This window comes from Acinetobacter sp. NS-4 (assembly GCF_037402435.1).
In the GTDB taxonomy this organism is placed as follows: domain Bacteria; phylum Pseudomonadota; class Gammaproteobacteria; order Pseudomonadales; family Moraxellaceae; genus Acinetobacter.
Window position 1 is genome coordinate 1 of record NZ_JBBEUE010000008.1, and the last position, 57,671, is coordinate 57,671.

Sequence of the window (57,671 nt, forward strand, 5' to 3'; positions counted from 1 at the left end):
CTATAAACTACAAATGATTTGTTAAGCTGAGTTGATTCTCAGTTATCTTATTTAAATGATGAAAATTATAAAAAAGAGGTGAGCGTGTTTGAGGTATTCATACAACTCTGTGGTGGGATAGGCTTATTTCTGCTGGGCATGACTTTGATGACCGATAGCTTGAAAGATATAGCGGGTGAATCACTTAGACAATGGCTAGGAAGGTTCACAGGCTCACCTCTAAAAGCAATGAGTTCAGGCATTATCTTTACCCTAATTGTTCAGTCTTCAACCGCCACAACGCTCGCGACGATTGGTTTCGTGAGTGCTGGGATTCTAACCTTTGCACAGTCGGTTGGGGTAATTATTGGTGCGAATATTGGCACGACCAGCACAGGCTGGATGGTAGCACTCTTAGGTGTAAAATTTTCAATTGGGCAGTTTGCCTTACCTATGATTGCATTAGGAGCATTATTAAAAATTTTGGCTCAGGGCCGGGCTGCCCTGACAGGGTTGGTGATTGCAGGCTTTGGTTTACTTTTCTTTGGTATTGAATTATTGCAAGTAGCGATGTCTGGTCTGTCTGATCGTATTGATCTTTCAGTATTCACCACTGAAAGCTTTTTCTCCAAGCTTTTACTGGTCATGATTGGCTTGGTTATGACAGTAATTTTGCAGTCATCAAGTGCTGCAATTACAGCGACAATTACTGCATTGGCTAGTCAGGTCATTCAGCTGGAGCAAGCACTTTTGCTGGTCATTGGAGAAAATATTGGAACTGTGGCTACTGCAGTACTAGCCGCCATCGGTGCCAATAGCAATGCACAAAGAACGGCTGCCGTGCATGTAGGCTTTAATATTATGAGTGCCATATTTGCATTTTTTGTATTGTATCCTTTGTTTCTTTGGTTGTACCCACGAAGTGGATGGCTCTCTTCTTGGGATGCGGTGGTGATTGTGGCTGCTTTTCATACTGCTTTTAGTTTATGCGGGGCAGTTTTATTAATGCCTTTTATTGATCAATTTAAGCAGTTTTTGACTAAACTGATTCCATCAGATGAAGACAGTTTGATTCAGTCTCTTGATGAATCTAGCCTTTCAGTTCCTGCGGTAGCTATAGCGAATGCAGAACATGTAATCTTTCAAATTATTTGGCAACAATATAGATGGTTTATTGAAGCGTTTAAAGATGGGAAGCTGGTTGCAGCCAATCAACTTAAGCAGCAAGATGAACTCATCAAAAAACTTAAGGAATATTTAACAAAAATATCGGTACCTGAAAACACTGAAGAGCAAAAAAATTTATTGGCATTGCTTAGAATAATGGTTTATCTAAACGTGTTACGCAGTGATTTGGAACAGTTGTTTTATAGTTTGGATATCCGGACGCAGCCTTCTCTTTATCAGGTTGCATTAGACTTCGGTGAAATTCTTGGTAATTATTGGCATGCTGCAGCGGATTTGTCGATGGATGAGAAAAATCGACTACTGCACGATGAGTTGATTTTTCTCGAAAATTGGACTAAACAGCATCATGCTGAGCTTCGTGAAAAGATCAATCAGTATGCTGCCAGTCATCATTCAGGTGCAGCCAGAATCCTGGAATTACTTGCAGCACATCGCTGGTTGGATCGGCTAATTGCACATAGTCAGCGCTTTGTAAATGTTCTATGTGAAAAGGAAATCAGGACGGATAAGGTAACAGACGACTTGCGTGCTTAAGTGCTGGATGTAAGCCTTCTTTCAAGGTTGGATGATAAAAAGTTTATGCAGTGCTTCATCTACACTGACTTTGGCATTGATCATCCAAGCCAACAGATGGGCAGAGTGTTTAGCTGTAGAACTGAATATTTTTCTCTATAAAATCAAGCGTTTTTAACCATCGACATAGGTTTCAGCAGCTTTGTCTTGCCAATAAGAAAGAGATTGAGCTGTACTGAAATATAACGGTTAGATCAAAGAACAAGCCCTCACTTCTGTCGAGGCTTTTTTATACAAACTGTTGAAGTATAGCTGCCATCATCTCTCACAATTCTCATATTCCGGCCAGTCAGTGTAGTTTTTATTAAATTACGCTTTCACGTTATAGACCTGTCCAATTTTCTTTACTTAAAAGCGGGGGAATTAGATCATGATGTGAGAAAACTTGCTCTTGTCATTTTATGATCTTCGCTCTACAAACTCTGACAATCTTTCAATCAAACCTTCTTTAGTCTAATACGGAATTTTAAATTTTTTAATATATTGTTTTAAATGATAAAAATAACAGTGAACGAAAGTTCACCCCAAAAAATGTAACAAAAAGCCTTAATTTTAGTCTATTGGGGTCTGACATTTTCTGCCAAAAAATATTTGTCATACTTTGAAGGTATGGATTTATGCCTTTCAGGTTTTGGACAAAATTCCGCCTAAAACTCATTGTAAGTTGAAACTTAAGTCTCACAACTGGAGGTGAGTACAAATGACAGCGACAACAATGAATGTAAATGCTGTAGTGGACCAAGCCAAGTTTAAGTCGTTTCATTTGAAACTTGTGCTGTGGTGCCTGTTTATCGTCTTATTTGATGGTTACGATTTAGCAATTAATGGGGTGGTCTTGCCCTTACTGATGAAAGAATGGGGCATGAGTGCCGTACAGGCCGGTATGTTGGCGAGTACCGCCTTAGCTGGCATGATGTTTGGTGCAATGGGCTTTGGCATGCTGGCGGACAAAATTGGCCGCAAAAAAGTGATCTTAATTTGCGTTTCATTGTTCAGTCTGTTTACTTTCTTAGGCGGATTTTCCTCTAATCCACTAGAATTTGGAGTATTACGTTTTGTTGCAGGTCTGGGCATTGGCGGCGTATTGCCGAATTTAGTGGCTTTAACTTCCGAATATGCACCGCAACGTGTGCGCAGTACTTTAGTGACCACCATGTTCAGCGGCTATGCCATGGGCGGGATTATGGCAGCTTTGTGCGGAACATGGTTTACCGCAGACTATGGCTGGCAAATCATGTTCCAGATTGCGGTTATTCCTTTACTGTTTGTGCCATTGTTCTGGAAATTCCTGCCGGAATCTTTAATATTTCTGGTTAAAGCAAAGAAACAAGATCAGGCGCGTTATTTTTTACAAAAAGTTGAACCGGCTGCGCAAGTATCAGCAGATACACAATTGGTTTTAGCTTCGAATGATCAAAGCGGAAGTACCTCAGTAAAAGAATTGTTCACTGAAAATCGTGCTGTAGGAACATTCCTGTTTTGGCTTGCGTTCTTCATGTGCTTATTAATGCTTTATGCATTAGGCAGCTGGTTGCCAAAACTGATGATGGCAGCGGGTTATTCTTTAGGCAGCAGCTTAATGTTTTTACTGGCATTGAATGTGGGAGCAGTGATTGGAACAATCAGTGGAGGGGTTTTAGCTGACCGTTTTGACTTTAAACGCGTTCTGATCAGTATGTTAATTGTAGGCGTACTTTCTTTAGTTGGATTAGGCTTCAATTCGCCACAGCCGGTTATTTATTTACTGGTCAGTCTGGCAGGTGCATCCTCAATTGGCAGCAGCATTCTACTGTATAGTTATGTTGCACAGTATTATCCGGTGGCAGTACGTTCAACGGGTATAGGCTGGGCATCGGCAGTGGGCCGTACCGGGGCGATTGTCGGTCCAATCGTGATTGGCATGCTTTTGGGTATGGAGCTGCCGCATAAATGGAATTTTATCGCTGTTGCCATTCCTGGAATTATTGGGGCAATTGCCATATTCTTGATTCGTACACCTAAAAAAGTTCAAGTTGAAGCACAACCAGCCGTTTTGGCCGCGGCAAAACCTCGTCGTTCTTATAGCAGCTAAGTTTTTGCAGTGAACTGATTGAATAGCAAAAGCCTCTTTCGAGAGGCTTTTTTTATTTTAGATGTGATAAATATGTAACAGTGCAGCCATAAAAAAGCCCCGACATCCTGTCGAGGCTTTTTCGTATTCGTTAAAGGTATCACTCCTGTTCTACCTCAGCGTCCAGCTGCTTTATACTTTTATTATTTTTGTTTTTTAGAAACATCCTGTTTCTGTATGAGTTCAATATAGTCTGAATTCAGTTTCAGGCCTAGCCTTCATTTTCTGCAGTCTGTGTAAGCAAAAGCGTACAGTATTGCTTTAAAAATGTGCTTCTACGCCAAGATAGGGACCTTTAAATTTAAGTTTGGTTTCTGCATTTGAACCTTCTTCCAGCTGAATGTCCAAAATGCGATATCCGACTTTAGCACCCACGTCCACCAACACGCTATCGATGAAGTTGTATTTGAGTTCTGCCTGAGCATCGGTAATTTGCTCATCATTCAGTGCAGCAAAACTGGCTTCGGCACCCACACTTAGACCGGTAAAGGGCAGTTTTACCCCAGCCTGGGCATAAAGCATAGGGATCGTACTACTCACGTCCAAGGTGTTGGTAACGTTCTGAACAATATCTCCGCTCAGGTGTTTGGCTCCAAAACCCACATCGGCAGAGACAATATTGTCCAGCACTTCGTAATAGAGAATGAAATTTGTATAAGTGAGATCGACCTGATGGCTGTTTACTCCGGCAAAACTTTGCTCACTGTCTGCCTGTAAATGGCTATGCTTAATTTTTGCATTGGGTAAAAATGGCACCGGATGTTCAACTGCAATCGAGAATGACAGACCGTGATCATCTTGCATTTGTGCTTGTGGAAGTGGCGATGCCGGCTCGGTTAAATCGGTGCTATAGTTCCAGTAATCAATACTGCCTTTAACCGCAATCACGTCGGCTTGAGCAGAACTGAAAGCACCCAGTCCAAGGGTTAGGCAAAGAATTTTGAATGGTTGCATGAGAATCCTGAAGTTGTGTAATCCATTATTTTTGGAAAATCTTTTTGTTACTTAAATAGCATGAGTTGAGATCCAACTCAGCGCATCATATAGTGAATGATAGAAAATTGCATTGTGGTTAGTTCTCAAAATTAAAGCAAATTTAATCCAAAGCAGAGGGCAAAATATTTGAAAATGCCATGACTGCGTTGTCTATTTTTAAAACGTTAAAAAATAACGGACAATGAGATTATTGAATAACCCTAAGCTTTTATTTTAAATTAGTTTATTCCAAAAAATTTTTTATTGAATGGTTAGAATGGCGTATAAATCAGCCGATTAAATGAATATTCGCATTCAATATATTATAAAAAATAGATGCGTCGTAGAGAAATTACAGAAATTATTTTTAAAAGTGAGTATTGTTAAATTCATACAAAAGATGAGCTTGGATTTAAATTTTTAACCAAGATTCAATTTCAGGCTAATCTGTTTGCCATTTAGAACACGGCACCTACAAGGTGTGACCTCTAAATCAGACACAAGAATTATTTTTAAAGGTACTTTTTTTGCTCGCGATATAACCCAGATAACAAGCAGCATCTAAAGATACCTAAGGTTTAGGTGTTTTATGACAGATTCTCGTGAAAACTGGTCATCACGATCCGGCTTTATTATTGCCGCGGTCGGATCGGCTGTCGGTTTAGGTAATATTTGGCGTTTCCCCTACGTGGCCTATGAAAATGGCGGTGGCGCGTTTCTTATCCCTTATTTGATTGCTTTAATTACTGCAGGCTTACCGCTGTTATTTCTTGATTATGCAGTCGGGCATAGAAGTAATAGCTCACCGCCAAAAGCCTATCGCAAACTGTTCCGTGGTGGTGAAACCCTGGGATGGTGGCAAGTGAGTGTGTGTATCATCATTGGCCTTTACTATGCCAGCGTTTTGACCTGGGCAGGCAGTTATGTGTACTTCTCCATTGGCCAGATGTGGGGCAGTGATCCGGAAGGTTTCTTCTTTAAAACCTATTTACAAACCTCCGAAGCCGCAAGTTTTGACCCACGTTTTGTCAGCCATATTTTCTGGCCATTGGCAGGAATTTGGGCCTTAACCCTGGTGATTTTATACGGTGGGGTAAAAAAGGGTGTGGAACTTTCCAACAAGATTTTCATGCCATTACTGTTTGTTTTATTTACTATTCTGGTGATTCAAGCGCTTCGTTTACCGGGTGCGGTCGATGGCTTAAATGCCTTCTTTACCCCGAACTGGGCAGCCATGATGGACTACAAGGTGTGGTTGGCAGCGTATGGTCATACCTTCTTCTCGCTTTCAGTCGGTTTCGGGATCATGGTGACTTATGCCTCTTACTTAAAGCCGAAAACCAATTTAACCGGTTCGGGTTTAATCGTGGGCTTTGCCAATGCTTCTACGGAAATTCTAGCCGGTATCGGGATTTTCTCGGCGCTGGGCTTTATGGCCTATACCGCGAACAGCAATGTTCAGGATGTGGTGAGTGGCGGTATTGGTCTGGCATTTATTGCGTTTCCTAAAATCATTTCCAGCCTGGGTGCGGGTGCAGACCTGTTCGGTATCCTGTTCTTCTCTTCACTGTTTGTCGCAGGGATTTCATCTATGGTCAGTATTTTGGAAGTTCCAATTGCTGCCATGATGGACAAGCTGAAATGGGGCCGCAAGAAAGCGGTCACCATTGTCGGTGGCGGTAGTGCTGCTGTATCGATCATTTTATTTTCCAGCGTGAATTCGATTAAACTGGTGGATATCATTGATCACTTCATTAATAACATTGGCATTATCGGTGGTGCGTTGATTTCAATTATCAGTATTGCCTGGTTCAAGCGTTCGGCACTGGCCGAGATCCGGGATCACGTGAATGCCATTTCAACTGTGCAATTGGGCAAAGGTTGGGATTTCACTTTAACCGTGATTACCTCTTTGATTTTGCTGGTAACTTTAGGTATGACCATCTTTAACTTGTTATTAAAAGGTTATGGTGATTATAGTATCAGTATGCAGTGGTTATTTGGCTGGGGCTGCGTGATTTTCTGTGCTGTGGTGGCATTTGTTTTAGCCAAAATGAAAGATCGCTAGGAGAATAAACATGAATACTTCTGCAATCATCATGATGATAATTTCCATGCTGTTTTTGTGGGGCGGACTGGTGTTATCCATTCTGCACTTGATGAAACATCCTGAAGAGCTGGATGAGGTTCTTGAAGAAGTCAAAGATCAACATACGCTTTAAATCCGCGAATACTTCAGTTTATACTGTTACAAATGAAAGCCATTATCATTTAAGATGATGGCTTTCTTGTTTTTAAAATGGAGCATAGCAATGCACACCATTTTGCAGCATCAAGTCTGGATCGCATTTGCAGTGACCTTTCTGGCAGGACGGAACACACCAATAAAAAAGGTGGCTCAAAAGCCACCTTTTTTTGCATTTCAGCTTAAGCCGTTTTTTCAATTCGGCAATAGAAGAAACCATCGCCATAACCCACTTTCGGGAATAATTGACGACCGTGAATTTGTTCAATGCCCCAATCGGCTTCAATTTTCACTTCTTTGGCATCTGGATGGGTGGCGAAGAACTCGACCATTTGCTGTTCATTTTCTGCTTTTAAAATCGAGCAGGTGATGTAAAGTAAGGTGCCACCGACTTTCAGTTGCTGCCACATGTTTTCCAAAATTTGCTTTTGTAAAACTACTGTTTTGGCAATATCGCCAGATTGACGCAATAAACGGATATCTGGGTGACGACGCATGACACCAACAGCTGTACATGGTGCATCCAGTACGATGCAATCTGCAAGTTCAGGTGCTGTATAAGTCACAGCATCGGCGGTTTTGAGTTCTACATGCTTGCCGTCTAGAACCAAACGATCAAGGTTTTCCACCACGCGCTTCAGGCGTTTTTCATCCTGGTCTAGCGCGATGAGTTTCTTAGGCTGGAACTTCTCTAAAATGTGCGCCGTCTTGCCGCCCGGTGCTGCACAGGCATCAATCACAAATTTACCATCAAGGTTTGGTAGTAAAGTTGCGCAGAGTTGCGCGTGTTCATCCTGTACCGAAAAACCGCCTGCTTCAAAGCCCGGAAGGCTAGGAACATGCAAACTTTCATCCATCACAATACCGACTTCTGAAATTTCACAACGATGTGCATCGATGCCTTCATCTTCCAGAATATCCAGATATTCGTCACGGCTGACTTGGCGTGTGTTGACACGTAAGGTCAGTGGCGCAATTTGTTTAAGTTCATAGCTGAGTTCATCAAACTGTTCGCCCCAGTCTTTTTTCAGACGTTTAGATAACCAGCTTGGTAAATTGGTGGCTTGCTCAAGTACGTCATAGAACTGCTCAGTTTCACGTGTCGCACGGCGTAAAATCGCATTGATTAAGCCACTGAGACTTCCCATACCGAGTTGTTTTGCAGCTTCTACAGTTTCAGAAATCGCAGCGTGAGCAGCTACACGGGTACATAAGAGTTGGTATAAACCAAGGTATAAACATGTTTCAACCACTTGGTTATCAACAGGTTTAGAAAGCAAAGGTAAAGTCAGCTGTTTCAATGCATACCATTGACGTAAACAACCCAGTACCAATTCATGGAACAAAGCACGGTCTTTGTCTGACACAATGTTCATTTGCTGCGCCAGCACAGATTGCAGCGATTGACCATTTTGGACAGCCAATAACGTCTTCACCACCTGAGCACGTAAATTGAGATCTCGGGTAGAGGCGTTGGGAGATTGCTTCATTATAAAATTTGTCCAATAGTCAGTTTTTGGGTTTGTAAAATTTGTACAGGGTTAAGCGGTTTCGCACCCGGCCATTGTAACGAGCTTAAAATAATCACGCTGCCATTGGCACAGGCAACATGCACGCCTTTTTTATCAATGGCAAGGATTTCACCTGCTTGAGCTTGAGGGGCAGCAGAGGCTTCTGAAAGTTCTGAATGCCAAACACGCAAGTTGTTTTGTTCGTCTAACTGAATGAATGCCACAGGCCACGGATTAAACGCGCGAATATTACGGTCAATTTGCACAGCATCAATTGACCAATCAATTTTAGCTTCTGCTTTTGAAAGTTTATGTGCGTAAACAGTCAATGCTTCATCTTGCACTTCACGCGTATCTAAATAATGCTGCAAGCTTTGTTCAGACGCTAAAACAGCAGCAATTGCAGTTGCACCTTGTTCTGCAAGTTTGTCGTGCAAGCTTGCTGAAGTGTCGCTTGCTTCAATCGGGCAGATGGTTTTAAACATCATATCACCGGTGTCGAGTCCAGCGGCCATTTTCATAATGGTCACGCCAGTTTCCGCATCGCCTGTGGCAATGGCACGTTGAATTGGTGCCGCACCGCGCCAACGTGGCAATAAAGATCCGTGAATATTCAAGCAACCATATTTAGGTGTGTCTAACACCACTTGCGGTAGAATTAAACCATAGGCTGCCACCACCATCACGTCGGCATTTAACGCAGCCAGTTCAGCTTGTGCAGCCAAGCCTTCTTCAGTCGAAGATTTAAAATGAAGTGGCTGGTAGACCGCAATGTTATGTTCAAGTGCCAGCTGTTTTACAGCAGAAGCAGTGAGTTTTTGTCCTCGTCCAGCTTTGCGGTCCGGTTGAGTATAGACCGCAACAATTTCATGTTCGGTTTTAAGCAGTGCAGCCAATGCAGTGGCGGCAAATTCTGGTGTACCCGCAAAGATGATTTTCACACAAAAGCTTCCAAATAAACGTGATGTCTATTATAAGGCAAAAGCATTTATTCACCTAAATTGAGTCTTAACGCATAGAGAAGATGCTTATTTTTATAAAAAAAAATTATGCAAAATTTAAAAATTATTCATGAAAGTTTTGTAATGAATTGGCAATGATGGCGTTATAGTAGATTTCATTAAAGATTTTTGTCATCAGATCGTCGAGACACATCCATCGATATATCGAGCATTCTATAGCATGAATTAGTCATCTTTAAAAACAATGACTTGTAGTATGATATGTTTAAAATTCGACTGATTTCATCTCTCGATCGTAAGATTTCGCCAGAGTGAATGAGCTCATTCAACTCAAGCACAACTTTGTTGGAATAACACAATGCCTGACTATCGTTCAAAAACATCGACACACGGAAGAAACATGGCGGGTGCGCGTGGCTTATGGCGCGCAACTGGAATGAAAGATGAGGACTTCGGTAAGCCAATTATTGCTGTCGTCAACTCATTCACGCAATTTGTTCCAGGTCACGTTCATTTAAAAGACCTTGGTCAACTCGTGGCTCGTCAAATTGAAGCGTCAGGTGGTGTGGCCAAAGAATTCAACACCATTGCAGTGGATGACGGCATCGCAATGGGCCATGACGGCATGCTGTATTCATTGCCTTCACGTGACTTGATCGCAGACTCTGTGGAATACATGGTTAGCGCGCACTGTGCCGATGCCATGGTGTGTATTTCTAACTGTGACAAAATCACCCCAGGGATGCTCATGGCTGCGATGCGCCTGAACATTCCGGTGGTATTCGTGTCTGGTGGTCCAATGGAAGCGGGTAAAGTCAAAATCCGTGGTAACGACAAAGCCATCGACTTGATTGACGCGATGATTGTTGCGGCAGATGACAACTATACCGACGAAGAAGTAGCTGAATACGAGCGTTCTGCATGTCCAACCTGTGGTTCATGTTCAGGCATGTTCACTGCCAACTCAATGAACTGCTTAACTGAAGCTTTGGGTCTGTCATTGCCAGGTAACGGTTCAACTTTGGCAACCCATGCCAACCGTAAAAAATTATTTGAACGTGCAGGCTCGTTAATTGTTGAATTGGCTAAACGCCACTATGAACAAGACGATTACAGCGTATTGCCACGTTCAATCGCAACCAAAGCATCCTATGAAAATGCCATGACTTTGGACATCGCCATGGGCGGTTCAACCAATACCGTACTGCACTTGTTAGCGGCTGCCAATGAAGCGGGTGTTGATTTCACTATGGATGATATCGACCGTTTATCACGTAAAGTACCGGTACTATGTAAAGTAGCACCAGCAAAACAAGACGTACATATGGAAGATGTGCATCGTGCCGGCGGTATTATGTCAATTCTGGGCGAACTGGACCGCGCAGGTCTGTTAATCACTGATGTTCCAACGGTTCATGAAAAAACCTTAAAAGACGCTTTGGATAAATGGGATATCATCCGTACTGAAGATCCGGACGTGTATCAATTCTTCCGTTCAGCACCGGGTGGCGTACCGACTCAAACAGCATTCTCGCAAGATCGCTACTATCAGACTTTAGATGGCAACCGTGAAACGGGTGTGATCCGTAATGCAGAACACGCCTTCTCGAAAGACGGTGGTTTGGCTGTACTTTACGGTAACATCGCGCTGGATGGCTGTATTGTAAAAACGGCTGGCGTTGATGACTCGATTCTGAAATTTAACGGTACAGCTCGCGTATTTGAAAGCCAGGATTCTGCGGTAGAGGCGATCTTGGGTAATGAAATTAAAGCCGGTGATGTAGTGGTGATTCGTTATGAAGGTCCACGTGGTGGTCCGGGTATGCAGGAAATGCTGTACCCAACCAGTTACCTGAAATCGAAAGGTTTGGGTAAGGAATGTGCCTTGCTGACTGACGGCCGTTTCTCGGGTGGTTCATCAGGTTTGTCGATTGGTCATGTTTCTCCTGAAGCAGCGGAAGGCGGTGCAATTGGTCTGGTTGAAGATGGTGACTTGATCGAAATTGATATTCCAAACCGTACCATTCACCTAGCTGTGGATGAAGCAACCATGGCTGCTCGCCGTGAAGTGCAAGAAGCCAAAGGCTGGCATCCGGTTGAAGAGCGTCCACGTAAAATTTCTAAAGCCTTGAAAGCGTATGCGATGCATACTACCAGTGCTGCGAAAGGTGCGGTACGTGAAATCTAAGCGGTAATTTTTGCAGATAAAAAGCACTCCATTGGGGGTGCTTTTTTATTTTAGAAATAAGTAGAATTTTAAAATCGTATTCGATACGCGGTAACGTCATCCGCAACTGTTCGAGGCAGACTGTAATTTTAAAATAAATGTTTCTGTGATGAGTCTTTTAATTGACAGCAGTGGTCGAGTTTTGTCGGTGAGGTGCATTGCACCGCAAGATGGTTTCCTTGCGAAGCTTCGCATCTCATTTTGACGAAACAAAAGTAACATACGAGCTCCGAATATTTAATTTTACTAAGTAAGACTCCGTCATGAGCTTCTAAACACTCAGGAACTTGTACTAATTAACCAATTAGAATTAGATTGCTTCCATAAATAAAAAAATGTTTGATATTAGGTGTTTTTAAGATTAGCACTGCCTCAGTTGACGGTTTGAGTTTTTATGTTTTCGTGTAAGCAATATTTCTACTTTTGAAAGATCAAAAGTAACAAAAATCTTTTGTCTCGCTGATGCTACTTCCCTGTAGCACAGCGAAACAGCGACATCCATGTCGCTCGGTCATGTGATTAAAGAGTTTTAAGAGTTCATCAAAAATATTTTTCTGCAGGGTAATTTCTTTTACATATCGTATGCCTTCTATACAATGATCTTAGAATAAATTACTAAAGACTGAAGCTTAAAATCGGTCATCGCCAAGGAAGAAACCAATGAGTAAAGATAATATCCGCGAGCACTCTGCCCCGGTTTACGAAGGTATTGAAAATGCGCCGGCACGTTCCATGATGCGCGCGACAGGTTTTAAAGATGCAGACTTTAGCCGTCCATTTATTGGCATTGCCTCGACTTGGGCCAATGTCACGCCGTGCAATATGCATATCGATGGCTTGGCGCGTGAAGTGGAAAAAGGCGTCAATGCCGCTAATGGTAAGGGCATTATTTTCAATACCATTACTATTTCTGACGGGATCTCCAATGGTACCGAAGGCATGAAATACTCTCTGGTTTCTCGTGAAATTATTGCCGACTCCATTGAAGCGGTGGTCGGCTGTCAGGCTTATGATGGCGTGATTGCGATTGGTGGCTGTGACAAGAACATGCCCGGTTGTATCATGGGGCTGGCGCGTTTAAATCGCCCGGGCCTGTTTATTTATGGTGGAACCATTAAACCGGGTGCCGGCCATACCGACATGATTTCGGTGTTTGAAGCTGTGGGCCAGCATGCCAAAGGTGAGATCAACGAAATTCAGGTCAAGCAGATTGAAGAAGTGGCGCTACCGGGACCGGGTTCCTGTGGCGGCATGTATACCGCCAACTCGATGGCCTCTGCCATTGAAGCACTTGGCATGAGCTTGCCGGGTTCATCAGCACAGGAAGCGGTGTCAGAAGAGAAAAAAATCGACTGTTTGCGTGCCGGTGAGGCCGTGATGAACCTGTTGCGTCTGGATATCAAGCCGCGTGACATTATGACCAAGGCGGCATTTGAAAATTCCATTAAAGTGCTGATTGCACTGGGTGGCTCAACCAATGGTGTGCTGCATTTACTGGCCATGGCGCATACCGCAGGTGTGGAACTGACCCTGGATGACTTTGTTCGTATAGGTAAAGATATTCCGGTGGTGGCAGATGTACGCCCATCAGGCAAATACCTGATGTCTGAACTGATCGCGATTGGCGGTATTCAGCCATTGATGAAGCGCATGTTGAATGCGGGCATGCTGGATGGTTCCTGTATGACTGTCACCGGTAAAACTTTGGCGGAAAACCTGGCGAATGTCGAAGACTATCCGGAAGGTCAGCAAATTATTCTGCCATTTGATGCCCCGATTAAAAAAGACTCGCATCTGGTGGTGCTAAAAGGCAACCTGTCACCGACCGGTGCGGTAGCAAAAATTACCGGTAAAGAAGGGCTGTATTTTGAAGGTCCGGCACGCGTGTTCGAAGGTGAAATTGGTGCCATGCGCGGTATTTTAGATGGCGAAGTACAGGAAGGTGAAGTGGTGGTAATTCGTGGTGAAGGGCCGAAAGGCGGACCCGGCATGCCGGAAATGCTGAAACCGACCTCTGCCATTATTGGTAAAGGACTCGGAAAATCTGTGGCACTACTCACCGATGGACGTTTCTCTGGAGGCAGTCATGGCTTTGTGATAGGGCATGTCACGCCTGAAGCCTATGAAGGCGGGCCGATTGGTCTGGTGAAAAATGGCGATAAAATTTCCATTAATGCCGAAACCCGGGAAATGACGCTGCATATTTCCGATGAAGAACTGGCAGCACGTAAAGCAGCCTGGGTCAAGCCGGAGCCGAATTATCGCTATGGCGCTTTGGCGAAGTTTGCCAAATTGACTACAGGTGCTGAAAAAGGGGCAGTGACCGATCTAAATTTAGATGTATAATTGATCATTACCTAACAAATTGTTATAAACCCTTGTAGCACACAAGGGTTTTTTTTCGAGGCTGATCTCATGTCACTGTTACGCCGTTGGTTTGATCCACTTCGATCGAGTTGGTTTTATCAAAAGCCGACTCGTCAGGTGGAATTATCTACGGAGCAGGGTTTAACCATCCACTTGCGTCTGGATGATGTCTATAGCTATCTGGCTGCACAGCAGTTACCTGAACTTGAAGAAATCTTGAGTGATGAGATCAAACCCTTAAAGGTGATCATTTCCAGTCGAACGGCAGAACCTCCCAATAACATGTCAGAAATGGAGTGGCAAAGTTACTGCCTGAACGATGCCAAAATTCTGTCCAAACAGCATCGCTTTAGTTTCCATGAAACCCCCGAACAACCGCCGCTCGAGGCCATCGCTCAAGCAGAAACCATTCTTCGCAATACTCCCTTACGCGGCCAGGATTTCCTGTATTTACTCGAAGACGTGTTCCACATGTTGTGGCAAAAACAGTATGGTAAATTGCGTACCTTGCATGCCATGGCAAGCCGCCATCATCCAGCGCAAAACTTTCCGGAACGAATTTTTAACGATGACGAAGTGCTGGTCAGCTATTTTGAATTCGGGGAGCGCAAGTATCATGCGGTGGATGATCTGCTGCGTTTGACCCGCCGTTTGAAACAACAAAAATTACTCACTGGCAATCCGATCTTCCTGATTAACCATATCGAATGGCGTGAACACCTGATCAGTGATGCGGAAGAACTGAATGAAATTCAGGCGCTGGATCCGGAACTGGATTTATATATTGCCCTGGAAGATCCGATTTCCTGGCTATTGTTGGCCTATATTAAAGAAGAACTGGCCAATTTTTATAATATTCACCTCAATGTTTACCCGCTGTCTTATCATCGGCGCGATTTGTTTGACTGGGGGCTGGCGACACGCTTGTCCAAACGTACCGAAGTGAAATTTACCCCGTTTTGCCGTCCTACCCAGCAAGCAACTTATGAGATGGCGAAACTGTTCTATAGCGTGCCTGAAGAGCAGCGTGTGGAAGCCATGTACAGCATTTTGCAGGCAGTCTGGACCAAAGGCAAAGACCTGTCATTCAGGTCGCATTTTGACCAGATCAAGCGTGATTTAGAGATCAATGAACTCACGACCGAAGATATTGCTGCCAAATTAAAAGAAAATGACATACTCTGTGAAATGAAGTCTCAGCCTGATTTTCCAGTTCTGGAGCTGCACATTGATGGTCAAAGTTATGTGTTTAATAGCTTGTACCGGGTCTGGATGATCGAAAGTATTTTTAGTAATGTTTTAGAAGACCAATATAAAAGTGAAAATGATGATAGCAAAGATGAAGAAAGAGAAATGTGAGTCTTTAGAACAGGCCCGTGCACAGATTGATGCAATTGATACCGCACTGATTGAGATGATTGCCACCCGTCAGTTTTATGTCGATCAGGCTACGCGTTTTAAGCGTACTGTGCAGGACGTACAATCTCCGGAACGGGTAGAGCAGGTCATTCAGAAGGTACGTGCACAAGCGTTAGACCTGGGAACCGATCCTGATCTGGTGGAACATTTATACCGTGAAATGATTCAGCGTTTTATTCAACGTGAATTGAAAGAAATTAGACCTTAATTTTATCCTGTTAACTCATATAAAAAATAAGACACCTGAAAAGGTGTCTTATTGATGACTTATACCTATTATGCTAAACGGTAATAGGTATAGCGCACCTGATCATTCTTATAAACCGCATGACTTTTTTGGCGGAAATCAGAAACCCATTGATTACCGGCATAGGCAGCAATATGCCCATACACATGCTTCTGGGTACGATGAATGATATAAATATCACCTTCTTTCGGATTATCGAAAGAGGGATTGATTTTTTTATAACCAATCGTCTGCAGGGTGTTGCCCCAATCTGCAGCTGCCACAGGATGGTTTAAAATTCTCGCACCAGCCGACTGTAGTGCAATTCGGATGCTTCGTGCACATTTTTTGGTACTGGTGGCTGAGGCCATATTGTGTAACTTTTGCGTGAATTTACGTACATTCAGATAGGGAATACCTTTATTTTTGGAATCTTTGGTGCCTGAACCTGCTTGATGCTTCTGGAAATTTTGGGAGATTACCGCAGTATTCTGATCTGCAGTGTTAATCATATTGCTATGATGTCCATCATAAATCATTCTTAAATCTCTACCTTATCTTCAATTGCTTTTAGAAAAAATAGACAGCATTTTCAGAACTAAAACCCGAATATTTTTTCTCTAAATAGTAAAAATGCTATGTTATTACATAGCTTATTCATGCGAAGCGCGTACTTTAAAGAGGTTCTGTTTAAAAATCCACCCGTTTTAGCCTGCAAAAAACTTAATTTTGGGCAAAAAAAGAGCTTAATTTGCCGAAATTAGGGTAAAAAATGACCATAATATGGCTCGCAAATCATACAGTTAATCTCAGCTTAATAATGTTTTATTAATTGATGGAATCTTTATGTAAACATGCAATCAATTGATTAATTATTAATCTAAAATTAACAATTTGTCATATTTATAGGGCTGGTTTTTAACATTCCACGACCGAAAAGCCTCAATTTTTTATTGAGGCTGAGTCCCAAAAACAGTGATTTTTTAATCTACTCCATTCACCTAGCATAGCTTTTGAGTTTTTAAGGATGCTGAAGATGATTGGCTTTGTGATTGGGGTATTTGCCATTGCCGGCATGATTAAAGGTACTTTGGGCCTGGGTTTACCAGCAGTTTCCATGGCTTTGCTGACGATTTTTATGAGTCCCTTCCAAGCGACTACCTTGCTGATCGTACCGTCGATGGTCACCAATTTTTGGCAGCTGTTTGCCGAAGGGCAAGTGCTGAGACTAGTGCGCCGTTTTTGGCCTTTATTGCTGGAGATTATTGCCGGTTCCATCTGGAGTATTTTCCCTACCCTGGGGCAGGGGGAATTTCAGAGCGAGGCTTTACTGGGTGCAATGCTGGCATTGTATGGCGTGTATGGCCTATTTGCGAAAAATATGCCCAATCTGGCCGCGCATGAAAAATGCTTATCTCCGATTATCGGCTATCTCGGGGGAGCATTAACTGTAGCTACAGGGGTGGTGGTGATTCCGGTAGTGCCTTATTTGCAAGCGCTGCATTTAAAACGCGATGATCTGGTTCAGTCACTCGGCTTGGCCTTTACCACTTCAACCCTTTGTCTGGCCGTATTTCTACATCAAAATCCGGTGGAAAATATTCCAATGGACTATAAGATGTCGTTGATCGCCTTATTCCCTGCATTAGTGGGAATGTGGCTGGGCACTAAAATCCGCTATCGCATTCCGGAACAAAAGTTTCGCAAGATGTTCTTTTGTGGCCTGGTGATTTTTGGCGCGTATATGGTGCTGCACCAGTTTGGCCTGATCTAAAGTCATCGCTAAAATTATCTGGAAAAGAATCAGTTTTAATTCAGCTCAGTAACCGGGATTTTTGCGAAACTAAAAACTGACTGAAATGTTGATAAGACAGCGGCAGGGCATCAAAGTTTTTTGCTGCCAATAACAGCTTGCGATTGGCCCAGTCCCCCGTCAGTTCAATTTGCTGAAATGAATAAACCGAACTTAAACGGTTGGCCGCGCGTTTTGGCATAATCGCAATCCCGACACCATTGGCCACCACCTGGGCAATGGCGGCAAAATTGGGTAAACGTAACCTGTACTGAATCGCGCAGCCGAGTAATTTGGCCTGGGTTTCAATCGATTGCTGTAAGGAGTGATATTGCATCAGGCCCACGAACGGGTAATTCAGTACATCAGCCAATTGCAGGACAGATTGATGCTGCAGTTCATGATACATGGGGCAAATCAGCACCAGAGGATCATCGAAAAATTCCAGGGTCTGTAGATTTTTTGCATTAAAAAAACTTGAAATCAAGCCAAGCTGGGCGCTGCCATTTTCCAGTGCCTGAATAATATCGTTACTTTCCGCTTCTTTTAATTCAATCTGGATATTCGGGTTTTCGAGCAGATATTGCGGCAAAAGCAGGGGCAGATATTCACTTTGTGCAGAGGAATTGCACCACAACATCATTTCACTTTGCGAACCTGTAGAGAAGGGCAGCATCTGCTGTTGCAATTGTTGAGCCTGATGCAGCAACACCTGAGCCTGTGAGGCAAAAACCTGTCCAGCAAGGGTCAGCTTGACTCCGGAAGCATGGCGGATGAATAAATGCACAGTAAACTGCTGTTCAATTTTTTTAATCCGCTCACTGGCGGCTTGCAGGGAAATCGAACAGCGTTCTGCACCTTTAGTGAGACTGCCGGTCTCTACAATATTCAAGAACAGTTGCAAATCAAAAAAGTCGAGACGCATGTGCTGAGTCTGCTCAGTGAAATTTGACTCATCATACTAAAATTTCCTCAGCATCAGAGATAAAAAAAGCAGCCTTGCGGCTGCCTGAAATTTTTAAAATATTTTAAATGGCTATTATGATTTATCGCCCCAGCTAAAAAACCAGTTCAGGATTAAAGCGGCAAAGGTCGCAGTACCAATACCACCCAGGTTAAAGTTACCAAATTGCAAAGCAAAGTCACCGGTACCTAAAATAATGGTTACCGCAGCCACCATCAGGTTTTTGTTTTTAGAAAAATCGACTTTGTTTTCAATCCAGATTTTCGCACCGGCAATGGTAATTAAACCAAACACTACAATCGACGCACCGGTTAAGATGGCCGTCGGAATGGTATGGATAATGGCACCAAATTTGGGTGATAGTCCGAGGAAAACTGCAAAGATACCGGCAAAGACAAAAATAATGGTGGAATAGACGCGGGTTACCGCCATCACGCCAATATTTTCACCATACGTGGTCATTCCGGGACCACCGACGCCACCGGATAATGTGGTGGCAATACCATCTGCCACAAAAGCCTTACCGATGTGTGGGTCCAGGTTTTCACCAGTCATGGCACTCACCGCCTTAATATGGCCCAAGTTTTCAGCCACTAAAATCAAGGCAACAGGTGCAATAATCAAAATGGCATTGGCATCGAATACCGGTGAATGGAAGGTTGGCATACCGAACCAGGCAGCCTGTTGAATGGGAGTGAAATTAATCGGCATGCCATGCCCCATGACATTGGAAACAATGTAATAGACCAAATAAGCCAGTAATAAACCGATCAATAACAGCAGACGTTGCAGCAGGCCTTTAGTAAATACCGCAATCGAGCCCATGCACATCACCGTGACCAGTGACATCCACATATTAAAGTTATTGCCAGCGACACCTTTTACCGTAACAGGTGCAAGGTTTAAACCAATGATCATCACCACGGCACCGGTTACCACAGGTGGCATGAGTTTCTCAATCCAGTTGGTGCCGGTTGCCATCACAATAAAACCAAAAATGGCATACAGAATACCGCAGGCCATAATACCGCCAGCGGCCAAGGCCAGATTGGCATTGGGTGCACCTGTACCCGAAGCGGCATAACCGGTTGCAGCAATGACCACACCAATAAAGGCAAAACTTGAACCTAAATAACTCGGTACACGACCACCGGTCATCAAGAAAAACAGAATGGTACAGATCCCTGACATTAAAATAGCCAGATTAGGATCAAAGCCCATCAAAAATGGTGCGAGTACTGTCGCACCAAACATGGCGAAAGCGTGTTGTATGCCTAAAACCACACTTTGTGCAGGCGGGAGATATTCATTGGTACCTACGGGATGTGCATCGATGCTACCTTTATAGGGACGCCATTGGGGGAACCAATTGGACATTTTTTGAGCACTCAAAAGCTAAATTGTGCACATCATACGCTTCTTTTTTAGAAGATTTAATCGCTATAATAAAATTTTATTTAAACTAATGCCCTGACTTTTCAAATATTTTTACCGAATGGTAAAAGTTTTAGCCTTTAAAAATAATGTGAAATCAATAGCTAATATTATCATTTGTACCATTGATTTATCATGAATTTTTGTTATTCCATTTATAAAAAAATATTAAAATTTTATTATATGGTCAAAAAAAGCACACTCAAGGAGTGTGCTGGTCCTTAGAAAAATAGGCTTATCCCGTATTGCGCAGTCCCGCTGCAATACCTGCAATACTGACCATCAAGGCATGATCGACCGGGGTATGCTCGGCCTGACGTTCTGCCAAATAGCGACGGCGGCGTTTCATCAGTTCAGCCTGCAATAAATGCAGCGGCAATAAATACGGTTTACGTACCCGCATAGATTGGTCCAGCACTTCATTGCTGCTGAGCAGTTGTGATTCACCTTTTAAAGCCAACAAGGTTTTTACTGCATCTTTTAAGCGCTGACGCAGTTCATTGCCCAGGATTTTTAAATCTTCATCATCAGTTAAATGCGATTCGTAATAAAGCGCTACATGACCGTCGGCTTTAGACAGAACCATTTCCAGCATATCAATCAGGGTCTGGAAATATGGCCATTGTTGCAGCATTTCATCCAGCAAATCTTTTTGGCCTTGATCGATCACTTGGTTAATCGCAGCGCCCGTACCCAGCCAGGCCGGAAGCATCAAACGGATTTGGGTCCAGGCAAAGACCCAGGGAATGGCACGTAAAGATTCAATACCACCGCTGACCTTACGTTTTGCCGGTCGTGAACCCAGAGGCAGCATCTGCAATTCAAGTTCCGGTGTCACGGTACGCAGATATTTCACAAAATGTGGATTTTCACGTACCGTTTGACGATACACCTGTACCGATAAATCAGTCATTTTGTCCATTAACTCACGCCATTCATCTTTAGGCACCGGTGGCGGTAACAAGGTCGCTTCTAAAGTGGCTGCGGTATAAATCTCCAGATTTTGTAAGGCAATGCCTTCCAGACCAAACTTGAAGCGAATCATTTCCCCTTGTTCGGTCACGCGGATGGCACCGGAAATAGAGCCTGGCGGTTGTGAAAATAGCGCTTGCTGGGTCGGTGCACCGCCACGGCTAATCGAACCGCCGCGGCCATGGAACAGGGTGAGTTGTACGGCATGTTGTTGTGCGACCGCGGTGAGTTCTTCCTGCGCACGGTATTGCGCCCAGTTGGCCGACATAAATCCGGCATCTTTGGCCGAGTCGGAATAGCCAATCATCACCTCATGCTTGCCCTGAATATGCTGTTTGTACCAATGCATATTGAACAGGGTGTTCATGGTATGGGCTGCGCCGTCGAGGTCTTTCAGGGTTTCAAATAATGGAACGACGCGCAGCGGGTGCTTAATGCCGGCTTCTTTTTGCAGTAATAATACTGCCAGTACATCACTCGGATATTCAGCCATGGAAATAATATAAGCACCCAGACTTTCTTCAGGCTGCTCGGCCAGAGTGCGCATGGTGGCAAAGACTTCCTGCACGTCCGGATGCTCAATTAGGCTCTGCTTCGGCTCATTCAAATGTTTTGGCAGTAAGGGGCGTTTGCTTTGCAATTCTTGCAACAGGAAGTTTTGACGTGCCTGTTCGGTCCAGGTTTCAAAATTGCCCAGACCCAGATATTCAGTAATGGCAGAAATGGCCTGACGATGACGACCGGATTCCTGACGGATATCCAGTTTCAACAGTTCAATGCCAAAGCAGTTGACCCGATGAATAAAATCAAGCAGTTTGCCATTGGCAATTTCAGGCAGGTTGCAGGCAATCAGTGAACGGTAGCACAGCAATAAAGGCTGCAATAATTCATCTTTGCTTTTAATCACCAGGCTGTCATCGGCATCTTGCCCTTGCAGCTTTTGTGCAAGCCAGTGACGGGTGGCCTTTAAGCGTTCGCGGGTATCGCGAAGATATTCACGGTACGGTTCAGGATGCGTATGACCGAGTGCATGCATCAGTTCATCGCTACAGTTCTGAATCGACAATTCCCAGCGCAAGTCTTCCATATCACGCAAATACAGATCAGCCGCTTTCCAGCGCGATAACCACAATACTTCCTGGGTAATGTTATGGGTGACATTTGGGTTGCCATCACGGTCACCACCCATCCATGAGGCAAAACGCACCGGTGCAACGGTTAAGGGTAAACGCTGGCCACAGTGATCTTCAACCATTTCATCCAGTTCGCGGATGAACTTGGGAACCGCATTCCACAGGGTTTGTTCAATGGTGGTAAAGCCCCATTTGGCTTCATCGACTGGCGTAGGGCGGTGCTGACGAATTTCATCGGTCTGCCAGGCAGAACAAATCAGTTGTTTGAGTTCTTCTAGTACAGCTTTGCGTTCACGTGGAGTCAGCTTTTGTTGATCGGCCTTAAACAGGCAATCATTAATGTCATCATATTTTTGAATTAAAGTTCGGCGGCTGACTTCTGTCGGATGCGCCGTGAGTACCAATTCAATTTTTAGTTCGCAAATCTGCTTGAATAAAGTATCTGCGGAAATTTCATGATCTTTGAATTTCTTGAACAGGTGATCGAGCGGATTGGGAGATGGTGCATTTTCATCAAATTCACTCTTACGGCGACTTCGAACCACATTGTACTGTTCGGCAATATTGGCAAAATTCAGAAAGTGGGTGAATGCACGGGTGAGGGGAAGAATTTCATCATCTTCCAGACTCAAGAACAGTTGTTCCAGCTGTTTTTCGGCTTCAACCTGGCCATCACGCGCACCCTTAGACAGGGCACGAATTTGTTCGACCTGATTAAACAAATCTTGTCCAGCATGCTCCTTGAGGGTTTCTCCCAGCAGGTTCCCAAGTAAGCGTACATCCTCACGCAGTGGAGCATCAATTTGTTGAATCATTTTTTTCATTCTCCTAGGCTTCTATTTTGAATATACCCCGATTCAATAACATTCCAAGTAGGGGGCAGACAAAAGTCGGTAATCTTTTGCTGCTAAAACTCGCAATTGAGGTGCCGTTTGCGCAGTCAGGAAAATGGAACAATAGTTTTTAAGGTTTTTTTTGATATTTCAGCATAAAGATTTCAATGCTGTACTGAATAATCTGCTGCCTTTCTTCAGCAGTAGGCACTTCCCGCACCCCAAGCAGCACTTCATGATGGCGCATGCCCAACAGTAAAGAAAGGATCAGTAAGGTCAGGTTTTTTAATGCTTCTGGCTGAATAAAGCCCAGTTCGATGGCCTGCTGAAAAAAGTTTTCCCACAGCGCATTCATACGCAGATGGCAGGCATTATAAAATGTCTGTGCTAGTGGATTTTGTTCCGCCGCCAGTTCCACCAATAAGCGTTCCAGTTTGATGGCTTCAGGCAAGTTGGTGATATTGAGGGCCAGCTCACAGGCATGCACAAATTCTTGATAAAAATTACTGTTGGCTTGCAGGTTTAAGGGGCGAGCACTGAGTAATTCTTCGCATGTTGCAACAATGGCACAGACAAATAAATTGGCTTTGTCCTGAAAGTGATTGTAGACCGTCAGTTTGGTGACACCCGCTTCCTGGGCAATCTGGTTCATGCTGGAACCATGGTAGCCACACCTTAAAAATAAGCTTTTTGCTGCAGTTAAAATGCGCTGACGTTTTTCTAAGTCTTTGGGGCGACCCACATTTATTTGCACAATTTTTTCCAAAAAAATGAAAAAGGTCATTGATTTGACCCTCGATTCCCAATTAATGTACCGATAAGTATATTAATTAAAAAACGATCAGTTTAAGATAATGCTTATTTTGCCCTAAAAAACATTTTGAGATAAGAGCCAACCTCATGAGCACAGTAAAGATTGCAGTAAAAACCGCCCTTGCCAGCATGATGATTATTTGCAGTGTGACTTTATTGGGCTGCAGCACGGAGGCAACCGAAACAGAACAGGTTCCGTTTGTGATGGTGACTCAGCCGAACAGTACCCATAACGAGCAGAAAAGCTATGCTGGAGATGTGCAGGCACGCCAGCAAACGGCTTTGGCCTTCCGGGTGGGCGGACAGATTATCGAACGTTATGTCGATGTGGGCGATCAGGTCAAAGTGGGGCAGGTACTGGCAAAACTGGATGTGAAAGATGCCCAGCTGCAGCTCAATGCAGCAAAAGCACAACTGGAAAGTGCTCAGTCGGCCGCAAAAATTGCCGCAGATGAACTGCAACGTTTTAAACAGCTGCTACCGATGAATGCCGTGAGCCGTTCACAATACGACGCGGTGGATAACCAGTATAAAGCGGCGATGTCAGCTTTAAAGCAGGCACAATCCAATTATCAGGTTACGAGTAACCAAACTGGTTATAACCAGCTGATTGCCAATAAAAACGGGGTGATTACCGCGCGTAATATTGAAGTGGGGCAGGTGGTCGCTGCGGGGCAAGCCGCGTACCAAATGGCGATTGCCGGCGATCGTGAAGTAGTAATAGGCGTGCCGGAACAGGCCATTTCAGAAATTAAAGTCGGTCAAACGGCGTGGGTGACCTTGTGGTCCAAGCCTGAAGACAAATTTTCCGCTTATGTGCGGGAAATCTCTCCGGCAGCCGATCAGTCCCGTACCTTTAGTGTCAAGGTGGCCTTGCGTGAAGGAAACGCTGCCATTCAGCTGGGCCAGAGTGCACGGGTGTTTTTTAACCACACCCAAAACAATGTACTCAGCGTGCCTTTGTCCAGTGTCTCGGCCAATGACCAGCAGGCTTATGTCTGGGTGGTGAAACCTGATCAGACCATTCATAAGGTGGCGGTAACATTGGGGGCCTATGGCCGTGACAGCGTGCCGGTATTGTCTGGCCTGAATCCGCAAGATTATGTGGTGATTGGCGGCGTGCACTTATTGCGTGAAAAACAAAAAATCCAGCCGATTGACCGTGAAAATCGTGCTGTGAAAATTTCGGCAGGAGCTGCATCATGAATTTAGGCATGAACTTTAACCTGTCGGAATGGGCACTGAAAAATAAAGGCCTGATCCTTTATTTCATGCTGCTGCTGGGTATAGTCGGTATCGTTTCCTATTCCAAACTGGCACAAAGTGAAGACCCGCCGTTTACCTTTAAGGTGATGGTGATTCAGACCTATTGGCCGGGAGCAACCGCACAGGAAGTGTCCTTGCAGGTGACGGATCGTATTGAAAAGGAACTGATGAGTACCGGCAATTACGAACGCATTATGGCCTATTCGCGTCCCGGTGAGTCACTGGTGACTTTTGTCGCCAAAGATTCATTACGCTCCAGTCAAATTCCCGATGTCTGGTATCAGGTACGTAAAAAAATCGGTGACATCCAGCATCAACTGCCGAGTGGCGTACAAGGGCCTTTCTTTAATGATGAATTTGGCGATACCTTCGGAAATATCTATGTCTTGACCGGCAAAGATTATGACTACGCCATCTTGAAGGAATATGCCGACCGTTTGCAGTTGCAGTTGCAGCGTGTCAAGGATGTTGCAAAAGTCAATCTGGTGGGCCTGCAAGACCAGAAAATCTGGATTGAACTGTCCAATACCAAAGCGGCACAACTGGGCATCCCGGTCACCGCGATTCAGCAAGCGCTACAACAGCAAAACACCATGGCCAGTGCTGGTTTCTTTGAAACAGGAACCGACCGCATTCAAATGCGCGTTAGTGGCCAGTTGCAAAATGTCGATGAACTCAAGCACATGCCGCTTTTGGTGGCAGGCAAAACCATTCAACTGGGCGATGTTGCCGAAATCTATCGCGGCTTTAGCGAACCGGCCCAGCCACGGATGCGCTTTATGGGCGAAAATGGCATTGGCATTGCAGTTTCCATGCGTAAAGGCGGCGACATTCTGGCTTTAGGTAAAAATTTAGAGACCGAATTTGCCCATTTACAAAAATCTTTGCCTTTGGGCATGCAGCTGAAAAAAGTCTCCGATCAACCGGTTGCAGTGAAACGCAGCGTGAATGAATTCATGAAAGTGCTGACAGAAGCGGTGATTATCGTGTTGCTGGTCAGCTTCTTTTCTCTGGGTTTTCGTACCGGTCTGGTGGTGGCATTTTCCATTCCACTGGTGCTGGCCATGACCTTTGCCGGCATGAATATATTTGATGTCGGACTGCATAAAATTTCACTCGGCGCTTTAATTCTCGCGCTCGGTTTATTGGTGGATGACGCCATTATTGCGATTGAAATGATGGCCGTGAAAATGGAGCAGGGCTATAGCCGGCTGGAAGCCGCAGGTTTTGCCTGGAAAACCACGGCTTTTCCAATGCTGACCGGTACCTTGATTACCGCAGCCGGCTTTTTACCGATTGCCACTGCAGCATCCAGTACCGGTGAATATACCCGTTCCATTTTCCAGGTGGTGACCATTGCCTTGGTAGTGTCATGGTTTGCGGCAGTGCTTTTTGTCCCATATTTGGGAGATAAGTTACTTCCAGATTTTAATAAAGATCTGATCCAAAAAGCGCCGTGGTATCAGCGCTTATGGGCACGCTTACGCAAGCAGCCAGAACCGCAAGCTGTGCTGCATCATGCCGGTGAACATCATGATCCTTATCAAACCCGGTTTTATCAAAAGTTTAGATCCTGGGTAAATAAGTGCCTGACCTATCGTAAAACCGTGATTGCCACCACGGTCGGTATTTTTGTGCTGTCGGTGCTGATGTTTAAACTGGTGCCACAGCAGTTCTTCCCGCCATCCAACCGTGCCGAAATTCTGGTCGATTTAAAACTGGAAGAAGGCGCATCGCTCACGGCCACAGAAAATGCGGTGAAAAAAGTGGAAAAATTCCTGTCGACCAAACAGGGCATCGACAACTATGTGGCGTATGTCGGCACAGGTTCCACCCGCTTTTATTTGCCGCTGGATCAGCAATTGCCACAAGCCAGTTTTGCCCAGTTTGTGGTCTTGGCTTCCTCCCTGGATGACCGCGATGAAATCCGCAAATCCCTGGACCAGGAAATCCGCAAACTGCTGCCGGATGTGCGTACCCGGGTATCGCTGTTGGAAAATGGCCCGCCAGTCGGTTATCCATTGCAGTACCGCGTTTCCGGTGAAGACCTGAATCTGGTGCGTCAGTGGGCGCATAAAGTGTCGGCGGTCATTGCAGATAATCCGAATACCACCAATGTCCATCTGGACTGGGGTGAGCCAAGCAAGGTCATTCAGCTGAATATTGATCAGGACCGCGCCCGTCAAATGGGGGTATCGACTTTAGATTTGTCGCAATTCCTGAACAGCTCCATCAGTGGTGCCGTGATTAACCAGTATCGTGAAAAACGTGAACTGATTGACATCCGTTTACGTGGGGATCAGAACGAACGGATCAGTGTGGAATCACTGTCCAGTCTGGCCGTACCCACTGCCAATGGGGGCTCGGTGCCATTGGCGCAAATTGCCAAAATTGAATATAAATTTGAAGATGGCCTGATTTGGCATCGTAACCGTTTGCCGACCATTACCGTACGTGCCGATATTCGCACCAACTTGCAGCCGGCTACCGTAGTGAATGAACTGGCCGATCAAATGGATCAGCTGCGTGCCGAACTGCCAAGCGGTTATCTGATTGAAGTGGGCGGTACAGTAGAAGAGTCAGCACGTGGACAAAACTCGGTCAATGCCGGTATGCCGTTCTTCCTGGCGGTGGTGATGACCTTGTTAATGATTCAGCTCAAGAGTATGTCACGCGCATTTATTGTGTTTTTAACTGCACCTTTAGGGCTGATTGGGGTAGTGCTGTTTCTATTATTGCTGAATAAACCCTTTGGTTTTGTGGCGATGCTGGGAACCATTGCACTATCGGGCATGATCATGCGCAATTCTTTAATCCTGATTGACCAGATTGAACAGGATATTCAGGCTGGACATGATCCCTGGAATGCCATTATTGATGCAACCGTGCGTCGTTGCCGTCCGATTGTGTTGACAGCGCTGGCCGCAGTACTGGCGATGATTCCTTTATCACGCAGTATTTTCTTTGGTCCAATGGCCGTTGCCATTATGGGCGGCTTGATTGTGGCGACCCTGCTCACCTTGTTCTTTTTACCTGCATTGTATGCACAATGGTTTAAAGTGCAAAAAAATAGCCAAACGGAGTAATTTTTTGACAATAATCAGGTGCGAAATGTTGAAAATTTCAATATAGTAGCACCTAATATTTGTATACATTTTTATCAAGCAATTTACTGCATATTAAAACTCTAAACATGCGGTAAATGGGGTTGAAACGCACATGAAGCAAGACAACTTAAGCCGACTTCGCCGTTCCGTTGCGATTTCCTATGTCTTGATGTTTTTCGCGTTATTTACTGTGATTAGTGGCATATTTGCTTATTGGTTTGCGCGAAAAGTCACACAGGTGGATGAAGTGGAGGTCTGGCTTGAAGCCCAAGCCCTCTGGATTATGCGTAATATTGTGATTTATATGATTCTGGTGTGTTTTGCAGCACTCTGGTTTATTCCGCTGATTTTCTTTTATTGGGATAGTGCAGTTTGGGTAAAAGGTTGTACTGTTGCAGGCGTGGTTTTCGCCATGATTGCCTTCTTATTCCTGTTGAATGCCTGGCTTAAAGGGATTTCCCGATTTTTCAAAAATAAAGCCGTTTTCTAAGCTGGATAAATTTTTTTTCCCCTCGTCCCCTTGTAAAATTTGTTTCCATCCCCAATTTCACTCCACAGTTAAGTATTAAATAAAATTCCGTGAGGAGCATCGCCAGACATGGCTAAACGTGATTATTATGAGGTTTTGGGCGTCGCTAAAACCGCTAGTGATGATGAAATTAAAAAAGCCTACCGTAAGTTGGCGATGAAATATCATCCAGACCGTAACCCGGACAACCCTGAAGCTGAAGAAAAATTTAAAGAAGCTGCTGAAGCTTATGAAATTTTATCCGACAGCGAAAAACGCAGCATGTATGACCGTATGGGGCATAACGCCTTTGAAGGCGGCATGGGCGGTGGTGGCTTCGGTGGCGGTTTCAGCGCAGAAGACATTTTCAGTCAGTTTGGCGACATCTTTGGTGGTGCGTTTGGTGGCGGCGGTGGCCGTGGTCAGCAACGTGCACGTCGCGGATCAGACCTGCGCTACGTTATTGAATTAACGCTTGAAGAAGCGGTTAAGGGTGTGAAAAAAACCATTACCTTTACTGCACCGGCACCTTGTGAGGCCTGTGATGGTAAAGGTTCTAAAAACCCGAACGATGTTGAAACCTGTAAAACCTGTCATGGCGCAGGTCAAGTGCGCATGCAGCAAGGTTTCTTCTCTGTTCAGCAGACTTGTAGCACTTGTCGCGGTCAAGGCAAAATCATCAAGAACCCATGTAACACCTGTCATGGTTCAGGCGTAAAAGACCGTCAGCAAACCCTTGAAGTGACCATTCCCGCAGGAGTGGACAATGGCGACCGCGTACGTTTAAGCGGTAAGGGTGAAGCGATTCGTGATGGTCAATCCGGTGATTTGTACGTAGAAGTAGTCGTGCGCGAGCATGAAATCTTCCAGCGTGATGGTGCAGACCTGTATATGGATGTGCCAGTCAGCATTGCTGATGCTGCCTTGGGTAAAGAAATTCAGATTCCAACGTTGGATGGCCGTGTCAGCCTGAAAATTCCTGAGGGAACTCAAACTGGCAAAATGTTCCGTCTACGTGGTAAAGGGGTTAAACCGGTACGTACTAGCATGCAGGGTGACTTGCTTTGCCGCGTAGTGGTAGAAACACCAGTGAACTTGACTGCTCGTCAACGTGAGTTATTAAAAGAATTGCAAGAAACGATGGATGGTGATGACAATAAATCATCTCCAAAGAAAAAATCGTTCTTTGGTCTGTTTGATTGATTTCAGATACAGTTTGAAAAAAGGGGGAATATTGAATATTCCCCCTTTTTTATAGCTATTTAAGCGATTATTCGATGATCGGTTTGTCAATAGCCTCGACATCTATCAGTTGCGATACTGTTTCCGAATGGGGAGTTGGCTCAGTTGTTACTGGTTTTTTTTCTGAGCCTTGATCTTGCATAGTCGGATGTGTGCTGACGTTAATTTTAACTTTCGACAAGCTTTCTAAAGTATCCCCTGCTTGGACTGTAGGTTCTGCCCATGCTGTGGTAACCAGTGTTGCCACAAAAACGGTTAACGCGATTTTTTTCGAATTCATGCTGATCTCCTTATAATTCATCTTTTGATCGTTCGTGTTGCGTAGTTTGCGCAGTGATGTTTACAGGGAGATGAAAATCAGCAGAAAAATCATTTATTTTTAACGCTGAACTTTCAATACATGAACTAGTTGAGGCTGAGCTGTTACATTGTGCCTGGGCATAAGTATTAGTAAGGACCAGTTTCTCTTTTTTTTCAATAAAATATTTCAGACCGAAACTTAGTGTTATTACAGAGTTTTGATATAGTAAGAACAATTTAGAATCAACATTGGGAATATGTTATGTCAGCAGCTCCACGCATTGGTGTATTGGGTGCAGGCGGCCGTATGGGACGCATCCTTATTCAGGCAGTGAAAGAAGCAGGTTATCAACTTGCAGCAGCAGTTGAACGCCCTGAAAGCAGCCTGATTGGTGCAGATGCCGGTGAGATGGCAGGTATTGGTGCTGTTGGTGTAAAAGTGGTGGGTAGTCTGCAAGACGTTTTGCAAGACTGTGACGTGGTGATTGATTTTACTGCACCAGTTGCAACTGCCCAGCATTTAAAATTATGCCGTGAAGCAGGCGTGGCAATTGTGATTGGTACTACCGGTATGAATGACGAACAAAAAGCCTTCCTGGATGACAGCGCAACTCAAACTCCTGTGGTCTATGCAGCAAACTATTCGGTTGGCGTGAACGTTTCTATTAAACTGTTGGAACTTGCTTCCAAAGTGTTTGGTGATACTGTTGATATTGAAGTGATTGAAGCGCATCACCGTCATAAAGTCGATGCACCGTCAGGTACAGCATTGATGATGGGTGAAGCCATTGCCGGTGCTTTAGGTCGTGACTTGAAAAAAGATGCGGTTTATCATCGTGAAGGGCATACGGGTCCACGCGAACGTCAAAGTATTGGTTTCCAGACTATTCGTGGTGGTGATATTGTCGGTGAACATACCGTAATGTTTATTGGCGAAGGTGAACGTGTTGAAATCACGCATAAAGCAACCAACCGTATGAACTTTGCTGCAGGTGCAGTACGTGCCGCAGCTTGGGTGGTGGGCCGCGAAGCGGGTAAATATGACATGAAAGATGTACTGGGTTTTAACGATATTAAGGTATAAAAAATCGTTAAAATCATTTATAACAATACACAGCAAAATTAAAATAAGAAGCACAATGGAATGAAAAAAGTGATATTCATGGCTTGTGCAGTAGCAATGCTTGCTACTGCACAGGCTAAACCTGTAGATAATGCCAAGCTCAGTATTAACAAGAATAATATTAAGGTTTGGACCTATCAAAACAGTCAAAACCCGGTATTTTTATATAAAGCTGAAACCACCTACGATACGCCTGTTGAAAAAGCTGTTGGTCTGATTCTAGATGTCGACCATGCGGTGAAATGGGTGCCGTATATGGGCAGTATCAAAGTCCTTTCACGCGACGATAAAAAAGGTGAGTTTTTATTGTATATGGTGCTGGATTTTCCTTTTCCGCTGAAAGATCGCGATTTAGTGGTACAAGGTAAAATGATGAAAGATGCACAGGGCATCATCAGCATTAAAAACAAGGCAGTCGATAAAGGCTATCCGAAAAATCCCGATTATATTCGTTTAACCCATTATGAAGGGGATTGGACTTTTCAGAAGTTAGCTAACAATAAGGTTAAGGTTTCAACGTATGGTTATGCCAATCCAGAAGGTTCTATTCCTTTAACTTTTGTGAATATGTTTGTACAGCAACAACCTTATCAGATGCTGCAAAAGATGAAAGCAGAACTCGTCAAATCCTCGAATATTCCGCTGTTACCTGAAGCTTTACGTTAATCAGGAAAAATAAAAAGTCCGCATGATGCGGACTTTTTTCTTGGCTGTATTTTATTAGCAGGGCTGATAATCCACTGCTTTGTGAGCTACGAGTTTGATTTGAATCAGTACCGTAAAGCACCTAGACTGAGTCCGGCACCAGAAAATGAAACCGCAGTGTAGCTCAGTCCCATATTCAGTACGGTTGCACCTAAGGCATTACCGAGATTAAAGGCACCAATGTTGACTGAAGATGCCAGCCTTGGTGCATCGTGTGCAACTGACATTACCCGTATTTGTAGGGGAGAAACCACAGCAAAGGCAGCAGCACCCCAAATGACTAAAGCTAATCCTGCACCGATAGCCGTCGTCGCTAAAACAGAAAAGAGCATCATCAGCATTAACAGTATTAACAGTATTAAAAAGCCAATCAGGGTTTTATCTAAAGACAGGTCGGCAAACTTACCGCCCAAATGATTGCCGATGGAACAACCATAATAGACTCAGTATTTAAGTTTTAAGATGATCGCAATTTTGAACAATTTATTGTTGCTAAAAAATAGGTGAATTTGCAAAATATTATTGATTAAAAATCAATAAATGAGCGGAAGATGAAATCGACCATCGATGAATTACAGGCCTTTGTGACCATTGTAGATAGCGGCTCGATTGTCATGGCAGCCGAGCGCTTAGCACAGACTACCTCAGGAGTCAGTCGTGCTTTGCAGCGTCTTGAAAACAAGCTGAATGTGACCTTGTTGGAACGGACTACCCGTAAGCTTAAATTGACCCAGGAAGGGCAGTTATTTCTAGAAAAAGCCCGTAAAATTCTCAATGATCTGGCTGCAGCCGAAGATGCATTGCTGCAATCGGATAGTGATACTTCCGGTCTGATTCGGGTGGACTCCGCCACACCCTTTATTTTGCATGTCATTGTGCCGCTGATTCAGGAGTTTATTCAGCATTATCCGAATATTGAAATTGAACTGAATACTCATGATCAGATCATTGATTTACTGGAACATAAAACCGATGTCGCAATCCGTTTTGGTGAATTGCAGGATTCAAGTCTGCGCGCCAAATTATTGTGCAGAAGCCGACTCTATATTGTGGCCAGTCCGATCTATTTAGAACAGAAGGGAATACCGCAATCCGCTGCGGATTTATCGCAGCATACCTTACTGGGTTTTAGTCAACCGACACATTTAAATAGCTGGCCAATTCAGTTGCATGGTGAAGATTTTAGCGTACATCCTAAAATCAAGGCATCCAGTGGTGAAACAGTTCGCCAGCTGACTTTAGAAGGAATCGGAATCAGCTGTTTATCACGTTTTTTGGTGGAAGAAGATTTACAGACCGGCCGCCTGAACGCCTTATTTGAAGATCAAATTCATCTACGTGAGCAAAAAATCCATGCGGTTTATTATCGGCAAGAGCACCTGCCGAAACGGGTGCATCTATTCATCGAGTTTCTTGCGCGGAAGCTTGCAGGATATTTATAAGCGATTTAAATGTGAAGTATCTATGGAAATCTACCCAACTGTATCGGTTGGGTAGACTAAAATTTAGCAAGATGAAAGAAAAATTAGAAATTAGCTTTTAACACAATACGATAACGGGCTTTACCGGAATGTAGGTGTTCAATTGCTTGATTGAGTTGCGACATCGGAAAAACTTCAATTTGCGGTGCAATATTTTTACGCGCAGCAAATTTCAATAACTGACGCAGTGCAGCAGGAGAACCTGTCGGTGAACCAGTTACTGATTTAGCACCCCCAATTAGCGAACCAGCTGAGATCTGCATCGGTTCAAGCACCAGACCCAGCATATGTACCGTCCCGTTTGGAGCTAGAGTGCTTAAATAGGCCGACCAGTCCAGAGTGACATTAACGGTACTCAGCAATAAATCAAACTTACCACGGTGTGATTTAATGTCCTGAAGGTCGCGGCTATTCACCACATGATCTGCACCCATGGCCTTTAGCTCTTCAGTCTTATCCAGATTAGAAGTAAAGGCGGTAATTTCACAGCCCCAGGCTTTCAGCAGTTTGATCGCCATATGACCTAAGCCGCCAATCCCGATCACACCCACATGATGTATGGCCTGAATTTGATGTTTTAGAATTGGATCAAATACGGTAATACCACCACAGAGCAGAGGGCCAGCACTTTCGGGATCCAAATCTTCAGGTAGGGGAATAACCCATTGCCAGCCGGCACGAACCTTATCGGCAAAGCCACCCGCATGTCCGACAATCGTAGCGACCTGTCCACCAGTACACATGACTTGCTGACCTGAAATACAGGGATCACAATGTTGGCAGCTTTCTGCAGTCCAGCCAATACCTACGCGCTGACCTACTTTTAGGCCTTTGGCTTCTGAACCCAGCTGGGTAATGGTGCCAATAATTTCATGTCCTGCCACCACAGGATAAACCGAAGATTTCCAGTCATTGTTGATTACGGAAATATCGGAATGACATAGACCACAATATTCGACTTTAACTTCCACTTGATGCGGCTGCAGTTCTCCGGCATCAAATTGGTAGGGCTCTAGTGCTGCACCGGCCTGCATGGCTGCATAGGCATGGATAATATTATTACTCATGGCAAAATCCTTTCATGATCATTTTAATGATGAACTTGTTTTAAACGCGCAGTGATTTTCATGGTCATTGACCATACCCACAGCCTGCATAAAGGCATAACAAGTGGTGGGTCCAACAAATTTAAAGCCTTTCTTTTTTAAGGCTTTGGATAGTGCAAGGCTAATATCGGTTTGGGCCGGTGCCTGACGATAATCAGGAACATCATTGACTACAGCCTGCTGATTGACGAAACTCCATAACCAGTCGCTGACATTGCTGTGTTGTTGTTTTAATTGTTGTATTAAATGTTGCCAGGCAATGGCATTGTCTCGAATCGCTTTGAGCTTGCCGATATGCCGGATCAAGCCGGCATCCTGCAGTTTGTCTTCAAGTTCTGCATCACTGAACTGGGCAATCTCGGCAATGGGATATTGAAAGAAATGCTGCCGATAGCTATCGCGTTTTCTCAGCACGGTAATCCAGGATAAACCTGCTTGCTGGCCTTCCAGACACAGCATTTCAAATAAATGCGCTTCATCATGACTGGCTTGGCCCCACTCATGATCATGGTAGGCCATATAAGCAGGATCATTTGAGCACCAGCCACAGCGTTGAATCGACATTGTGATGCCCCTCAGCTACTTATAGCTTAAATTCGGTCCATTGATCTTGCTGGTTATCCCAGTAATACAGTTCGGCTTGCGGTAAATCGGTGAATTGAATCCACATGTCCTTACCGGTTTTTTCGGCAAAACCGGTACTGATCAAAAGCGCTTCTTCAGTAATTTCCATCACCCAGCCCTGGTGGGTTTGTCCCGCCAAAACAATTTTTTGCTGGTTGCCTGATTCAGCAAATTCGACCAAACGGTTGATCAACGCTTCTGACATGAATAGTTCCTAAAAATTAACGTAAATACGGATAGGGATTGACCACACCACGACCTTTACCCTCAAGATAAATGCCGTAATGCAAATGCGGGGCAGTATGGCGTGCATTGCCGGTATTGCCGACATAGCCGATGAGATCACCTTTTTTCACATAATCACCAACATGTAAATTGCGCTTATGATCATCAAGATGCGCATAGTAATGCCAGCTTCCACCCGGTCCCAAAATCCAAACCACTTTACCACCCAAATTGTTATTGCGTAAGTCGGCAATGAGGCCTTCTGTGGCACTAAACACTTTTGTTCCACGTGGAGCCATAATGTCAATGCCTTCATGGGTGCGGCCACTACTTCGGGAAGCGCCCCAGGTATCTTTTAACTGTTTGGCCTTGATATTTTGTACAGGAATAGGCAAGGATGATTTCAGTTGCATACTCTTCAGCTTTTGCACCTGAGCTGGAGGAAGTGGGGTAGTGGAAGGCTTTTTCGGCGTCGAGGTACATGCTGCAATCCATAAAATGCTCAAACCCAAAAATAAGGTCGAAATAAAACGTAGCACGCGGCATCCTTTTTTCATGCTTATGACTATGAAAATTCTTTTAAAGTCTTATGCCTGACTATGTCATAAATTTACAGCAGAGATCAATTTTTTCATTGCAGTGGGCAGGCCCATGGCTGTTGCCTTTTGTGGCGTTAACCATGTGCCATTCAGCTCGATTGCAAGATGTTCCTGCTGATCCGCATCCAGCTCAAAACACAGGGCTTCCAGTTGCCAGGTAAAATGGGTAAAGCTATGGCTGATTGCAGCGCGATGCAGCAGTTTTTTTAAGCCTAAAGATTGGCACAGCTGCTCAAATTCGGCAGCATCTTCAATAATGGGCAGGCACCATAAGCCGCCCCATAGTCCACTATTGGGGCGTTGTTGCCATAACCATTGACCATGCGACTGAATCAGCAAAACTTGTGCTGATTTTACCGGAACAGGTTTTTTGGCCTTTTTAAATGGCAGTTCGGTTTCTAGCCCCTGCTGATGTGCTTTGCAGTGCTGTTGCATCGGGCAATATAAACACAACGGTTTTTTCGGCGTACAGATGGTCGCACCCAAGTCCATAATCGCCTGGGTATAGTCATGATTACGCTCAACCGGGCAAAGCTGTTCTGCCAGCTGCCACATGGCACGTTCATGCACAGGCTTGGACAGATCATCCTCAATGGCAAAGAAACGCGCCAATACCCTTTTGACATTGCCATCCATAATCACGCCGTACTGACGTAAACCCAGTGACATCAGGGCCCCTGCAGTAGACGGGCCAACTCCGGGAAGCTCGATCCATTCTTCTAATGTAGCTGGAAAATGACCTTGACGAGCCACCATTCCCGCAGCTTTATGCAAATTTCGGGCACGGGCATAATAACCCAGACCAGCCCAATACGGTGCCACATCATCCCAACTGGCCTGTCCTAAATCTTCAACTGTGGGAAAGTGCTCAATAAAACGCTGAAAATATTGCAGCACGGTCTTAACTTGGGTTTGCTGTAACATGATTTCAGAGACCCAGACCTTATAAGGATCATCTACCACTTGCCAGGGCAAATCATGACGACCATGAATATCAAACCAGGAAAGCAGGGCATCGGCAAAAGAAAACTGTGACATGTGAACCGTAGATTGGGAATAGATGAATAGTATAACGAAAATTGTCTGGGACTGCGGTGGTGCTAGAAGCAAAAAAATGATGCCGAAGCATCATTTTTTGATTGATAAAGCCCAGTCCATTTTTATTCGCTAAGCATGCCCCAACGCTCATCCAATTTCAGGGTTTGGCCTTCATAGCGTGGAATAATATGGATGTGCAGATGTTCATCCGCCTGACCAAACACCGCACCATCATTAAAGCCAATATGGAAACCTGAAGGATGGTAACGTAACTTTAATTCATTACGGGCAAGCTCAAGCAGGGACATCAAACTTTTACGTTCTTTATCTGTAATATCAAAAAAAGAGCTGATATGGCGCAGAGGAACAATAACCGAGTGACCTTTAGATAAAGCATTTGGCTCGGGTAAAATTACACCGAAATCATTTTTATCAATGATGTCATATTCATCAAAGTTACAATATGGGCAATTATTTTCAGTCATTGTTCTATCCTCTCTTAAATGATCCATGTCACTGGATGGGTAAAAATAGCAGAGCCATTTTCACCTTCATCGTTATTCACCAAGTTGCTTTTTAAATAATTGGTACATGGCAGATAAACCTTGCTGTTCAGCTGCCGCGTTATAACCCAGGTCAACTCCATTGGCTTTGGCACGCTCGTCTGCAAGCGGGTTGCTAAAGCCATGTTTAGCACCTTCAAAGATAATGACTTTATGCTCAACTTGAGCAGCATGCATTTCGTCTTTAAAGCGCGCTACATCTTCCAGGCTGACCATGCTGTCCAGTTCTCCGTGAAGCACTAAAATTTCTGCTTTCACCTGTCCGGGTTGTGCCGGGGCTTTCGGGGTCAAGTTGCCATGAAAGGTCGCTACAGCCTGTAGATTTGCTCCGGAACGTGCCAGATCAAGTACCACCTTACCACCATAACAAAAGCCTACAGCTGCGAGTTTATCTGCATTTACTTCTTCTTGCGCAGCTAATGTGGCTAAACCTGCGGACGCACGAGTCACAATTGTTTCAGGATCTTCAAAGGTTTGCATCATCCATTCACTAGCCTGAGGCACAGCCGTGGTGACTTTTTTATCTCCGTACATATCAATGGCAAGAGCCGCATAGCCGTGTTCGGCCAGCTCGCGCGCACGTTGTTCGGTGTAATCATTTCGTCCCCACCATTCTGGCGCAACAATAATGCCCGCGAGCGGTTTTTCCGATTCAGGTGCGGCAAAGTATCCGATCAAATGTGTTCCGTCTGGCGCGGTGTACTGAATTTCGCGGGTTTTAATACTCAGGGCCATTGATGCAATCCTTGTAATGAATAAAAAACGTATTGATTAAAATATAGAAATGAATTTCTTTAATGATTGTACAAGATCGGTCAATTTTGACGGCATACTATTATGCATAAATTGAAACATGCTTTTAATTCGCCACATAATTAATCTAAGTATTGAATAAATATAGTTTTTAATTTCATCTAAGAGGGATGGAGAGATAGCTAATTGAGAGGCAAAATTTAGCAATAATGGCTTCTTTAATGGCTAAGCGCATGATAGGGGATGAGGAATATGATTCCTGATAAAAAGCGAGCAGCCATGACTGTTGGGGGAGACTGAGATTGACTCACTCGCTATTTTCTAGTGAAAAGGGACTAATCCATTATTTGCTGGATTTAGGTAATACCTCAAGCAGTTCAACATCAAAAATTAAGGTGCTATTCGGTTCAATCACATCCCCAGAACCAATTTGGCCGTAACCCAGTTGCGCTGGAATGAAAAAGCGATATTTGGCACCTTCTTTCATGAGCTGTAGACCTTCAGTCCAGCCCTGAATAACTTGGCTCAGCTGAAACTCCGCTGGCTGATTTCGGGCAATTGAACTGTCAAATACCGTTCCATCAATCAATCGGCCTTCATAATTGACTTTCACCATGGAATTGGCCTTTGGTGATTTGCCATTACCCTGTTTTAAAATCTGATATTGCAAACCCGATTTGGTGGTCTGAACGCCTTCTTTTTTGGCATTGGCAGCTAAAAATTCAGCTCCAGTCTTGGCATTTGCCTCGGCCTTTTGTTTTAATTCAATCAGTTGTTTGGCTTCACTCTGTTTTTTCTGTTGATTCAGAACTCGAGCCATTTCCTCATCGGTTAGGGCAGATTTACCGCCTTCAGTGGCTGTCTTTAAACCAAGGATGAAAGCCTCCAGGTCTAAATCTTTAAACGATTCAGCATTGCTACGTCCCATTAAATAACCAAAGCTGTAACCAACTTGTTCCTTTAAACTGCTGGTATTGGTCACCGGTTTTGCAAAACTTACCGTGGTGCACATGCATAAACAAAGTAGTGTTATAGGTGTTTTCATTTTCTTATCTCAAGATAAATAAGGAGAGCAAAAGCTCTCCTTCATTTTTTATTTTACTTTAATCAGCTCAACATCAAAAATAAGGGTGCTATTGGCAGGAATCATACCCGGAACGCCCTGTTCACCATAGCCTAATTGTGAAGGAATATAAAGGGTAGCTTTACCGCCTTCCTTCATCAGTTGCAAGCCTTCAGTCCAACCTGGAATCACCTGATTGAGGGGGAATTCAATAGGTTGCCCACGTTCAATCGAGCTGTCAAATACCTTGCCATCGACCAGTTGGCCTTTGTAATGCACGGTAACAACAGAAGTTGCAGTCGGCTGCTTACCTGTACCTTCCTTGATGATTTTGTACTGTAAACCTGAAGCTGTGGTGATTACACCTGGTTTATTCTTGTTTTCAGCCAAGAAATTGTCACTTGATGATTGAGCTGTTTTTGCTTGATCAAGCTGTTTCTGTTGCATTTCTTTTTGGAACTGCTGATAGGCTTGTTGAAGTTCTTGTTCTGTATAAGCCGGTTTATTACGAGCATGACCTTCACGTACACCTGTAACAAAGCTATTAATATCTAATTCAGGCGGTGTTTGATGTGCGACTTCATAACCAAGTGCATAACTGATTTTTTCAACAGCAGAGGCATTTTTTGATGCTTTTGATGTCGCAGTAGCCGGGTTTTGAGTTGCATAATAAACAGGTACAAGTGCAGCACCGCCTAAAATAACAGCGACAGCGATGGGTAAGGCTTTACTCATAGGTTTTCCCAAAATCATTTTATATTAAAAAAGTTGCATTAATTTTAGCAGACTTTTCTATCCAGCACGTTTCGAGCGAATCGTGTTGTACAGAAATCCAATATATTCTTATCAACTTCACTATTCTATAACAGTCTGAATATATAAAACATTTCTCATACAATAAAATATCTGTTTTTTATTTCCGTAAAATAAGCCTCAAAAGCTAAAGTCAGTGATTTCCACTGGCTTTAGCTTACAATGCTTTAAAAGATATCGATAAAAAAGATTTAATCATTATCTTTCGAGGCCTTATAACCATAAGTATAGTTATAGCCATAGCCATAGCCATAAGCGCCCGAGCCACGTTGAATATCATTCAGAATAAAGCCATTGACCTTAACATTGACTTGTTCAAAACGATTGACAGTTAATTCCAGTTCTTTCATCTGTGATTTTGCATATCGTGCGATGACTAAATTTACACCCGCATATTGTGAAATGATAATACCGTCTGTTACTGCTAGTACAGGTGGGGTATCGATAATAACGTGATCATAGCGGGGTGAAATTTGTTCTAAAAGTTCCGAGAATTTTGCTGAACTTAAAAGCTCTGAAGGATTCACAGGACTTTTGCCACGAGTAATTACATCCAGGTGGGGAACGTCAGTAGATTTAACAATACTTTCAAGTGTTTGTTGACCATTTAAATATTCCGCTAAACCCGCTTGATTGTCTTGGGTAAAGTATTTATGCAAATAACCACGACGCATATCCCCATCTATAATCAAGACCCGTTTATTACTTTGTGCCAAAATTGTCGCTAAGTTGGTCGAAATAAAGGACTTACCGACTTCTGGAGCGGGGCCGGAAATCATGATGATATTGTTTTTGGCTTTGCTTAAAGCAAAATGAATGGCGGTACGCATGCTACGTAAGCTTTCGATGGCAATATCATCGCTATTTTTAATGGCCAAAATAGGAATATGCTTTTTCTTTTTCAGCAGTTTAATACGACTTTCTTGAACTGGTGAACGCGGAACAGTGGCATAGACAGGTAAATCCAGTTCATTTTCAATCTGATTAGCATCTTTAATTCCAGAGCGCATCATATTGCGTAATAAAGCCAGTAAGGTTCCAAGAAAACCGCCCAGAAAGATGGATAAAATCAGAATCTGTAATTTCTTCGGCGCAATTGGTTTAATTGGCTCAACGGCGGTATCTACAATGCGGACGTTACCAATTTCACCTGCTTTGGCAATACGCAATTGCTGGTATGAGTTAAGCAGGGTAGTATAAAGTTGCTGCTTGACTTCAACTTCACGGTAAAGCTGCAAATAACGGCGTTGCAAGTCTGGCAACTGTTTTAAGGTGTCATTCAGCTCAGCAATTTTCTTATTGATTGCGCCCAGTTGAGCATTCATTTGCTCCATCACCGGATGTTCATTGGTGTATTTTGCAGCAGCTTCCGCCAGTTTCTGCTCCAGTTCAGCTTTGGAGGTTTCAAGTTGAATGCTCTGGGTTAAATACAGTTCAGATTCTTTGGTCACGTCAACAGTATTATATTGTTGGCGGAATTTATTAAATTCTCGTTCGGCCACATCCAGCTGCTGTTTTAATTCAGGGAGTTGTTCATCTAAGAACTTCAATGTTTGAGCTGTTTCAGCAGAGCGGCGTTCAATATTTTGTTGACTATAGGCAACCAGAATTGAGTTAAGGACTTTGGTAATATGTTGTTTATCTTGACCTTGATAATTGAGGCCCAAGATGCCGGTCATTTTACCTTTTTCAGCTACAGAATAGTTATCTGTAATTGAACTCATTGCTGCGGGTAAAGACATTTTTTGAATGTTGTAGCGGTCTTTTAACTGACTTTGGGTATAAATGGCCACTTTCCACGTGCCATATTCATAATGATGTTGATTATTCTGATTGATTGGGGCGCTCAAAACCACCTGATTGGTGGCAGGATCTGTCAGGCTAAACGTATTATTCTCAAAATTAAGCAGCAAATTTTTGTCTAAATATGCAGCCGGAACTTCAAACTGACGTACCTCGAAGGATTTGGCATCATCTTTAAATCGTACTGATTTAGCCTGGTATTGGGTTTGATAATCATGGGGATGTAATAAACGATCAAAAAAACTGTTTTCTGTCCCTGAAATTTTTAAATCAAGGTTTAAGTTTTTAATGACTGAACCCAGTACCAAACGGGATTTTAGCAGTTCTATTTCAGCTTGAGCGGGTTGCTTCTGCTCAATCATATTGGATAAATCACCCAATAAAGCAGCAGAAGTTCCCTTGCTTTCTTCAACTTGGACCAATGCATCAACTGAATAGGTATCCGGTGTGACTCTTAAATACAGTAAGGCACACACCAGACTTAAAATGACACACAGGGCAATCAGCTTCCATTGAGCAATCAGCGAGAAAAATAGCTCTTTTAAATCAATTGTATCTTCAGTATTGGTATTTTGGCTCATAATCTTGCTATCAAAAAGTTAAATATGTTGTGTCCAGTCGCGAATACATTCTTGTATGAGCTGACAGGTTTCATCAAAGACCAATTGCTCATGCTGGTAAGGGTCAGGAACGTTTTTGCCTTGCCAATGCCCTAAGCGAAAAGTTTTTCCTTTCGCAAAAGGCCAGGTCTGCTCTATATGCTTTTGCTGATTTTGACTCATCACTAAAACCAAGTCTGCTTGCTTAATTTGCTTTGCATCCAGTTTTTTCGCAGTATGAGTACTCATATCAATACCCAAATGCTGCATACAAAGTGTAGCTTTGGGGTCTGCAGCATGGCCGACTAAAGCAGCAATACCTGCGGACTCAATATGAAGATTCGCATACTGCTGTTTTAAGAAATATTCAGCCATCGGACTACGACAGATATTGCCTACACAAACCACAAGAATATTTTGAATATTCATGTTAATTGCCCAAATTGTTGGAGGCATTAACAAGGCTAGAAAAAGGGATAACCTGATTAATTACACGTTGCCAACGCGCCAAGCCTGAAGCATCGACATAGACAATATCATTACTGCGCATTTTAAACTGATTGGCTAAACCAAAATCAGCGATACTAGTCAAGTCCATCTGGTAGACCTCAGTATGTGTAGCATTTGGCTGACTACGTACCACATAAATTTTACTGCGGCTGGCAGACAGCGGATTTAAACCTAAACTTTCACCCAAAACATCACTTAAACTCATGCCTTGATCACGTATAGGTAAGGACTGGTTTTTACCCGATTCACCCATCACATAAATTTTTTGGTTTTCACGTGAATTGACATACAAGGTGTCATTTGGTTGGATTAATAAGTTGTGTAAAGAGAGTCCGGCTTTTTCCAGCTCAATCGTATTGAGTTTATACGTACGACCTTGTCTGACCAGAGTAATCGAAGTGTTATCGCCCTGCTGAGAGTTCACACCACCTGCCATACCTAAAGCGGTATATACACTGATAGGTTGATCGCTCAGTGCGAATTGTCCGCTCTTAGAGACATTACCTTGTACAGAAAAGTGCTGACCTTGATAAGACACCACCCGTGCAATCACATCAGGTGTTTTTAAATAACGGGTAAGCTGGCTACGTAATTCCTGATTGATCTGGGTTAAGGATTTTCCAACCGCCTTATATCGACCAATCATGGGAAATTGAATATAACCATTTTGGTCAATCTGATAACCATTATTAGGGTCGGTATTACTTCCTGAAATTTCAGGATAAGCCCATAAATAAATAGAAAGAACATCGCCCGCACTGAGTTTATAATTTTTATGAGAAGTATTAAATAAATGCGAATAATCTTGACGAAGATTAATTTCGGCAGGCTGTACCGCAAATAAGGATTCTTGAGTGAGTTTAATGATATTCACCTGAGTGCCTAAATCCGTTTGGTAAACTCCTTCATTTGGTAAGTCATAAGTTTGTAAACCAGAAGTAATTGCACAACCTGCCATGGAGCAACTTAAAACCAATAAAGCAGCGTATTGAATTTTTCTCACTCTAAACCCTATTGTAAAAATTATTAAGAACTTGAATTCGATCTATTCTACCTTTCTCATCACAAAAAAAATATGACAAATTGTAACCTATTTATGATGGTTAAATAGATGAAAGGTATTTAATTAAAAAAAGAATCTACTATTCAATGTAGGGTCTATTGACATTTCATAATGGTAGCCAAATAAATATGCAGGCTAAAGCGACAGAATTTTCATAGTTCCGCTTTAGCTAGTCATAACGAGTAGAAATGCCCCTGAATTGTTTAAGTCTTGCAAAAGCATTCTCAACTAAGTGTCTAATTTTATATAAATACCAATCTATGTCTGTATTACTAATTTTTGAGTTGTGTCTTCTAGGAATATTCGCTTGAGTTCCTGTGCTATTTATCTTTGCTCTGAGCGATTCTGAGTCATAACCTTTGTCAGTGCACAATATTTCTGTATTTTTCAAGTCCAAACCATCAATTAAATCTGGTGCAACCTTTACATCATGCGTTGTTCCATCATCAATAATAAATTCTATAGGAGTGCCATTTGCATCAACAGCTAAGTGAATTTTAGAACTGTTTCCGCCACTGCTCTTTGAAAAATGGCCTGATGTTTGACTCCTGCTGCATGCTGATGTGCACGAACATGATTGGCATCAATAACACCCATTCCAGATCTGTATGCTTTGACAATAATTTAAATATTTTTATTAACTTACTGTATTTGCATCAACGCGTGAACTTCTTAAAAATGGAGTTTGGCTTACCAAAAACTTCAGGTAAATCGCGCCAGGGGCATCTAGTTCGAATTCGATAAAGAATAGCTTCAATAAAATTTTGAAGATTCTGTTTGAGGTAAATGCCAAAATTATGGACAATAGATTTGAGCTTTAACCAGTGTTGATCAGTCAGCATTGTACGAGGCATAGCGAGGAGTAGATTTGGTTTGGCGATTGATTCTACTTTCTCGCTATTTTTTTGCACAGCAAATGTCAACAGACTCTAGGGCGTGTCATCAATTAACTTGAGGAAAACCGCTTTGTCCTCATTATACTTTTATGACTAAACGCTATGCATTAAGAGATGATCAGTGGGAACAGATTAAAGATCTGTGTTACCTGAACGAACGGGTACTGTTGGAGTAACGGCCAAAGACAACCGACTATTTGTTGAAGCGGTATTGTATCGGTATCGTTCAGGTATCCCGTGGCGAGACTTACCAGAACGCTTTGGTGATTTTAGAGTCGTGCATACCTGTTTTAGCCGTTGGGCTAAAACAGGTATATGGCAGAGGGTCTTTGAAGTGCTGTCACATGACAGTGACAATGAATATGCTATGTTAGACTCCACTATTGTACGTGCTCATCAACACAGCGCTGGGAAAAAATCAGGCGATTGGACGCAGTAAAGGTGGCTTAAGCACCAAAATTCATGCCCGTACTGATGCTTTAGGCAACCCGACAGGATTTATCTCGCTGATGGGCAGGCCCATGACTTAAACGGTTCAGATGTGTTGCTGGACTTATCGTTGAGCCAGACCTGGCTTATGGATAAAGACTACAACTCCAGGGATCGGGTCATTGATCCAATTTTAGAGGCGAAGGGTCAGGTTGTGATGCCAGCAAAAAGTAATTCTATTGATCAGCGTGATTATGACCGGCATCTCTACAAGGCAAGACACCTGATCGAGAACTTTTTTGCCAAGCTCAAGCAGTATCGTGCTATTGCCACACGCTATGATAAATTGGCTCAAAACTTCTTATCAGCGATTTACCTGGCTTCAACAATCATCTGGCTTAATTGATGACACGCCCTAATAGAAACCAATTTTTCTGAAAATATTTAGTTAGTTTTTTTAATGGATATTTATATAAATTAGTAACAGAAAAAACTTGATTTTCTGCTATAGTTACAGTTGTTTTTATTTACCTCTTAGATTATATAAATAAGCAAGGCTCAAAAATGCTAACTTTGTCAGAACTCAAGATTGCTGTGATTGGTCTAGGCTATGTCGGCTTACCTTTAGCAGTCGAATTTGGTAAAAAAGTATCGGTAGTGGGTTTTGATATTCATCAACAACGGATTGATGAATTAAAGAGTGGATATGATCATACCTTAGAAGTTTCGACAGAAGAATTAAAACAAACCAGTCAACTCAGTTATTCTGCAAATTTAGCAGACTTAAAAGACTGCAACTTCTTTATTGTAACAGTGCCTACTCCGATAGATGACTTTAAACAACCTGATTTAACGCCTTTAATTAAAGCTTCAACCAGTATTGCTAAGGTATTAAATAAAGGGGATGTGGTTGTCTATGAATCAACTGTATATCCCGGTGCAACTGAAGAAACCTGTATTCCTGTTTTAGAGCAAGTTTCAGGTTTGACATTTAACCAAGACTTTTTTGCCGGTTATAGTCCAGAACGTATTAATCCAGGGGATAAGCTACGTCGTGTTACCAATATTTTAAAAATAACCTCGGGTTCTACGCCTGAAGTCGCAGACTTCGTAGACCAAGTTTATAATTTGGTTATTGAAGCAGGCACATATAAGACTTCAAGTATAAAAGTGGCTGAAGCTGCGAAGGTGATCGAAAATACCCAGCGTGATGTGAATATTGCTTTAATTAATGAATTGGCTTTGATATTTAATAAATTAGGGATTGATACCGAAGAAGTATTAAAGGCAGCAGGTACAAAGTGGAATTTTTTGCCTTTCCGCCCAGGTTTAGTGGGAGGGCACTGTATTGGTGTCGACCCCTACTATTTAACCCATAAAGCACAGTCTATTGGTTTGCATCCTGAAATTATTTTAGCTGCACGTCGTTTAAATGACCGTATGGGTGAATATGTTGCCACTCAGTTAATTAAAGAGATGGTGAAGAAGCGTATTCAGGTTGTGGGTTCTAAAATTTTAGTGATGGGTTTAAGTTTTAAAGAAAATTGTCCTGATATACGTAATACCAAAATTGTAGATATGGTTAATGCTTTAAAAGAATATGAACTAGACTTAGATATTTATGATCCTTGGGTGGATATAGATGAGGCTAAACATGAATATGGTTTAACGCCCATTACCCAGTTACAGGAGCATTATTATGATGCAGTAATATTAGCTGTTGCACATGATCAGTTCAAAGCTATGAGTAGCCAAGATTTTAGAAATTTAGGTAAAGAAAAGCATATCTTATATGATTTAAAATATGTTTTAGATAAATCAGAGACTAATATACGTTTATAGGCTAATTCCCTCATATTTTGGATCTTGTATTTTGAGTGAAGTAAAAACAGGGATTATTTTATCCTATTTAACCATCGTTGTAGTCAATGTTGCAGGTTTAATTTCTACCCCTATTATTGTTCGTGCATTAGGTGCTGAACAATATGGCTTATATTTAGTCTTAGGCTCATTAATTGCCTATATTGCATTATTAGATTTAGGAATGACCAGTACCATCACTCGCTTTGTGGCGAAATATAAGGCACAAAATGATATTGAAACAGAACAGAAGTTTTTCAGTATCATTTTTCGGGTGATTAGTTTTATTATTTTAATGATGTTGGGTCTTGGTGGAATTCTGTATTTGAATTTAGACACTTTGATTCAGACAGAGATATTAAAAGATAATCTAAATATTGTTTTCGCATTATTTCTGTTCACCAGTATTATTAACTTAATTACAGGTTTTTTAAATGGTTATTTAACCGCATATGAGAAATTTATTTTCTTAAAAACTGTAAATTTAGTGAAGTGTTTGTTAAGACTAGGGATTATTCTGGCCTTATTTATACAAATCGGCAGTATTTTCTTCTTAGTTTTAATTGATTTTGTATTGGCTTTAGCTGTACTGCTGTGCAGCTTATTTTATTTTTTTAAAGTTTATCCACATCGATTTAACCTAAGCTATTACGATTCAAAATTTTTAAAAGAATTGTATAAGTATGCATTTTGGGTGTTTGTACTCGGATTGATTTCACAAATCCAATGGCAAACAGGACAAATTCTGATTGGCTATAAAATTGATAACACTGCAGTGGCCATTTATGGTTTAGGTATTTTATTGGGTACCTATTATGGTGCATTTTCAACGGCAGTTTCTGGCGTATTTATTGCACGCACCACCTATAAAGTCTACCAAAATAATAGTATGCAAGAACTCACTGAGTATATGGTCAAAATTGGTCGAATTTCAGCGATTGTCTTGATGTTGATTTTGGTGAATTTTGTCCTGATTGGCCAGAATTTTATTCGCCTTTGGGTGGGTGATGACTATCAACAAGCTTGGTTTGTAGCTTTGCTCATTATGATAGTGTATACCGTGCCTTTATTACAGGCAATTGCGAATCAAGTGTTGGATGCAAAAAAATTATTTAAATTTAAAGCCAAAATCTATTTGGTATTTTTAAGCTTAGGCTTGCTATTGGGGTATTTCTTGATCGATTATTATTCAGTGTATGGAATGATCATTGGAATAGCAGCAGGTTGGATTATTTCACTGATCATTATGACGACGTATTATCATAATTTTCTCAAGCTCGATATGGTTTATTTCTTTAAGAAGTTAATCAATATATTTAAGGTATCTTTAATTACAGTTGTAATTGGATATTTTATCGCTGAAAATGTGAACGGTGATTCTTGGCTTATTTTTGCCTGCAAAGCAGCATTAATTTCGATGCTTTATTTTGCACTCATGTATAAGTGGGGAATTTCAAATGAAGAACGAGTTTTTGTGCAGAGAATTAGAGGTAGATAAATGGCCAGTATAAAAATTAATAGTATCATTTTAGAAGAATCTGGACATAAAATCATATATCATTATGAAATTCCAAAAGAACTGAAAAAGTATTTCAAAGATGACTTTTTTGCACGTTATGACGTCAGTGTAGAAGGTGTTCCTGAAAGTATTTTGGTGATTCCATTTGTGGCAAATTTATTACCTATTTCTTGGATGCTGGGGTTTGATATTGTCGTCAGTGAAATTGATGATAAATTCCATGCTGGTATGCAACACGTTAAAGAGATTTTTGCCAAAGAGTTTCCACAGATTCATCAGCAAAAATCTGACATTGTGGCGCAGCAATTAGTGAGTAATCACAGCGAACATAAAACAGATGCGATGTTGTTTAGTGGCGGGGTGGATGCCTATGCCACTTATTTTAGAAATTTCCACAAACAGCTTGAACTCGTGTTGGTACGTGGTGCTGATATTCCGCTGGATGATCACAAACAGTGGCAAACGGCACTCGATAGTATGGAGTCGGAGCGAATTCTCGACAACAATCCAAAGCGCTATATTGAAATGAACTGCCGTGATTTTTATAGCTATCATGTCACTGAGTTAGTGCAAGGAGGTGGTTGGTGGGGCAAAGTGCAACATGGCCTGAGCTTAACTTGTTCGGTAGCACCGCTTGCCTACGTGTTAGGTTATGGCAATTTAAGTATTGCAGCCACACATAACGTCAACTTTAGAATATTTTGGGGCTCAATGCCTGAGATCGATCAAAATACCCGTTGGGCAGATACTTTTGTCCATCACGATGGTTTCGATCTTACACGTATTGATAAAGTAGAATTAATTGTAAAGAATGCTCAGCAATTGCCATATAACTTAAATTTACGTGTTTGTTATTCTGAATTTAATCATGGCTTAAACTGTAGTGAGTGTGAAAAATGTTATCGTACTATGCTTGCGATTACTGTATTTGGGGGCAATCCAAATGATTATGGCTTTAGGGTGGGTCCTCAACTGTATGATGATGTCGAAAAGATTGTGCAAGATGGTTTTGCCACCAAGGGTATTCGTTACGACTGGGAAAAAACCTATCATAAACTACAATTACAGGATGATATCTATCAATTTGAGGGTCATCCACATAGTAAACAACAACTTGAGCAAAAACTTGCACAAGGTTTAGCGCTGGAAATTGTGCAACGTACATCTTTTATTGACAAGTTTAAAAGAAAAATTATTGGGATCTTCCCAAATGCATTTAAGGTTTATTTAAAAATTAGAGGTTCAATGAGATGAAACATGGTTTGATGATTTATGATGAAAACCAGCGTACCTTCAATATAGGAGACTATATTCAAAGTCTAGCGGCAAAACAGTTTTTACCGAAGGTTGATACATTCATTAATCGTGAAAAACTCGCACAATATCAAGGTGATGATATCCAACTGATTATGAATGGTTGGTTTACACATAACACTACCAACTGGGTACCTGTAGATAAAATTCATCCACTTTTAGTCTCATTCCATATTAATAATACTGCTGCACCGAATATGCTCAGTGCAAAAGGGATTAACTTCCTCAAAAAAAATCAGCCGATAGGTTGTCGTGATCACTTCACAGTGGAACAACTCAAAACTAAAGGCATTGAGGCGTACTTCTCGGGTTGTATGACTTTAACCTTAGACAGCTATAAAATTGATGATTCAGAGCGTGGCGATGACATTTATATCGTTGATCCGTTGTATGGCTTCCCGAATAAGCAACGTATTTTCTATGACGTACGTTCAGTCTTACGTTCAGTGCGTAATGGTGAAATCTTTAACATGCACATCAAAGATCAATTTATGCAAGAGATCTTTACGCCAGAATTTTTAGCAAAAGCACACTATATTGAGCAAGAATTACCGGCACGTACCTATACCGAAGAGCAGAAGTTTGCGATGGCAGAAGACCTGTTGCATAAGTATGCCCGCGCAAAACTTGTGATTACTTCACGTATTCACTGTGCTTTACCATGTTTAGCTTTAGGTACACCGGTGATTTATATCAATGGTTTCGATAGCTTTGTCGATTCATGTCGTTTAGATGGGTTAGCGAATTTATTTAACCGCATTGATATTGAACGTAAGAGTAAAAAAGTCATCAATAACTTTGGTTTAGAAAGCAAAATTGGCTTGGACTTCAACGTTCAAAATACCAATGCACATGTTCCTTATGCTGAAGCTATGAAAAAACGTTGTCGAGAGTTTATTAATGAAGCTACTGTATCTCACTAACGGTATTTGTGATAGCTTTAGATTTAGCATGTCTCTTGAAAGGATTGATTCTTTATATAGAGTGTCGGCTTGCTTAATTTCTTTGATCTACATATTTAATCAGTTCTTATGTTGTGAATTTTATTATTGATAGGTCTTATAAGTTGTCATGAAAATACTGTATATAACAAATGGTATTAATGGTTCAGGTGGACTAGAAAGAGTTCTATCAATCAAAGCTTCTATGCTTGCTGACCAATATAGTTATGATGTTAGTGTTTTAACTTTGAATGAGCCAAATAACCAATCATTTTATGATTTCAGTCCAAGTATTAAAATAGTAAGAGTTAATACAACTCGGCGTAATAGTTTAGATTATTTCCTATCATATTGTCGTGAGCTTCAAAAAGAAATTTATAATATACAGCCTGATATTATATGTATATGTGATGATGGCTTGAAGGGATTCATGCTCCCTTCTCTGATTAAAACGTCTGCAAAATGGGTCTATGAAAGACATGCATCAATAAGTTTAAATAATGCAAATACTACTAAAGGTAAAATTTCATCTTACCTAATGAAAAGATTTGCTAATAATTTTGATAAATTTGTTGTCCTTACGCCTTCTAATATAAAAGAATGGCGAACTGCTAATACAGTAGCTATTGCTAATCCATTAAGTTTTGAAAGTGAAAATCATGGTTTAGTTTCTAGTAATTCGATTATTGTAGTCGGATCGCATTCTTTCAATAAGGGTTATGACATTTTATTAGATATTTGGCAAAATATCGAAAAATGCTATCCTAATTGGGAATTAAATGTATACGGTAAAGTTGATAAAGAAAAGACATTCATAAACTTAGCAAAAAAGCTTAATCTTAAGCATATAAACTTCTTTGAACCTACTCAAAACATTAAAGATAAATATCTTGAGTCTTCTATCTTAGTAATGACATCTCGTTCTGAAGGGTTTGGTATGGTGCTTATTGAAGCAATGGCTTGTGGTTTGCCTTGTATTAGTTTTGACTGCCCTTCAGGTCCAAGAGATATAATTGCTGATAATGAAGATGGTTTTTTGATTGAAAATGGCAATAGTAAGCTTTTTCAACAACGTTTAGAGTACCTGATGCAAGATGCAACTTTAAGGAAAAATATGGGTAAAAAAGGTTATGAAAATGTTAAACGTTTTTCTGCAAATCATATTGTAGCTACTTGGAATAACTTATTTAAAGAATTGATGAAATGAAAAAAATTCTTATTGCTACTGATCAGATTCATCTACATGGTGGTATTGAGAAAGTTATGGCAACTAAAGTCAACTATTGGGCAAATTTACCCAATGTAGAAGTGATTATCTTGACAAGTGAGCAAAATAATCTTCCACCTCGTTATTCTTTAGATAATCGAGTAAAACTTTTAGATTTGTGTGTTGATTATAATCGTAAAAAATCTTATCTATCTATTGAAAATATTGTAAAAGCTATTAAACACTTTGTTAGACAACGAAAAATCTTTAAGAAAATCAATCCAAATATAATTATTTCACCAAGTTACAGTTTTGATCACTTTTGGTTGCCTTTTATTAAAAACAATGCATTACTTATAAAAGAATGTCATAGTTCAGGTCATAACTCATTAAAACAAAAAGCAAGTACTTCGTTTTTTAATCGAATTAAATTAGGTTTTAATGATTGGATAGCTAAAAAGTATAATCATATCATCGTGCTTAATGAAGATGAGAAACAATATATCTCAGGAGAGAACACTGTTGTTATACCCAATCCAATAGACTTATCAGACTTAATGGCAGATGTTCGAGCTAAGCAAGTTATTGCTGCTGGTCGATTATCACCGATTAAACGATTTGATAAATTAATTGAGGCATGGGTATTAGTGCATAAAGCTATGCCGGATTGGCAGCTACATATTTATGGGCAAGATTATCTTAATACTAAGCAAATGCTTCAACAACAAATAACTGATTTAGGGCTTGATAACGTAGTTGTTCTTAAAGACAGTGTGCCGAATATTCCTGAAGTTATGACAGAATATAGTATTTATGCTATGACATCAGAATCTGAGTGTTTTCCAATGGTATTGCTAGAAGCCTTATCTGTTGGGCTTCCTATAGTCAGTTTTGATTGTCCAAATGGTCCAAGGAATATTATTAAAAATCAGCAAGATGGTATTTTAGTACCTAGTGGTGATATGCAAGCATTAGCAAATGTTCTGTTGAAATTAATGGGTAATATTGAGAATAGATCTGTAATGAGCAGACAAGCTAAGAAAAATATTGAAAGATTTTCTACCTCCAGTGTTATGAAGCAATGGCAACGACTATTAGGTATATAAGAGTATGTTTAATTTAATACCCTTAGAGCATTATACATCTATTTATTATTATGTGTTATTGATGATTGTGCTCTTAATGTTTTTATATACCCAATTAACAGTCTTTGATTCCAAATATGAAAGTAATAAAATTTTTATTAAGGTGTTAGCTTTAGTAACATTTCCATTTGTTTTTATTTATATGGGAGCAAGACCATTAAGTGGTTATTATTTTAATGATATGACCACTTATAATCAGATTTTTGAAGCACTGAGATCTTATGGGAGTACAGCACTTCCTGAAAATGATTTTTTCTTTTATCAATATATGTTGGCTACTTCTAAAGTAATGGAGTCTGAAGGTTTTTTTTTGCTGACAGCTTTCTTCTACACTTTACCAATTTATGTGGTTAGTAAAAAATTATTTAAAAAATATTGGTTTTACTCTTTTTTATTATTTGTAACATCACTTTCTTTTTGGAGTTATGGTACGAATGGTATTCGTAATGGTCTTGCAACATCTATATTTTTATTAGTATTTTCCACTCGCAACTTAACCTTAAGAATATTAATATTGTTATTAGTTGTTAATATTCATTCGTCAATGCTTATTCCAGCATTAGGTTATTTAATTACATTAATAGTTTCTAGGACTACATTGTTGCTTTATGGGTGGTGTTTGGCTATTCCTGTTTCTTTAGTTGGTGGAGGCTTTTTCCAGAGTCTGTTTGCTAGCATGTATAAGGATGACAGAACTAACTATCTAACGGAAGGAAATGTCAATAATGATGTATTTTCATCAACTGGATTCCGATGGGATTTTCTTGCATATAGTGCAATTGCCGTAATTATAGGTTATTATTTTATTTATCGTAAACATTATACAGATAAAATATATCATGTAATTTATGGTACATATCTCATAGCAAATGCACTTTGGATTTTAGTTATTAAGGCTAATTTTTCAAATAGGTTTGCATATTTATCATGGTTTATTATGCCACTGGTTATTATTTATCCTTTGTTAAATCAGCCAAAAACAAAACAGAATCATCAGCTTGTTGGTTATAGTGTATTATTATACTTTTTCTTCACATTCTTTATGTTTATTAGTTCAAGTACATAAATATGAAACAGCTAACAGTATTTACGCTAACATCCAATAGAGCCTACCTTTTACCTCAGTTATTTGAGAGTTTACAAAGACAGGCGAGTAAAGAATTTGTTTCTTTAGACTATTTATATCTACTTATTGATCAAGATTATGACTTAAAATCTATTGATGATGTTTTTTGTAGAGTTGAATATCAAGAAGATGGCTCCACAAAAAACATATTTAAACAATATATTGGATACCCAAACGGGTTTGCTTGCTCTCGTTTGTTTCATTTTAAAATATTTAAAGAATGCTTTGAAAATGCTATTCATCTAGTATCGTCAGCAAGTTTTTTAAATGGATTTGCTAATTTATCTTGGTTCTTAATGCCATTAGTTCTAATTCATCTTGCCTTAATTAATTCATCAAAAAAAACAGAGATAATTTTATTTTATTAGACCTTTTTCGTAAGTGGGGGTAAAATTTGAGTAATACCTTGAAAATAAAATATTTTTGCTGTTCAAATTTTGACTAGCACAAAAAATTTGTTAATAACTGTTTTTTTATTTACATTACTAATGAAGATTATTTATTCATTATAGGTTGGTTGAATTATGACTAAAGTTTTATCCATTGTTATTCCAATGTATAATGTTGAAAGATTTCTAGTAGAATGTGTAAGTAATATTCAAATTTATGATATAGATTATGAAATCATCATGGTTAATGATGGGTCACCCGATAACTCTATTAAAGTCGCTGAAGACTTAGCCAATAGAAACTCAAAAATTAAAGTTATTAGCCAGGAAAATAAGGGGTTAGGTGGAGCGCGAAATTCAGGAATAAATGCTGCAAAAGGTAAGTATATTTTATTTTTAGATGCTGATGATATATTAGTAAAGCAGTCTTATAGTTTTTTGAATGTATCACAATTAGATATTATAGAATTTTCTTCTAAAAACATAGATATCAACGGTAATACTTTATCTACTTTTAGAGCTGAGAATATTGAATTATATGAAGGTATAGAGTATTGTTTAAATAATAATATTATGTTTTCTGCATGTAATAAAATTTATAGTAAAAATTTTTTAATAGAAAATAATTTGTTTTTTAAGGAGCATTTATATATTGAGGATTTTGAATTTAATACGAGAGCATATTTTCTTAGTAAGAACGTGGGTTCAAAATCAGAGTATTTAGAATTTTTCCTCCAATCAAAAAATTCTATCACTCGTAACAACGACATTATAAAAAAGAAAAAACTTGTTAATGATATATTAAATGTAATGTTACATATCAATTCTTTTAAAGAAGGACTTGATTTATCTAATATTGAGAGTGTTTATTTTGATACAAGATTAACTTATTTAAGTGTGGATTTAATGTATCACTCAGTTAAAAATAAGTTGCCTTCTGAATTTTTCAAAGAAAAACTAAATATAGCACAAAAACAAAAAGTTTTTCGTTTGGATAAAGAGCTTCCCCATAAACAAAAGAATTTTTTTAGAAAAATTCTTAAAAATAAATTTATACTTTTAATATGTATCTCCCTATATGGATTATATTATTAAGTGAAAATTTTTGAGATTTAAAACTTATGCAAAAAAATAAATTCTTTTTAATTACTACTGTACCTATTTCTTTAATTTTTTTTAAAGACCAAATAGCGCAACTTAATAAGGATTTTGATGTAACACTTATAAGTTCTCCAGGTAAAGAGTTGGAATCTACCGCAGAATTAGAAGGTGTCAAATACCAACCGCTTACAATGAAGCGTGATATATCGATTAAAAACGACATTATAAGTTTATTAAAATTTCTATACTTATTTGCTAGAGAGCAACCTAATGTAATTCATTGTAATACTCCTAAAGCTTCTCTTTTAGGTTTATTAGCAGGATTTATTACAAGAGTTCCTGTACGAATTTATTATGTACATGGCCTACGTTATGAGGGGGCTTTAGGGAAAAAGAAGAAGTTCCTAATACTTTTAGAAAAAATAAGTTGTCTTTGTGCTACACATATTATTGCAGTAAGTTATGGTATCAAGCAAAAATTGAAAAATGAATTAACTGACAAAAAAGTTTCTGTTATTCATCATGGTAGTGCCAATGGTATGCCGGTAGAGAAGTTTTTAACAGAAAATTATGATGACTCCGCTATTCGAGAATCATATGGTATTACCAAACAGGATTTTGTCTTTGGTTTTGTTGGGCGATTAGTAGCTGATAAAGGTATTAATGAGTTAGTCTATGCTTTTAATATGCTTGAACAAGAAAATGTTAAATTGGTATTGGTGGGTGGGTATGAACATGAACTAGATCCACTCAGTCAAGAAACATTAGATATTATTAGGACAAATCCAAATATTCTTGAGTTAGGTTTTCAAAATGATGTAAAAAAGTTTTTGGCTATAATGGATTTATTTGTATCACCTTCATATCGAGAAGGATTTGGTTTATCTGTACTGGAGGCGAATTTAATGAAGGTGCCTGTGCTCGTAACATCTATTACTGGTTACTCTGAAATTATTCAAGAGGGAAAAAATGGATTTTTTGTCAATCCTAAAGACACTTTGGCATTATTTAGTAAAATGGAACAATTTTCGAAATCTCGAGTTTCTTTATTCGCAATGAAACAACAATGTTATGATGAAGTTGCTACCAAATATAACCATAAAGAAGTCCTTGAAAAGGCATTAGATTATTATGCACAATTTAAATAACTTGCTATACCGAAACTCTCTAGAAATTTTATTTTTCAAGTAATTGATATATTATGTTAAAACGTCTCCTAGATATTATTATTGCTTCTATAGCCCTTATTTTACTATCACCGCTGTATTTTTATGTAGCCTATAAAGTGAAAAAAAATCTGGGTTCACCTGTTTTGTTTCGTCAAGTACGCCCAGGTTTACACGGCAAACCTTTTGAAATGATTAAATTTCGTAGCATGAAAGACACAGTAGATGCACAAGGCAATCTCTTGCCAGACAGTGAACGCTTACCCCTATTTGGTAAAATGCTGCGTTCTACCAGCCTAGATGAAATGCCAGAATTGTGGAATGTGATTAAAGGTGATATGAGTATTGTAGGACCACGCCCGCT

General features: G+C 41.2%; 48 protein-coding genes and 3 pseudogenes (1 of these 51 running past the window's edge). 28 read left to right on the plus strand and 23 right to left on the minus strand.

The window, feature by feature from the left end; translation table 11 throughout:
- Positions 1-84 precede the first annotated feature (84 nt).
- Positions 85-1,701 (plus strand): Na/Pi cotransporter family protein, encoded by a 1,617-nt coding sequence (locus tag WAE57_RS07820; RefSeq protein ID WP_337709810.1) that lies wholly within the window; start codon positions 85-87, stop codon positions 1,699-1,701.
- Between the two features lie 739 nt (positions 1,702-2,440).
- Positions 2,441-3,811, plus strand: a complete 1,371-nt coding sequence (locus WAE57_RS07825) for an MFS transporter (protein ID WP_337709813.1) — start codon at positions 2,441-2,443, stop codon at positions 3,809-3,811.
- Positions 3,812-4,111: 300 nt separating this feature from the next.
- On the opposite strand, the gene WAE57_RS07830 is transcribed toward WAE57_RS07825, so the two are convergent.
- Positions 4,112-4,804 (minus strand): TIGR04219 family outer membrane beta-barrel protein, encoded by a 693-nt coding sequence (locus tag WAE57_RS07830; RefSeq protein WP_337709815.1) that lies wholly within the window; start codon positions 4,802-4,804, stop codon positions 4,112-4,114.
- A gap of 610 nt (positions 4,805-5,414) precedes the next feature.
- On the opposite strand from WAE57_RS07830, the gene WAE57_RS07835 reads away from it, so the two are divergent.
- Both WAE57_RS07835 and WAE57_RS07840 read left to right on the plus strand, forming a co-directional pair.
- A complete protein-coding gene (locus WAE57_RS07835; protein WP_337709816.1) occupies positions 5,415-6,893 on the plus strand; it encodes a sodium-dependent transporter in 1,479 nt (492 codons plus the stop codon).
- A 10-nt stretch (positions 6,894-6,903) separates the two neighbouring features.
- Positions 6,904-7,047: a methionine/alanine import family NSS transporter small subunit gene (locus WAE57_RS07840; protein ID WP_086176585.1), complete on the plus strand. Its 144-nt coding sequence runs from the start codon at positions 6,904-6,906 to the stop codon at positions 7,045-7,047.
- Positions 7,048-7,252: 205 nt separating this feature from the next.
- Here WAE57_RS07840 and rsmB read toward each other — a convergent pair whose 3' ends face one another.
- A complete protein-coding gene (gene rsmB, locus WAE57_RS07845; protein ID WP_086176584.1) occupies positions 7,253-8,560 on the minus strand; it encodes a 16S rRNA (cytosine(967)-C(5))-methyltransferase RsmB in 1,308 nt (435 codons plus the stop codon).
- Positions 8,560-9,522, minus strand: coding sequence for a methionyl-tRNA formyltransferase (gene fmt / locus WAE57_RS07850; protein WP_337709822.1), 963 nt, complete (start codon positions 9,520-9,522; stop codon positions 8,560-8,562). The genes rsmB and fmt overlap by 1 nt, the downstream gene beginning before the upstream one ends.
- Positions 9,523-9,901: 379 nt before the next feature.
- Between fmt and ilvD (WAE57_RS07855) the strand changes: the two genes are divergently transcribed.
- The 4 genes from ilvD (WAE57_RS07855) (at position 9,902) to WAE57_RS07870 (ending at position 15,764) form a co-directional block, all read left to right on the plus strand.
- Positions 9,902-11,731, plus strand: coding sequence for a dihydroxy-acid dehydratase (ilvD, locus tag WAE57_RS07855; protein ID WP_337709824.1), 1,830 nt, complete (start codon positions 9,902-9,904; stop codon positions 11,729-11,731).
- Positions 11,732-12,430: 699 nt separating this feature from the next.
- Entirely contained in the window at positions 12,431-14,116 is a 1,686-nt protein-coding gene (gene ilvD, locus WAE57_RS07860) for a dihydroxy-acid dehydratase (RefSeq protein ID WP_337709826.1), read from the plus strand.
- A gap of 69 nt (positions 14,117-14,185) precedes the next feature.
- Entirely contained in the window at positions 14,186-15,496 is a 1,311-nt protein-coding gene (locus WAE57_RS07865; protein WP_337709828.1) for a hypothetical protein, read from the plus strand.
- Complete coding sequence (locus WAE57_RS07870) at positions 15,477-15,764, plus strand: chorismate mutase (protein ID WP_086176579.1); 288 nt, start codon at positions 15,477-15,479, stop codon at positions 15,762-15,764. The genes WAE57_RS07865 and WAE57_RS07870 overlap by 20 nt, the downstream gene beginning before the upstream one ends.
- Before the next feature lie 68 nt (positions 15,765-15,832).
- Here the strand turns inward: WAE57_RS07870 and WAE57_RS07875 are convergent, their stop codons facing one another.
- Entirely contained in the window at positions 15,833-16,294 is a 462-nt protein-coding gene (locus tag WAE57_RS07875; RefSeq protein WP_237787546.1) for a hypothetical protein, read from the minus strand.
- 524 nt (positions 16,295-16,818) lie between these two features.
- On the opposite strand from WAE57_RS07875, the gene WAE57_RS07880 reads away from it, so the two are divergent.
- Positions 16,819-17,556 carry a sulfite exporter TauE/SafE family protein gene (locus tag WAE57_RS07880; RefSeq protein ID WP_337710033.1) on the plus strand — a complete coding sequence of 246 codons (738 nt, stop codon included), beginning with the start codon at positions 16,819-16,821 and terminating at the stop codon, positions 17,554-17,556.
- Positions 17,557-17,596: 40 nt separating this feature from the next.
- On the opposite strand, the gene WAE57_RS07885 is transcribed toward WAE57_RS07880, so the two are convergent.
- From WAE57_RS07885 to WAE57_RS07900, 4 genes are all read right to left on the minus strand, one after another.
- Positions 17,597-18,499: a LysR family transcriptional regulator gene (locus WAE57_RS07885; protein ID WP_337709833.1), complete on the minus strand. Its 903-nt coding sequence runs from the start codon at positions 18,497-18,499 to the stop codon at positions 17,597-17,599.
- Between the two features lie 114 nt (positions 18,500-18,613).
- On the minus strand, positions 18,614-19,915 hold the full coding sequence (locus WAE57_RS07890; protein ID WP_237787548.1) for a solute carrier family 23 protein: 1,302 nt from the start codon (positions 19,913-19,915) through the stop codon (positions 18,614-18,616).
- A 292-nt stretch (positions 19,916-20,207) separates the two neighbouring features.
- The gene (gene ppc / locus WAE57_RS07895; protein WP_337709836.1) at positions 20,208-22,892 is read right to left on the minus strand and encodes a phosphoenolpyruvate carboxylase; all 2,685 of its coding nucleotides are present in this window, start codon (positions 22,890-22,892) and stop codon (positions 20,208-20,210) included.
- A gap of 148 nt (positions 22,893-23,040) precedes the next feature.
- Entirely contained in the window at positions 23,041-23,664 is a 624-nt protein-coding gene (locus WAE57_RS07900) for a TetR/AcrR family transcriptional regulator (protein ID WP_337709838.1), read from the minus strand.
- A 146-nt stretch (positions 23,665-23,810) separates the two neighbouring features.
- On the opposite strand from WAE57_RS07900, the gene WAE57_RS07905 reads away from it, so the two are divergent.
- From WAE57_RS07905 to dnaJ, 4 genes are all read left to right on the plus strand, one after another.
- A complete protein-coding gene (locus WAE57_RS07905; RefSeq protein ID WP_337709840.1) occupies positions 23,811-24,929 on the plus strand; it encodes an efflux RND transporter periplasmic adaptor subunit in 1,119 nt (372 codons plus the stop codon).
- Positions 24,930-24,937: 8 nt separating this feature from the next.
- Positions 24,938-28,075, plus strand: coding sequence for an efflux RND transporter permease subunit (locus tag WAE57_RS07910; RefSeq protein WP_337710035.1), 3,138 nt, complete (start codon positions 24,938-24,940; stop codon positions 28,073-28,075).
- 133 nt (positions 28,076-28,208) lie between these two features.
- Positions 28,209-28,586 (plus strand): hypothetical protein, encoded by a 378-nt coding sequence (locus WAE57_RS07915; protein ID WP_086176574.1) that lies wholly within the window; start codon positions 28,209-28,211, stop codon positions 28,584-28,586.
- A 108-nt stretch (positions 28,587-28,694) separates the two neighbouring features.
- Positions 28,695-29,807 carry a molecular chaperone DnaJ gene (gene dnaJ / locus WAE57_RS07920; RefSeq protein WP_086176573.1) on the plus strand — a complete coding sequence of 371 codons (1,113 nt, stop codon included), beginning with the start codon at positions 28,695-28,697 and terminating at the stop codon, positions 29,805-29,807.
- Between the two features lie 67 nt (positions 29,808-29,874).
- Here dnaJ and WAE57_RS07925 read toward each other — a convergent pair whose 3' ends face one another.
- Entirely contained in the window at positions 29,875-30,126 is a 252-nt protein-coding gene (locus tag WAE57_RS07925; RefSeq protein WP_301432964.1) for a hypothetical protein, read from the minus strand.
- A gap of 282 nt (positions 30,127-30,408) precedes the next feature.
- On the opposite strand from WAE57_RS07925, the gene dapB reads away from it, so the two are divergent.
- Positions 30,409-31,230 (plus strand): 4-hydroxy-tetrahydrodipicolinate reductase, encoded by an 822-nt coding sequence (dapB, locus tag WAE57_RS07930; protein ID WP_237787553.1) that lies wholly within the window; start codon positions 30,409-30,411, stop codon positions 31,228-31,230.
- A 60-nt stretch (positions 31,231-31,290) separates the two neighbouring features.
- Positions 31,291-31,935: an START domain-containing protein gene (locus WAE57_RS07935; protein WP_337709846.1), complete on the plus strand. Its 645-nt coding sequence runs from the start codon at positions 31,291-31,293 to the stop codon at positions 31,933-31,935.
- Between the two features lie 54 nt (positions 31,936-31,989).
- On the opposite strand, the pseudogene WAE57_RS07940 reads toward WAE57_RS07935, so the two are convergent.
- A pseudogene (locus WAE57_RS07940) lies at positions 31,990-32,408 on the minus strand (MFS transporter); the annotation flags it as partial.
- 117 nt (positions 32,409-32,525) lie between these two features.
- Here WAE57_RS07940 and WAE57_RS07945 point away from each other — a divergent pair.
- Entirely contained in the window at positions 32,526-33,416 is an 891-nt protein-coding gene (locus WAE57_RS07945; RefSeq protein ID WP_337709848.1) for a LysR family transcriptional regulator, read from the plus strand.
- An 83-nt stretch (positions 33,417-33,499) separates the two neighbouring features.
- Here the strand turns inward: WAE57_RS07945 and WAE57_RS07950 are convergent, their stop codons facing one another.
- The 13 genes and pseudogenes from WAE57_RS07950 to WAE57_RS08010 form a co-directional block, all read right to left on the minus strand.
- Positions 33,500-34,522, minus strand: coding sequence for an NAD(P)-dependent alcohol dehydrogenase (locus WAE57_RS07950; protein ID WP_337709850.1), 1,023 nt, complete (start codon positions 34,520-34,522; stop codon positions 33,500-33,502).
- 18 nt (positions 34,523-34,540) lie between these two features.
- Positions 34,541-35,125 carry a DNA-3-methyladenine glycosylase I gene (locus WAE57_RS07955; RefSeq protein WP_237787557.1) on the minus strand — a complete coding sequence of 195 codons (585 nt, stop codon included), beginning with the start codon at positions 35,123-35,125 and terminating at the stop codon, positions 34,541-34,543.
- 19 nt (positions 35,126-35,144) lie between these two features.
- On the minus strand, positions 35,145-35,390 hold the full coding sequence (locus WAE57_RS07960) for a hypothetical protein (RefSeq protein WP_086196761.1): 246 nt from the start codon (positions 35,388-35,390) through the stop codon (positions 35,145-35,147).
- A 16-nt stretch (positions 35,391-35,406) separates the two neighbouring features.
- The gene (locus tag WAE57_RS07965) at positions 35,407-35,949 is read right to left on the minus strand and encodes a M23 family metallopeptidase (RefSeq protein WP_337709855.1); all 543 of its coding nucleotides are present in this window, start codon (positions 35,947-35,949) and stop codon (positions 35,407-35,409) included.
- Positions 35,950-36,012: 63 nt separating this feature from the next.
- Positions 36,013-37,047 carry an A/G-specific adenine glycosylase gene (gene mutY, locus WAE57_RS07970; RefSeq protein WP_337709856.1) on the minus strand — a complete coding sequence of 345 codons (1,035 nt, stop codon included), beginning with the start codon at positions 37,045-37,047 and terminating at the stop codon, positions 36,013-36,015.
- Between the two features lie 122 nt (positions 37,048-37,169).
- Complete coding sequence (locus WAE57_RS07975; RefSeq protein WP_237787560.1) at positions 37,170-37,532, minus strand: HIT family protein; 363 nt, start codon at positions 37,530-37,532, stop codon at positions 37,170-37,172.
- A gap of 72 nt (positions 37,533-37,604) precedes the next feature.
- The gene (locus tag WAE57_RS07980) at positions 37,605-38,345 is read right to left on the minus strand and encodes a dienelactone hydrolase family protein (RefSeq protein WP_337709858.1); all 741 of its coding nucleotides are present in this window, start codon (positions 38,343-38,345) and stop codon (positions 37,605-37,607) included.
- Positions 38,346-38,706: 361 nt separating this feature from the next.
- Positions 38,707-39,408 carry an FKBP-type peptidyl-prolyl cis-trans isomerase gene (locus WAE57_RS07985; protein WP_086200096.1) on the minus strand — a complete coding sequence of 234 codons (702 nt, stop codon included), beginning with the start codon at positions 39,406-39,408 and terminating at the stop codon, positions 38,707-38,709.
- 48 nt (positions 39,409-39,456) lie between these two features.
- Positions 39,457-40,161, minus strand: a complete 705-nt coding sequence (locus WAE57_RS07990; RefSeq protein ID WP_086176560.1) for an FKBP-type peptidyl-prolyl cis-trans isomerase — start codon at positions 40,159-40,161, stop codon at positions 39,457-39,459.
- 269 nt (positions 40,162-40,430) lie between these two features.
- Positions 40,431-42,623 carry a polysaccharide biosynthesis tyrosine autokinase gene (locus WAE57_RS07995; RefSeq protein WP_337709862.1) on the minus strand — a complete coding sequence of 731 codons (2,193 nt, stop codon included), beginning with the start codon at positions 42,621-42,623 and terminating at the stop codon, positions 40,431-40,433.
- A gap of 18 nt (positions 42,624-42,641) precedes the next feature.
- The gene (locus WAE57_RS08000) at positions 42,642-43,070 is read right to left on the minus strand and encodes a low molecular weight protein-tyrosine-phosphatase (protein WP_337709864.1); all 429 of its coding nucleotides are present in this window, start codon (positions 43,068-43,070) and stop codon (positions 42,642-42,644) included.
- Between the two features lies 1 nt (position 43,071).
- Complete coding sequence (locus WAE57_RS08005; RefSeq protein WP_337710037.1) at positions 43,072-44,109, minus strand: polysaccharide biosynthesis/export family protein; 1,038 nt, start codon at positions 44,107-44,109, stop codon at positions 43,072-43,074.
- A 211-nt stretch (positions 44,110-44,320) separates the two neighbouring features.
- Positions 44,321-45,068 (minus strand): annotated as a pseudogene (locus tag WAE57_RS08010) (IS5 family transposase).
- A gap of 131 nt (positions 45,069-45,199) precedes the next feature.
- Between WAE57_RS08010 and WAE57_RS08015 the strand changes: the two are divergent.
- From WAE57_RS08015 to WAE57_RS08070, 12 genes and pseudogenes are all read left to right on the plus strand, one after another.
- Positions 45,200-45,945, plus strand: a pseudogene (locus tag WAE57_RS08015) (IS5 family transposase).
- A 158-nt stretch (positions 45,946-46,103) separates the two neighbouring features.
- Positions 46,104-47,381, plus strand: a complete 1,278-nt coding sequence (gene tviB, locus WAE57_RS08020) for a Vi polysaccharide biosynthesis UDP-N-acetylglucosamine C-6 dehydrogenase TviB (protein ID WP_337709866.1) — start codon at positions 46,104-46,106, stop codon at positions 47,379-47,381.
- A gap of 31 nt (positions 47,382-47,412) precedes the next feature.
- A complete protein-coding gene (locus WAE57_RS08025) occupies positions 47,413-48,897 on the plus strand; it encodes an oligosaccharide flippase family protein (RefSeq protein ID WP_337709868.1) in 1,485 nt (494 codons plus the stop codon).
- On the plus strand, positions 48,898-50,172 hold the full coding sequence (locus tag WAE57_RS08030; RefSeq protein ID WP_337709871.1) for a hypothetical protein: 1,275 nt from the start codon (positions 48,898-48,900) through the stop codon (positions 50,170-50,172).
- On the plus strand, positions 50,169-51,155 hold the full coding sequence (locus tag WAE57_RS08035) for a polysaccharide pyruvyl transferase family protein (RefSeq protein WP_337709873.1): 987 nt from the start codon (positions 50,169-50,171) through the stop codon (positions 51,153-51,155). The genes WAE57_RS08030 and WAE57_RS08035 overlap by 4 nt, the downstream gene beginning before the upstream one ends.
- Before the next feature lie 148 nt (positions 51,156-51,303).
- Positions 51,304-52,380 carry a glycosyltransferase family 4 protein gene (locus WAE57_RS08040; RefSeq protein ID WP_337709875.1) on the plus strand — a complete coding sequence of 359 codons (1,077 nt, stop codon included), beginning with the start codon at positions 51,304-51,306 and terminating at the stop codon, positions 52,378-52,380.
- The gene (locus WAE57_RS08045) at positions 52,377-53,486 is read left to right on the plus strand and encodes a glycosyltransferase family 4 protein (protein WP_337709877.1); all 1,110 of its coding nucleotides are present in this window, start codon (positions 52,377-52,379) and stop codon (positions 53,484-53,486) included. Before WAE57_RS08040 ends, WAE57_RS08045 begins: the two co-directional genes overlap by 4 nt.
- A gap of 76 nt (positions 53,487-53,562) precedes the next feature.
- Positions 53,563-54,591 (plus strand): EpsG family protein, encoded by a 1,029-nt coding sequence (locus WAE57_RS08050; protein WP_337709879.1) that lies wholly within the window; start codon positions 53,563-53,565, stop codon positions 54,589-54,591.
- A gap of 2 nt (positions 54,592-54,593) precedes the next feature.
- A complete protein-coding gene (locus WAE57_RS08055; protein ID WP_337709881.1) occupies positions 54,594-55,019 on the plus strand; it encodes a hypothetical protein in 426 nt (141 codons plus the stop codon).
- Positions 55,020-55,175: 156 nt separating this feature from the next.
- Positions 55,176-56,135, plus strand: a complete 960-nt coding sequence (locus tag WAE57_RS08060; protein ID WP_337709883.1) for a glycosyltransferase — start codon at positions 55,176-55,178, stop codon at positions 56,133-56,135.
- 26 nt (positions 56,136-56,161) lie between these two features.
- Positions 56,162-57,289 (plus strand): glycosyltransferase family 4 protein, encoded by a 1,128-nt coding sequence (locus WAE57_RS08065; protein ID WP_337709884.1) that lies wholly within the window; start codon positions 56,162-56,164, stop codon positions 57,287-57,289.
- Between the two features lie 53 nt (positions 57,290-57,342).
- Positions 57,343-57,671: the 5' portion of a sugar transferase gene (locus tag WAE57_RS08070; protein WP_337709886.1), read on the plus strand. Its footprint extends 277 nt past the window's final position; 329 of the gene's 606 nt are visible here — the first part of the coding sequence; its start codon is at positions 57,343-57,345; its stop codon lies beyond the right edge, outside the window.

What these genes read in the sequence shown, in the direction of transcription:
- WAE57_RS07825 (WP_337709813.1), top strand. Translation starts at nt 2,441, where the DNA reads ATGACAGCGACAACAATGAATGTAAATGCTGTAGTGGACCAAGCCAAG.
- WAE57_RS07830 (WP_337709815.1), bottom strand. Translation starts at nt 4,804, where the DNA reads ATGCAACCATTCAAAATTCTTTGCCTAACCCTTGGACTGGGTGCTTTC.
- WAE57_RS07835 (WP_337709816.1), top strand. Translation starts at nt 5,415, where the DNA reads ATGACAGATTCTCGTGAAAACTGGTCATCACGATCCGGCTTTATTATT.
- WAE57_RS07840 (WP_086176585.1), top strand. Translation starts at nt 6,904, where the DNA reads ATGAATACTTCTGCAATCATCATGATGATAATTTCCATGCTGTTTTTG.
- rsmB (WP_086176584.1), bottom strand. Translation starts at nt 8,560, where the DNA reads ATGAAGCAATCTCCCAACGCCTCTACCCGAGATCTCAATTTACGTGCT.
- ilvD (WP_337709824.1), top strand. Translation starts at nt 9,902, where the DNA reads ATGCCTGACTATCGTTCAAAAACATCGACACACGGAAGAAACATGGCG.
- ilvD (WP_337709826.1), top strand. Translation starts at nt 12,431, where the DNA reads ATGAGTAAAGATAATATCCGCGAGCACTCTGCCCCGGTTTACGAAGGT.
- WAE57_RS07865 (WP_337709828.1), top strand. Translation starts at nt 14,186, where the DNA reads ATGTCACTGTTACGCCGTTGGTTTGATCCACTTCGATCGAGTTGGTTT.
- WAE57_RS07870 (WP_086176579.1), top strand. Translation starts at nt 15,477, where the DNA reads ATGAAGAAAGAGAAATGTGAGTCTTTAGAACAGGCCCGTGCACAGATT.
- WAE57_RS07875 (WP_237787546.1), bottom strand. Translation starts at nt 16,294, where the DNA reads ATGATTAACACTGCAGATCAGAATACTGCGGTAATCTCCCAAAATTTC.
- WAE57_RS07880 (WP_337710033.1), top strand. Translation starts at nt 16,819, where the DNA reads ATGATTGGCTTTGTGATTGGGGTATTTGCCATTGCCGGCATGATTAAA.
- WAE57_RS07885 (WP_337709833.1), bottom strand. Translation starts at nt 18,499, where the DNA reads ATGCGTCTCGACTTTTTTGATTTGCAACTGTTCTTGAATATTGTAGAG.
- WAE57_RS07890 (WP_237787548.1), bottom strand. Translation starts at nt 19,915, where the DNA reads ATGTCCAATTGGTTCCCCCAATGGCGTCCCTATAAAGGTAGCATCGAT.
- ppc (WP_337709836.1), bottom strand. Translation starts at nt 22,892, where the DNA reads ATGATTCAACAAATTGATGCTCCACTGCGTGAGGATGTACGCTTACTT.
- WAE57_RS07905 (WP_337709840.1), top strand. Translation starts at nt 23,811, where the DNA reads ATGAGCACAGTAAAGATTGCAGTAAAAACCGCCCTTGCCAGCATGATG.
- WAE57_RS07910 (WP_337710035.1), top strand. Translation starts at nt 24,938, where the DNA reads ATGAACTTTAACCTGTCGGAATGGGCACTGAAAAATAAAGGCCTGATC.
- WAE57_RS07915 (WP_086176574.1), top strand. Translation starts at nt 28,209, where the DNA reads ATGAAGCAAGACAACTTAAGCCGACTTCGCCGTTCCGTTGCGATTTCC.
- dnaJ (WP_086176573.1), top strand. Translation starts at nt 28,695, where the DNA reads ATGGCTAAACGTGATTATTATGAGGTTTTGGGCGTCGCTAAAACCGCT.
- WAE57_RS07925 (WP_301432964.1), bottom strand. Translation starts at nt 30,126, where the DNA reads ATGAATTCGAAAAAAATCGCGTTAACCGTTTTTGTGGCAACACTGGTT.
- dapB (WP_237787553.1), top strand. Translation starts at nt 30,409, where the DNA reads ATGTCAGCAGCTCCACGCATTGGTGTATTGGGTGCAGGCGGCCGTATG.
- WAE57_RS07935 (WP_337709846.1), top strand. Translation starts at nt 31,291, where the DNA reads ATGAAAAAAGTGATATTCATGGCTTGTGCAGTAGCAATGCTTGCTACT.
- WAE57_RS07945 (WP_337709848.1), top strand. Translation starts at nt 32,526, where the DNA reads ATGAAATCGACCATCGATGAATTACAGGCCTTTGTGACCATTGTAGAT.
- WAE57_RS07950 (WP_337709850.1), bottom strand. Translation starts at nt 34,522, where the DNA reads ATGAGTAATAATATTATCCATGCCTATGCAGCCATGCAGGCCGGTGCA.
- WAE57_RS07955 (WP_237787557.1), bottom strand. Translation starts at nt 35,125, where the DNA reads ATGTCGATTCAACGCTGTGGCTGGTGCTCAAATGATCCTGCTTATATG.
- WAE57_RS07960 (WP_086196761.1), bottom strand. Translation starts at nt 35,390, where the DNA reads ATGTCAGAAGCGTTGATCAACCGTTTGGTCGAATTTGCTGAATCAGGC.
- mutY (WP_337709856.1), bottom strand. Translation starts at nt 37,047, where the DNA reads ATGTCACAGTTTTCTTTTGCCGATGCCCTGCTTTCCTGGTTTGATATT.
- WAE57_RS07975 (WP_237787560.1), bottom strand. Translation starts at nt 37,532, where the DNA reads ATGACTGAAAATAATTGCCCATATTGTAACTTTGATGAATATGACATC.
- WAE57_RS07980 (WP_337709858.1), bottom strand. Translation starts at nt 38,345, where the DNA reads ATGGCCCTGAGTATTAAAACCCGCGAAATTCAGTACACCGCGCCAGAC.
- WAE57_RS07985 (WP_086200096.1), bottom strand. Translation starts at nt 39,408, where the DNA reads ATGAAAACACCTATAACACTACTTTGTTTATGCATGTGCACCACGGTA.
- WAE57_RS07990 (WP_086176560.1), bottom strand. Translation starts at nt 40,161, where the DNA reads ATGAGTAAAGCCTTACCCATCGCTGTCGCTGTTATTTTAGGCGGTGCT.
- WAE57_RS07995 (WP_337709862.1), bottom strand. Translation starts at nt 42,623, where the DNA reads ATGAGCCAAAATACCAATACTGAAGATACAATTGATTTAAAAGAGCTA.
- WAE57_RS08000 (WP_337709864.1), bottom strand. Translation starts at nt 43,070, where the DNA reads ATGAATATTCAAAATATTCTTGTGGTTTGTGTAGGCAATATCTGTCGT.
- WAE57_RS08005 (WP_337710037.1), bottom strand. Translation starts at nt 44,109, where the DNA reads ATGGCAGGTTGTGCAATTACTTCTGGTTTACAAACTTATGACTTACCA.
- tviB (WP_337709866.1), top strand. Translation starts at nt 46,104, where the DNA reads ATGCTAACTTTGTCAGAACTCAAGATTGCTGTGATTGGTCTAGGCTAT.
- WAE57_RS08030 (WP_337709871.1), top strand. Translation starts at nt 48,898, where the DNA reads ATGGCCAGTATAAAAATTAATAGTATCATTTTAGAAGAATCTGGACAT.
- WAE57_RS08035 (WP_337709873.1), top strand. Translation starts at nt 50,169, where the DNA reads ATGAAACATGGTTTGATGATTTATGATGAAAACCAGCGTACCTTCAAT.
- WAE57_RS08040 (WP_337709875.1), top strand. Translation starts at nt 51,304, where the DNA reads ATGAAAATACTGTATATAACAAATGGTATTAATGGTTCAGGTGGACTA.
- WAE57_RS08045 (WP_337709877.1), top strand. Translation starts at nt 52,377, where the DNA reads ATGAAAAAAATTCTTATTGCTACTGATCAGATTCATCTACATGGTGGT.
- WAE57_RS08050 (WP_337709879.1), top strand. Translation starts at nt 53,563, where the DNA reads ATGTTTTTATATACCCAATTAACAGTCTTTGATTCCAAATATGAAAGT.
- WAE57_RS08055 (WP_337709881.1), top strand. Translation starts at nt 54,594, where the DNA reads ATGAAACAGCTAACAGTATTTACGCTAACATCCAATAGAGCCTACCTT.
- WAE57_RS08060 (WP_337709883.1), top strand. Translation starts at nt 55,176, where the DNA reads ATGACTAAAGTTTTATCCATTGTTATTCCAATGTATAATGTTGAAAGA.
- WAE57_RS08065 (WP_337709884.1), top strand. Translation starts at nt 56,162, where the DNA reads ATGCAAAAAAATAAATTCTTTTTAATTACTACTGTACCTATTTCTTTA.